Consider the following 46,253-nt stretch of genomic DNA (forward strand, 5'->3'; position numbering starts at 1 on the left):
GCCGCGTCGCGACGGATCTCGGTGGGCACCACGATGGTGTTCGACGAGATCGACGCCGGCGTCGGCGGGCGGGCCGCGGTGCAGATCGGGCGGCGGCTGGCCCGGCTGGCCCGCACCCATCAGGTCATCGTCGTCACGCACCTGCCGCAGGTGGCGGCCTACGCCGACGTGCATCTGGTGGTGCACAGCGGCGGGCCGAAGGGCGCGAGCGGGGTGCGGCGGGTCAGCGACGACGACCGGGTGGCGGAGCTGGCCCGGATGCTGGCCGGGCTGGGCGAGTCCGACAGCGGCCGCGCGCACGCCCGCGAGCTCCTCGAGGCCGCGCAGCGGGACGAAATCTGAGGCCCCCCCTCCTCGCGAGCGGCCCGCCCCCCTCCTCGCGAGCGCCCGTGTTGGTACGGCGACACGCCGCAAACTCCGTACATTTGCGGCCCCTCGCCGCGACCAACCCGTAACCGGCTTGTGACAGGTGTGACTCTAGATAACTTCTGAGGCGGATGTTACGGCGCGCCTCCACCCCTCATCCCGGCTTGGCCTACAGAATCGAGCCCCATGAAGATGTCAGGGCTGCTCTCGCGTAATCCGTCCCGACCGGGCCTCACCGGCACCGCCCGGGTCGACCGGAACATCGACCGCCTGCTGCGCAGGGTGTGTCCCGGCGACATCGTGGTTCTCGACATCCTGGACCTCGACCGCATCACCGCCGACGCGCTGGTGGAGGCCGACATCGCCGCCGTCGTCAACGCGTCCCCGTCGGTGTCGGGCCGCTACCCCAACCTGGGGCCCGAGGTCCTGGTCAACAACGGGGTGACCCTCATCGACGAGACCGGGCCCGACGTCTTCAAGAAGGTCAAGGACGGCGCCAAGATCCGCCTCTACGAGGGCGGCGTGTACTCCGGCGACCGCCGGCTGGTGCGCGGCACCGAGCGGACCGACCACGACATCGCCGACCTGATGCGCGAAGCCAAGAGCGGCCTGGCCGCGCACCTGGAGGCGTTCGCCGGCAACACGATCGAGTTCATCAAGAGCGAGAGCCCGCTGCTGATCGACGGCATCGGCATCCCCGACATCGACGTCGACCTGCGCCGCCGGCACGTGGTGATCGTCGCCGACGAGCCCACCGCCGCCGACGACCTGCGTTCGCTGAAGCCGTTCATCAAGGAGTACCAGCCGGTGCTCATCGGCGTGAGCTCCGGCGCGGATGTGTTGCGCAAGGCCGGGTATCGCCCCCAGATCATCGTCGGCGACCCCGACCAGATCAGCACCGAGGCCCTCAAGTGCGGCGCCCACGTCGTGCTGCCCGCCGACGCCGACGGCCACGCGCCCGGCCTCGAGCGGATTCAGGACCTCGGCGTGGGGGCGATGACGTTCCCGGCCGCGGGTTCGGCGGTCGACCTGGCCCTGCTGCTGGCCGACCACCACGGCGCCGCGCTGCTCGTCACGGCCGGCCACACCGCCAACATCGAGACGTTCTTCGACCGCACGCGCGCGCAGAGCAACCCGTCGACGTTTTTGACCCGGCTCCGGGTGGGGGAGAAGGTGGTGGACGCCAAGGCCGTTGCCACCCTGTACCGCAACCACATTTCCGCGGGCGCCATCGCGCTGCTGGCCCTGACGATGCTGATCGCCGTGATCGTGGCCCTGTGGGTGTCGCGCACCGACGCCACGGTGCTGCACTGGGTCGTCGACTACTGGAACCGCTTCTCCCTCTGGGTGCAGCACCTGATCACCTAAAGGGGTGCGTCCATGATCTCGTTACGCCAACACGCGCTGTCGCTGGCCGCCGTATTTTTGGCGCTGGCCGTCGGGGTCGTGCTGGGCTCCGGCTTCTTGTCGGACACCCTGCTGTCCAGCCTGCGTGACGAGAAGCGTGACCTGTACACACAGATCAACGGGCTCAACGACCAGAAGAACGTGATGAACGAAAAGCTGGCCGCGGCAAACAATTTCGACAACCAGCTGGCCGGCCGGATCGTGCACGACGCGCTGGGCGGCAAGTCGGTGGTCGTCTTCCGTACCCCGGACGCCAAGGACGACGACGTCGCCGCGGTGGCGAAATTCGTCGGCCAGGCCGGCGGCACGATCACCGGAACGGTGTCGCTGACCCAGGAGTTCGTCGACGCCAACTCCGCGGAGAAGCTGCGCACCGTAGTCAACTCGTCGGTGCTGCCGGCCGGGCAGCAGCTGAGCACCAAGCTCGTCGACCAGGGTTCGCAGGCCGGCGACCTGCTGGGCATCGCCCTGCTGATCAACGCCAACCCTGCCGTGCCGCCCGTCGGCGACCCCGAGCGCGACACTGTGCTCGCCTCCCTGCGCGAGACCGGCTTCATCACCTACCAGCCCGCCGACCACATCGGGGCGGCCAACGCCGCGCTGGTCGTCACCGGCGGCGCGCTGCCCGCCGACGCCGGCAACCAGGGCGTCAGCGTGGCCCGGTTCTCCGCCGCGCTGGCCCCACACGGCTCGGGTACCCTGCTGGCCGGGCGCGACGGCTCGGCCACCGGCGGTGCCGCCGTCGCCGTGACCCGCGCCGACGCCGGCATGTCGTCGGCGATCAGCACGGTCGACGACGTCGACGCCGCGCCGGGGCGGATCACCGCGGTGCTCGGCCTGCACGACCTGATCAACGGCGGCCACGTCGGGCAGTACGGCGCCGGGCACGGGGCCAGCTCGATCACCGTGCCCCAGTAGCGCTCCTTTGCTAGGGCGTGTTCGCGGCGGCTGACGGTGGCTGATGTTAGGGTGGGTTTCCGTGGTCGGCAGGCCCAGCTAGCTAACGCTAGACAACCTCAAGCCCTGCCCGTCGTCACGGAGGTCGCCAGTGCGCAAGCACCCGCAAACCGCCACCAAGCACCTCTTCGTCAGCGGTGGGGTCGCCTCCTCGCTGGGCAAGGGGCTGACGGCCAGTAGCCTCGGTCAGCTGCTGACGGCGCGCGGGTTGCACGTGACGATGCAGAAGCTCGACCCCTACCTCAACGTCGACCCGGGCACCATGAACCCGTTCCAGCACGGCGAGGTGTTCGTCACCGAGGACGGCGCCGAGACCGACCTCGACGTCGGTCACTACGAGCGGTTCTTGGATCGCGACCTGTCCGGCTCGGCGAATGTCACTACCGGGCAAGTGTATTCGAGTGTGATCGCCAAGGAGCGGCGCGGCGAATACCTCGGCGACACGGTGCAGGTGATCCCGCACATCACCGACGAGATCAAACGGCGCATCCTGGCGATGGCGCTGCCGGACGCCGACGGCAACCGGCCCGACGTCGTCATCACCGAAATCGGCGGCACCGTGGGCGATATCGAGTCGCAGCCCTTTCTGGAGGCGGCGCGCCAGGTGCGCCACGACCTCGGCCGCGAGAACGTGTTCTTTCTGCACGTGTCGCTGGTGCCCTACCTGGCGCCGTCGGGCGAGCTCAAGACCAAGCCCACCCAGCACTCGGTGGCCGCCCTGCGCAGCATCGGTATCACCCCCGACGCGCTGATCCTGCGCAGCGACCGCGACGTCCCCGAGGCGCTGAAGAACAAGATCGCGCTGATGTGCGACGTCGACATCGACGGCGTCATCTCCACCCCGGACGCCCCGTCGATCTACGACATCCCCAAGGTGCTGCACCGCGAGGAACTCGACGCGTTCGTGGTGCGGCGCCTCAACCTGCCGTTCCGCGACGTCGACTGGACCGAGTGGGACGACCTGCTGCGCCGGGTGCACGAGCCGCACGAGACGGTGCGGATCGCCTTGGTGGGCAAGTACGTTGAGCTCTCCGACGCCTACCTGTCGGTCACCGAGGCGCTGCGCGCCGGCGGTTTCTTCCACCACGCGAAGGTCGAGATGGTGTGGGTGCCTTCCGACGACTGCGCGAACCCGACCGACGCCGCGGCCGCGCTGGGCGACGTGCACGGCGTGCTGATCCCCGGCGGGTTCGGCATCCGTGGCATCGAGGGCAAGATCGGCGCCATCCGCCACGCCCGCGGGCGCGGGCTGCCGGTGCTGGGGCTGTGCCTCGGGCTGCAGTGCATCGTGATCGAGGCGGCGCGCTCGGTGGGCCTGACCGAGGCCAACTCGGCCGAATTCGAGCCCGCCACACCGGATCCCGTGATCTCCACGATGGCCGACCAGGAACAGATCATCGCCGGCGAGGCCGACCTCGGCGGCACCATGCGCCTCGGCGCCTATCCCGCCGTGCTGCAACCGGATTCCCTTGTGGCACAAGCCTATGGGGCCACCGAGGTGTCCGAGCGGCACCGGCACCGCTACGAGGTCAACAACGCCTACCGCGACCGGATCGCCGAAAGCGGCCTGCGTTTCTCCGGAACCTCGCCCGACGGACACCTCGTCGAGTTCGTCGAGTACCCGCCGGAGGTGCACCCGTTCATCGTCGGCACCCAGGCCCACCCCGAACTGAAGAGCCGGCCCACCCGCCCGCACCCGCTGTTCGCGGCGTTCGTCAAGGCGGCGCTCGACTACGCGGCCGGCGAGCTGCTGCCCGTCGAGATCCCCGAGCACACCTCCAACGGCAACCACCGAGACAGCACTCAGCGGCCGCTACCCGAGCCCGCGGCCCGTGGCTGAACACGTCTTCGAGACGGCGTCATCCGAAACGCTGCACACCGGAAAGATTTTCGCGCTGCGCCGCGATCAGGTCCGGATGCCGGGCGGCAAGGTCGTCACCCGCGAGGTCGTCGAGCACTTCGGCGCGGTGGCCGTGGTCGCGATGGACGACGACGGCAACATCGTCATGGTCTACCAGTACCGGCACGCGTTCGGCCGGCGGTTGTGGGAACTGCCCGCCGGGCTGCTCGACGTCGGCGGCGAGCCGGCGCAGCAAACGGCCGCCCGCGAGCTGCAGGAGGAGGCCGGCCTGCGGGCCGACACCTGGCGGGTGCTCGTCGACCTCGACTCCACGCCCGGCTTCAGCGACGAATCGGTGCGCGTCTACCTGGCCACCGATCTGACCGAGGTGGACCGGCCCGAGGCGCACGACGAAGAGGCCGACATGACGCTGCAGTGGTACCCGCTGGCGGACGTCGTCGGCAAGGTGCTCCGCGGCGAGATCGTCAATGCCATTGCGGTGGCCGGGATTCTGGCCGCCCACGTCGTCACCACCGAGTCCATCACGGCGCGCCCCGCGGACAGCCCGTGGAAAGACCGGCCGACCGCGTTCGCCGCGCGAAGGGCCGCGCAGTGACAGCTGCCCTGGACACCCAGCTGCAGGGCTACCTCGACCACCTCACGATCGAGCGGGGCGTGGCGAAGAACACCCTGAGCTCCTATCGCCGCGACCTGCGCCGCTACTCGAAGCACCTGTCCGACCGGGGAATTCACGACCTGGCCAAGGTCGGCGAGGACGACGTCAGCGAGTTCCTGGTGGCGCTGCGCCGCGGCGACCCCGACTCCGGGACGGGGGCGCTCTCGGCGGTGTCGGCGGCGCGGGCGCTGATCGCGGTGCGCGGCCTGCACCGCTTCGCCGCCGCCGAGGGGCTCACCGAGCTCGACGTGGCGCGGGCGGTGCGGCCGCCGACGCCGGGCCGGCGGTTGCCCAAGAGCCTCACGATCGACGAAGTGCTGGCATTGCTGGAGGGCGCCGGCGGTGACAGCCCCAGCGACGGGCCGCTGACGCTGCGCAACCGCGCGCTGCTGGAGTTGTTGTACTCCACCGGATCCCGGATCTCGGAGGCCGTCGGCCTCGACGTCGACGACATCGACACCGAGGACCGCTCGGTGCTGCTGCGCGGCAAGGGCGGCAAGCAACGGCTGGTGCCCATCGGGCGCCCCGCGGTGCAGGCGGTGGACGCATACCTGGTGCGCGGGCGCCCCGCCCTGGCGCGCCGCGGCCGCGGGACGCCGGCCATCTTCCTCAACGCGCGCGGCGGCCGGTTGTCGCGGCAAAGCGCCTGGCAGGTGCTGCAGGACGCGGCCGAGCGCGCGGGCATCACGTCCGGGGTGTCGCCGCACATGCTGCGGCATTCGTTCGCGACCCACCTGCTCGAGGGCGGCGCCGACGTCCGCGTCGTGCAGGAGCTACTCGGGCACGCCTCGGTGACCACGACGCAGATCTACACGCTGGTCACCGTGCACGCGCTGCGCGAGGTGTGGGCCGGGGCGCATCCGCGCGCGCAGTAACGTGTCAACGCCCAACGTCGAGTTGTTGGGCGAAACTGCCGAAATCGTCGACAACAAGTCGACGCTCAGCGCAAATAGTCGGACTCCAGCACCAGGTCGGGCACCATCGACTGGTATTCCAGGTGCGTGTCGTGCTCGACGGTGTTCCACAGCGTGCCCTGCTGCTCGCGCATGTACGCGCGGTATTTCGGCGCGCCGGGCACCTTGACGTTGTCGGCCACCACGATCGAGCCCCGGTGCAGCCAGCCACGGTCCAGGATGCTCATCAGGTCGTCCAGATAGGCGTGCTTGTCGTGGTCGAGGAACACGAAATCCAGCGCACCGGAAGTGAATCCGTGCTCACTCGCCAGCGCGTCGAGGGTGCGCCCGCCGTCGCCGATGGTGCCGACGACGCACGTCACCCGGTCGCCGACGCCGGCGTGCTCCCAGATCTGGCGGGCGTTGGCGGCGTTGGCCTCGGAGAGCTCGACGGAATACACCTTGGCGCCCGGCGCGGCGCGCGCGATGCGCAGCGCGCCGTAGCCGCAGTAGGTGCCCAGCTCGAGCGCGAGCGTCGGATCGGCGCGGCGCACGGCCGCGTCGAGCAGCAGACCTTTCTCGTCGCCGACGTTGATCAGGATCGACTTCTCGTAGGCGAACTTGTCCAGCGTGCCCAGCACGTCGTCGACGTCGCCGGCGCGGGCGTGTTTCACCACGTACTCGACCGCCGCGGCTTCGCGCCCGTCGCCGATCTGGCCGGTGATGTTGATGTGGCGGATCCCGGGGAGCATCCGCCACACCGACCAGCGCAGCAGGGGCAGTCGTCGTTTGAGGCCCATGGACGGCCACGATAGCCGCGGCGGCTTTCACCGAGCGGTTGCCGTCGGCCCGGCGTCCCGCCTGTGGGGTGTGAATCCTGGGCTTTCAGTATGAATCGTGGGCGGAGAAATCGCGGGAAGGGTCGCCACGGGTTCACACCCAACGCCCTGGGTTCACACCGAAAGCCCACGCCCCCGGGCGCCGCCAATGTTGCTGGTGTGACTGGAGTTAACTCCCCGTGCGCCCGGGCGCCCCACCAGCGATGAACACACATATTGGCTGGTTAATTGCCTGCGGGTCGCCCGGCGTACGCGCGCGCAGCCGTTACACTTTCTGCGATGTTCACCTCCCGAACACACCGGGCATGATGGCCGAGCAACCGGACAGTGCCGTCGAGATCGGCTTGACGGGACGCCCGCCGCGGCCGATCCCCGAGCCGGAGCCGCGCACCTCGCACGGCCCGGCCAAGGTCGTCGCGATGTGCAACCAGAAGGGCGGCGTCGGGAAGACCACGTCGACGATCAACCTGGGCGCTGCGCTGGCCGAGTACGGCCGGCGGGTGCTGCTGGTGGACATGGACCCGCAGGGCGCGCTGTCCGCGGGCCTGGGCGTGCCGCACTACGAGCTGGAGAAGACGATCCACAACGTGCTGGTGGAGCCGCGGGTGTCGATCGACGACGTGCTGCTGTCCACGCGGGTCAACCACATGGACCTGGTGCCGTCCAACATCGACCTGTCGGCCGCCGAGATCCAGCTGGTGAACGAGGTGGGGCGCGAGCAGACCCTGGGCCGCGCGCTGTATCCGGTGCTGGACCGCTACGACTACGTCCTCATCGACTGCCAGCCGTCGCTGGGCCTGCTCACCGTCAACGGCCTCGCCTGCGCGGACGGCGTGGTGATCCCGACCGAATGCGAGTTCTTCTCGCTGCGCGGGCTGGCGCTGCTCACCGACACCGTCGACAAGGTGCGCGACCGGCTCAACCCGAAGCTGGAGATCAGCGGCATCCTGCTGACCCGTTACGACCCGCGCACCGTCAACGCGCGCGAGGTGATGGCCCGCGTCGTGGAGCGGTTCGGCGACCTGGTGTTCGACACCGTCGTCACCCGCACCGTGCGGTTCCCGGAGACCAGCGTGGCGGGCGAGCCGATCACCACCTGGGCGCCGCGGTCGACCGGCGCCACCGCCTACCGCGCGCTGGCCCGCGAGTTCATCCACCGATTCGGCGCGTGAACGCCACCGCAAACGGTGAGGCGCCCGCCAAGAACGGTTTTCAAGTCCGCCTGACCAACTTCGAGGGGCCGTTCGATCTGCTGCTGCAGCTGATCTTCGCCCATCGCCTCGACGTCACCGAGGTGGCGCTGCACCAGGTCACCGACGACTTCATCGCCTACACCCGCGAGATCGGTTCGCAGCTGGGACTGGAGGAGACCACCGCGTTCCTGGTGATCGCGGCGACGCTGCTCGACCTCAAGGCCGCCCGCCTGCTGCCGGCCGGGCAGATCGACGACGAGGAGGACCTGGCGCTCCTCGAGGTTCGCGACCTGCTGTTCGCCCGGCTGCTGCAGTACCGCGCGTTCAAGCACGTCGCGGAGATGTTCGCCGAGCTGGAGGCCGCCGCGCTGCGCAGCTACCCGCGCGCCGTGTCGCTCGAGGACCGGTTCACCGAGCTGCTCCCGGAGGTGATGCTGGGCGTCGACGCCGAGCGGTTCGCCCAGATCGCCGCGGTCGCGTTCACCCCGCGCCCGGTGCCGACGGTGGCCGTGGGCCACCTGCACGAGGTGATGGTCTCGGTGCCCGAGCAGGCCGGCAAGCTGCTGGCCATCCTGGAGGCCCGCGGCAGCGGCCAGTGGGCGACGTTTTCCGAGCTGGTCGCCGACTGCCAGGGGTCGCTGGAGGTGGTCGGGCGCTTCCTGGCGCTGCTCGAGCTCTACCGGAGCCGGACGGTAGCATTCGACCAGTCAGAGCCGCTTGGCGTGCTCCAAATTTCATGGACCGGGGAGCGCCCGACGAGCGAGTCCCTGGTAGAGGTGCGGGACGAATGACCGACTTTGAATCCGAGGAGTTGCCCGAAGATCTCGGCATCGAGATCGCCGAGGCGGCGCCGATGGACGCCGAGGAACTCGGCTCGGTGCTGGAGGCGCTGTTGCTGGTGGTGGACACGCCGGTGACCGCCGAGGCGCTGGCGTCGGCCACGCAGCAGCCCGTCTACCGGATCGCCGCCAAGCTGCAGCAGATGGCCGAGGAGCTCACCGAACGCGACAGCGGCATCGACCTGCGGCAGACCAGTGACGGCTGGCGGATGTACACCCGCGCCCGGTTCGCGCCGTATGTGGAGAAGCTGTTGCTGGACGGCGCGCGCTCCAAGCTGACCCGGGCCGCGCTGGAGACGCTGGCCGTGGTCGCCTACCGCCAGCCCGTGACGCGCGCGCGGGTGAGCGCGGTGCGCGGCGTCAACGTCGACGCCGTGATGCGCACCCTGCTGGCGCGCGGCCTGATCACCGAGGCCGGTGCCGACGACGACACCGGCGCGACGACGTTCGCCACCACCGAGCTGTTCCTGGAGCGGCTGGGATTGACGTCGCTGGCCGACCTGCCCGACATCGCGCCGCTGCTGCCCGACGTCGACACGATCGAGGACCTGAGCGAAACCCTGGACAGCGAGCCACGTTTCGTCAAACTCGCGGGCGGCTCGGCGCCCGAGCAGGCCCTGTCCTTCGATGTGGACAAGGATTGATGGTCGACACTCAGGGGATCCGCTTGCAAAAAGTGTTGTCCCAAGCCGGAATTGCCTCGCGCCGGGCGGCCGAGAAGCTCATCGTCGACGGCCGCGTCGAGGTGGACGGGCAGGTGGTGACCGAGCTGGGCACCCGCGTCGACCCCGACGCGTCGGTGATCCGCGTCGACGGGGCCAGGGTGGTGGTCGACGACTCGCTGGTGTACCTGGCGCTGAACAAGCCGCGCGGCATGCACTCGACCATGTCGGACGATCGGGGCCGCCCGTGCATCGGCGATCTGGTCGAGCGCCGGGTGCGTGGCAACAAGAAGCTGTTTCACGTCGGCCGGCTGGACGCCGACACCGAGGGGCTGATCCTGCTGACCAATGACGGCGAGCTGGCGCACCGGCTGATGCATCCTTCGCACGAGGTGCCCAAGACGTATCTGGCCACCGTGGCGGGGGCGGTGCCGCGCGGGCTGGGCAAGAAGCTGCGCGCCGGGATCGAGCTGGACGACGGTGTGGCGCGCGTCGACGACTTCGCGGTGCTGGATTCGATTCCGGGTAAGACGTTGGTGCGCTTGACATTACACGAGGGGCGCAACCGCATCGTGCGCCGTCTGCTGGCGGCCGCGGGGTATCCGGTGGAGGCGCTGGTGCGCACGGACATCGGCGCGGTGTCGCTGGGCGAGCAGCGCCCGGGGAGCATCCGCGCGTTGCGGCGCGACGAGGTCGGCCGGCTGTATCAGGCGGTGGGCCTGTGACTGTGGTGGTGGCCATCGACGGGCCGGCGGGGACCGGGAAGTCCTCGGTGTCAAAGGGTTTGGCGCGCGCGCTGGGCGCCCGCTACCTGGACACCGGGGCGATGTACCGGATCGTGACGCTGGCCGTGCTGCGCGCCGGGGTCGACCCCGCGGACGGTGCAGCCGTCGAGAAGGTGGCGTCTGAGGCGCGGCTGTCGGTCGGCTACGACCCCGACGCGGTCTGCTGTTACCTTGCCGGGGAAGACGTTTCGTCGGAAATCCGCGGTGACGAGGTGACCAGGGCGGTCTCGGCGGTGTCGTCGGTGCCGGCCGTGCGCGCCCGCCTGGTCGCGCTGCAGCGGGAGATGGCCGAGGGGCCCGGTGCCGTCGTCGTCGAGGGCCGCGACATCGGAACCGTGGTCCTGCCCGGCGCGCCGGTGAAGATCTTCCTCACCGCGTCGGCCGAGACTCGGGCCAAGCGCCGCAACGACCAGAACGTCGCGTCGGGTCTGGCCGACGACTACGAGGGCGTGCTCGCCGACGTGCGCCGCCGCGACCACCTCGATTCCAGCAGGGCCGTGTCACCGCTGCGCGCGGCCGGCGACGCGGTCGTCGTCGACACCAGCGACATGACCGAGGCCCAGGTGATCGACCACCTGCTCGAATTGGTCAGGCAGCGAAGCGAGGCGGTGCGGTGACGCAGGACGGCACCTGGGCCGACGAAAGCGACTGGGAGGCGGTCGATTCCGGCGTAGCGGAGGTGGACGAGGCGGGCCCCGCGCCGGTGGTGGCGATCGTGGGCCGGCCCAACGTCGGCAAGTCGACCCTGGTCAACCGGATCCTCGGGCGGCGCGAGGCGGTGGTGCAGGACATCCCCGGCGTGACCCGCGACCGCGTCTCCTACGACGCGCTGTGGATCGGGCGCCGCTTCGTCGTGCAGGACACCGGGGGATGGGAGCCCGACGCCAAGGGCCTGCAGCAGCTGGTCGCCGAGCAGGCGTCGGTGGCGATGCGCACCGCCGACGCGGTGATCCTGGTGGTCGACGCCACCGTCGGCGCCACCACGGCCGACGAGGCCGCCGCCCGCATCCTGCTGCGCTCGGGCAAGCCGGTTTTCCTGGCGGCCAACAAGGTTGACAGCGAGAAGGCCGAGGCCGACGTCGCCGAGTTGTGGTCGCTGGGGCTCGGTGAGCCGCACGCGATCAGCGCCATGCACGGTCGCGGCGTGGCCGACCTGCTCGACGAGCTGCTGGCCGCGCTGCCGGAGCTGTCGGAGGCGGCGCCGGCGGCCGGCGGTCCGCGGCGGGTGGCGCTGGTCGGCAAGCCGAACGTGGGCAAGAGCTCGTTGCTGAACAAGCTGGCCGGCGACCAGCGTTCGGTGGTGCACGAGGTGGCGGGGACGACAGTCGACCCGGTGGACTCGCTCATCGAATTGGGCGGCAGGGTATGGCGTTTCGTCGACACCGCGGGCCTGCGCCGCAAGGTCGGGCAGGCGCGCGGGCACGAGTTCTACGCGTCGGTGCGCACCCACTCGGCCATCGACGCGGCCGAGGTGGTGGTCGTTCTCGTCGACGCGTCCGAGCCGCTGACCGAACAGGACCAGCGGGTGCTGTCGATGGTCATCGAGGCCGGCCGCGCGCTGGTGCTGGCCTTCAACAAGTGGGACCGCGTCGACGAGGACCGGCGCGAGCTGCTGGAGCGCGAGATCGACCGCGAGCTGGTGCAGCTGCGCTGGGCGCAGCGGGTCAACATCTCGGCCCGCACCGGCCGCGCGGTGCAGAAGCTGGTGCCGGCGATGGAGACCGCGCTGGCGTCGTGGGACACCCGGATTCCGACCGGCCAACTGAACACCTGGATCAAGGAGGTGGTGGCGGCCACGCCGCCGCCGGTGCGCGGCGGCAAACAGCCGCGCATCCTGTTCGCCACCCAGGCCACCGCCCGCCCGCCGACGTTCGTGCTGTTCACCACCGGCTTCCTGGAGGCCGGTTACCGGCGCTTCCTGGAGCGGCGGCTGCGCGAGGCGTTCGGGTTCGAGGGCAGCCCGATCCGGATCAACGTGCGGGTGCGCGAGAAGCGGGGAGCCAAGCGGCGTTAGCTTGCGCTGTCAAGGTCGGGGAGGCCGTCGAGCGGTGCAGCGGGCAACCGGTAGTCCGCATACGCCGTGAGCCGGATTGCCATCAGGCCGCCGACGACTGCCTCGGGGATGAGGTAGTAGCCGAAGTCACCGTCGATGACGAAGAAGTAATCGACTTCGTCGGGCCCGGAGGTCGCGCGTTCCCTGCCGGAATTGGAGATCCATGCGGTCCACGCACCCCCTTGCTTGACCGTGGTCGTTTTGACTTGGACGCGCTGGGCTGCCGCGCCGATCCACACCAGCAGGTCGTAGGGGCACTGCTCGAGCGGCCAGGAGACAGACTGGCCACACAGCTCGAACCATGCCGCCGCCAGGAGCGAGCCCGCCCTCGCCAGATTGGCGCGGTGCGGACGCATGGCGGCGACTGGCGTGTGGGGCGGCCGCGTCGAGGTCAGGTGCGTGGTATCGAGGCCGAGCCGTACCGCGTGGCCGCGGATCGTCGTCGTACTCGATCCGCCGGCCAGCCCGAGCTCTTGCGCGACCTGAGCCCAGCTCGTGGCCGACGCGACGGCGGCGGCGAGCTGTTGGTCGGTCCACCGTCGCTGGCCGGTGAAATGGGTGTAGTCGAGGCCAAGCCGGTCGGCGTGCGTGCGTACGGAACGCATGGCGGCAGCAGAGGTGGCGTTAAGGCCCAACGCGCGCAGGGCACCGCGCCAGGAACGGGAGACCCGGATGGCCTCGATCAATTGGGAATCCGAATAGCGCCTCACGGCCCGACGTTACTGCGCCACACCCATGTTGCGCCATCGGGTGGCGGTCCGCCGGAGGATAACGGTCGGGCTGACAGGATTTGAACCTGCGACCCCTACACCCCCAGTGTAGTGCGCTACCAAACTGCGCCACAGCCCGTCGGTCCGCCGCAATTGCTACAGACGCGAGGGAACGATACCCCAATGCCCCGCCTGACTATCCGGGGGCACGCAGGGCGCCCGCGTGGGCGCTTCTCGCCCAGGTCCGCCACGGCACCGCGCTAGCGAGTGTCGTCGGGTCGGATGGTGACGACGGCGCAGTGGATGGCGGCCCCGGATCGTCCGATGCGCGCATCGCTCGTCAGCAGTGCGGTTGCGTGACGTTCGGCGGCGGCGACGTAGATAGCGTCTGGGTACCGCAGCGATGCCTGAGCAAGAGCCCAGGCCCGGTGAACATCGCTCCAGGGTGTTGGCTCGATGGTGATTTCCAGGGCCGCTGCGTCGTGTAACGCCTGTTCTATCTGACTCTGCTGCAGCGGATGATTCGGCCGGTTCGCAGCGGCTACTAGGCCCGAAAGAATCTCGACGGCGAAATGGCCTGGGGCGAGCAGACGTTCAGAGGCGGGGTGTTCCGCTAGCGCGCGGCGGGCGCCCCGTCCCCTCGGGCCCGAGTCGGTGACGGCGTCGATGACGACAGAGGCGTCGACGATCACGTCGTACGGCCGAGCCGCGCACCACGGTCGGCATGCGCGTCATCGATCGCGTCCAGTATCGCTTGACGATCCTGCTCGGCGACGGCGCGTTCATCCGCTAAGCGTTCTGCGGTCCGGTTTAACGCTTCGCGCCGGCGCAGGTGAGCGGCTTGCGCGTGCACTGCTTCGAGTAGGTACGCCTGGAGCGACATCCCTTGTGCCGTGGCCGCCGACCGGATCTGGTCGAGGTCTTCGGTCGGGACATCTCGGATGAGCACATTTGCCACAGAACCATGCTATCACTAGCGATAGCACTAGTGTAAGCACAGGCGCATACGCCGACGACCTTCCCGCCGAACAGCGATGAGTGAGCATGTTGTGGACATCATGCAAGCCCATTGCCGAGGCGGAAATCACCCGCGGGAACAGATGCCCGATCGCTTCGGGCGTTGGCGCTCAGCGCATCTCGCATCTGAAGCGCGCAATTTGTGCAATACGCATTGGTAAAAACGAGCAAGACCGATTTGGGGCCGCACCGCGTGCACAGCCAAACGTCCGCCGCCACAGCCGGATTCGCTCCGCGACCCCGATGTGACCGATCGCCGGTGACCGATCGCCCCAACGGCCGCGCCGTAACCAAAGCGTTAACGTTTCACGCAACGCCGAGCTATCAGACCGGAACGGGCATACACTCCTTCCCTCCAACCCGACGCGCCAACGCGCCCGATGATTTGGCGGAGGATAGCGATGTCCTATCTGGCGGCGGCCCCCGAGCTTTTTGCCTCGGCGGCAACGGATCTGTCCAACATCGGCTCGGCACTGACCGCCGCGAGGGCGGCCGCCGCGGACCCGACCACGGTCCTGCTCGCGGCCGCCGAGGACGAAGTGTCGGCGGCGGTGGCGTCCGTGTTCAGCACGCACGGGCAGGCCTTCCAGGCGCTCGGCGCGCAGGCGGCGGCGTTTCATACCCAGTTCGTGCAGGCCCTCGGCGGCGCGGGTGGCGCCTATGCGGCCACCGAGGCGGCCAACGCCTCGCCATTGCAGACCGCTTGGCAGGACGTGCGGGCGGTGATCAACGCGCCGACGGAGTTGTTGTTGGGGACGCCGTTGATCGGCAAGGGCACCGATGGGGCACCGGGGACCGGGCAGCCGGGTGGGCCGGGCGGATTGTTGTGGGGCGACGGCGGCAACGGCGGGTCGGGTGCGCCCGGGCAGTCCGGCGGCCGCGGCGGTAACGCCTGGTTGTTCGGCAATGGCGGTTTGGGTGGGGCCGGGGGGGCGGGGGTCACGGGGACCACGGGTTCGGCGGCCACCAGCACCCCCGGCGGCCTCGGCGGCAACGGCGGTATAGGGGGCGCGGGCGGAAACGGCGGGCTGATCATGGGCAGCGGCGGTGCCGGCGGCATTGGCGGTGTTGGTGGGCTCGGCGGCGCGGGCGGTGCCGGCGCCTCCGGTTTGCTCACTGGCAGCGGAACCGACGGTGGCCACGGTGGCAACGGCGGCACGGGCGGGGTCGGGGGTCAACCGCAGGGGCTGGCGGGCCTCTTCGGCGGCCACGCGGGCGCCAACGGCAGCGGCGGCGCGGGCGGCGACGGGGGTCAGGGCGGCCACGGCGGCTCCTCATTCCTCAGCGGCCCCGGCGGCAACGGCGGCAACGGCGGCGATGCCGGCTCGGGTGGCAGCGCGGGCGGCGCCGGCGGCGCCGCGGGCGCCGACGGCAACGGGGGTACCGGCGGCGACGGCGGCGACGCCAGCTTGCTTGGCGTCAACGGAGCCGTGGGCGCCGATGGTGGCAACGGCGGCCACGGCGGCAACAGCGTCGGCGGCAACGGAGGTAACGGCGGTAATGGCGGCAACGGCGCCGGCGGCACGCTCTCGGGCGTCGCGAAAGGGACCCTCGCTGGTGGTGGTGGCGGCGGTGGCGGCGCGGGCGGCCACAGCACCAACGGCCATGGCGGTGACGGCGGCAAGGGCGGCGCCGGCGGCGAGGTCCAAATCAATCCGGGTTCCACGACCGCTTATGCCGACGGCATCGGCGGCGCCGGCGGCTCTGGCGCCAGCCACGTCGGCCCCGCCGGCGGCCCCGGCGGTGGCGGGGGCGGTGGCGGCGCCGCCAGCGTCGGGGCCACCGGCAACGGGATCACCGGAGCCACCGGAAACACCGGCGGCGGCATTTCCGACGGCGGTCAGGGCGGCGCCGGCGGCTTCGTCTCCGGCGGCACGGACACCACCGCGGTGCTCGCCGCCGGCGGCGGTGGCGGCGGTGGCGGTGGTGGCATCGACGGTTTCGGCGGCGCCGGCGGGGACGGGGGCGCGGGCAACTATCAGGGCCCGGGCAACGGCGGATTCGCCAGTGGCGGTTCCGGCGGCACCGGCGGCAACCCCGGCGGCACCGGCAGCGGCATCGGCCCGGGTGGCAACGCCGGCGTCGGCGGGGGTGGCGGCGGCGGAGCCCTTCTGGGCAGTTCCGGCATCGGTGCCGGTGGTCGCGGCGGCAACGGCGGTCCCTAGCGCCGGCATCGGGGCGGTGCGGCACCGATGCGCACCACGTGGGCGATCTGTACTGTCCGGTTCGCCCAGATCGGCGATACGATTTCGGGCATGCCCAATCATCATCCGTCGCGGTCATGGCGCGGCTGCGCGATGTGCAAACCGCACAAGCGCCGCGGTACCGGACGGGCCGTCAAAGAGCCCGTGCGGGTGTTGCGCAAGCTGGGCAAGTCACGTCGCCTCAGCCGTCGCGACGTCGGCGCAACGTAAGGGGTCTGGGCTCACCGTCGGGGCAGGACGGCCTCGATCGCGCTGACGACCTCCGGGGCGTCGGGCTCGGTGCGCGGGCGAAACCGGTTGACCACCTCACCGCCCGGGGCGATCAGGAATTTCTCGAAGTTCCACTGGATGTCGCCCGCCTGGCCATCGGAATCGGCCGCCTTGGTCAACTCGGCGTAGAGCGGGTGGCGGTCGGCGCCGTTGACGTCGGTCTTGGCCAGCAGCGGGAACGTGACCCCATACGTCGTCGAGCAGAACTGCTGGATTTCCTCGGCCGTGCCCGGTTCCTGGCCCATGAACTGGTTGCACGGGACGCCGACGACGGTCAGGCCACGGTCGCGATAGTCCTTGGCCAGCTTCTCCAAGGCCGAGTACTGGGGCGTGAGTCCGCATTTGGAGGCCACGTTGACGACCAGCGTTGCGCCGCCGGACAATTCGGCCAGCGTGGTCGGTTGGCCGTCGAGGGTGGTCAGGGCGATGTCGTTGAGGGTCACGCCGACGACGCTAACACTGCGCGCGCGGGCCGGCGCCGGCCGCGCGGGCTGTGGACGCTACGGCGCTTTGCGCAAATCGCCGAGCGAGTTTTTCAGTCCACCGTCCAGGCGGATCTGGATGACGGCCGCCGCCGCCATCACCGCGGCGGTCACCAGGTGCACGACCGCGTCGGTGGTGTTGTTGGGGAAGGTGAACACCAACGCGACTTGATGCGAGAAAAACGCCCAAATGCCCGGCAGCGCGCCGGCTACCGCGGCGAACAGCAGATACAACACCGCCCACGACTTGCGGAACGCGAAGATCAGGCCCGGAGCGAACAGGGCCAGGCCGGCGACCGCATGCCAGCCGTTGTAGTCCATCCCGAGCAGCTGGACGGTCGGAGCGCCGGGTCCGGTCGCGAAGCTGGGATTGACGACGAGACCGATCACCGCCTGAACGACGTGAAACGCGCTGATGACCAGCAGCCCGAGCTGCGCGCAACTCCACCTCATCGTGCACCTCCTTGTGCAGGGCGGGATGGCGTAATACTACGCAGTGTAGTAGAAGGTTGCAATGGCACGAGAGGCCCGCGCCGCTCAGCTTCCGCGCGGCGGATGATCCAGGGCGATGAGCTTCTGGGCGATTTGCTCGAGCCGGGTGTTGGTGTCTTGCGAGATTTTCGACAGCAGTGTGAACGCGGCGGCGGCGTCGATGTCGAATCGCTCCATCATGATGCCCTTGGCTTGGCCGATCGTGTCTCGCGTCTCGATCGCCCGCCGCAGTTGCTGATTTTCTGCGATCAGCGCCCGCTGGCGTTCGCAATGGCGGGAGTTTTCCACGGCGCTGATGCCCGCGAAGGTGTGCAACAGTTCGGCGGCGGTCCACGATTCGCTTCGGTCGACAGCGTTGGCCAACTGGATCAGCATTTGTTTGCTGTTCGAGATTTCTTCGACGCAATGCATCACACCGACCAGCTCGCCGTGGTCGACCAACGGGGAGTTAACGGGACTCCACACCTTGGGCAAGAATTCGTCCGGGGCGGCGGGATCGCGAATGTCGTAGCGCTGTATCCGCATTTTGTCGGGGCGGCCCCTGCGCATCGTGCTCTCCAGGGAGGCGGCGAGGTTCGACGTGCCGCTGGCCTGCGGGTCGTTGGGGTTGTCGGGGAACGCGTCGAAGAGGAATTGCCCGGGCAATTCACCGTGTTCGCGCAGCGTGACTCGCTCATAGGCCCTGCTCGCCGCCCGGATTCGCAGCTCGCGATCGAGCAGCAAGAAGCACTCGCCCGAGGAGTTTCGGATCATCTCCCGGGCCGCCGCATCGAAACGCCGTTGAGAATGCACCGCCTAAGTCAATACCCCGACGCGTAGGCGTCCAACCCCGACGATCGTTACTTGCGGCCGGGCAGCTTCATCACCGTGCGCACGATGGGCAACAGCGACTTTTGCCAGAGGGTTCCGGGAATGCCGAATGGCGCGTCGAGATTGAACACGCGCGCCGTCGCGATCGTCTGCGATTCGGTGTACTTCAGCAGGCCCTCGGGGCCGTGCCTGCGGCCGACGCCCGATATCCCCATCCCGCCCATCGGCGCGCTGAGGCTGCCCCACGCAAACGCGTAGCCCTCGTTGACATTCACCGTCCCCGAGCGCAGCCGGGCAGCGATCTGTTGGCCCTCCGCGGTGGAGCCGGCCCACACGCTGGCGTTGAGCCCGTACTCGGTGTCGTTGGCCTTGTCGACGGCTTCGTCCGCGTCCGCGACGGGGTAAATCGAGACAAGCGGCCCGAACGTTTCGTTGGCCGCGCACTCCATTTCCGGCGTGACGTCGGTCAGCACGGTCGGCTCGTAGAACAGCGGCCCGACGTCCGGGCGCGGCCTGCCACCCGCAATCACCTTGGCGCCCTTGGCTTTCGCGTCCTCCACATGATCGGTGACCGTCTCCAGCTGTCCCGCGGAGATCAAGCTGCCCATGTCGACCGAGAAGTCGTACGCGGCGCCGAGCTTCATGTTCCGCACCGCCTCACCGAACCTGCGCGTGAAGTCGTCCGCGATGTCCTTTTCGACGTAGATCCGCTCGATCGAGATGCACAGCTGGCCCGCGTTCGAGAAGCACGCGCGGGTGGCCGCTTTGGCGACCTTCTCGAGGTTGGCGCCCCGCGTGACGATCATCGCGTTCTTTCCGCCGAGCTCGGCGGAGAACCCGATCAGCCGGCGGCCGCAGTGTTCCGCGAGCCGGCTGCCCGTCGCCGACGATCCGGTGAACATCAGGTAGTCGCAGTTGTCGGTGATGGCGGTGCCGACGACGTTGCCCGGGCCCGGCACGACGGCGTACAGCGCCCGCGGCAGTCCGGCCTCGTACAACAGCTCGGCGCACGCGAGCGCGCAATACGGCGTCTGGCTGTCCGGCTTGAGCACCACCGCGTTGCCGGCGAGCAGCGCGGGCACCGAGTCCGACGCCGTGAGCGTCATGGGGTAGTTCCACGGCGAGATCACGCCCACCACGCCCTTGGGCTGATAGCCGACCGTGGTCTTGCCGATCGCGGGCAACAGCGCCTGCACCCGGCGCGGCTTCAGCAGGCCCGCGGCGACACGCACGTAGTAGTTGGCGTTGGCCATCAGGTCGACGATTTCCTCCTGCGCCGCCCAGCGGGCCTTGCCCGCCTCGGCTTGCAGCAGGTCCATGAGGAACTCGCGGTTCGCCACGACCAGGTCGCGGTAGCGGCGGATGACGTCGACGCGCTCGTCCACCGGGCGTTCGGCCCAGTCACGCTGCGCCGCGCGCGCTTCGGCGAACGCGGCATCGACGTCCTCGGCCGTGCCGATCGGGATGGTGGTCAGCGGCCGGCCCGTGAAGACCTCGTCGATCGTGCGGGACGGCCGCTCGCCGATGTCTTTGATCGCGGCCAGCTGTCGCAAGCGGTCGAAGACCTCGGCTGACGGTGCGGGCATCTCGTTACCTCCCCAGTGCGCACCCCTTGAGCAGGTGCATCCAGACGCCAGCCTATGCGGCGCCGAGGGGGTCAGCCGATCACTGCGGCGGCGACGGGGTCATCGAGGCGATGTAGTAGGTCTCGTGCCCGGTCGGGTATCCGCCGCCGTTGGTGGCGATGTGGACGTGGTCGTAGTGGTTGAGGGTCTCGTTGCCGTAGTCCGCCGTCCAGCTCGGCGCGCCGACGCCCGGATAGATCTTCTGCCGCCAGATCACGTGGTTGATTCCCCAACGCTTCGCGTTCGCCAGCGCATACCCGGCGATCTGATTGCCCAGCGCGATGCCCTCGGGGGAGGAGTGATTCGGGATCATCACGTCGATCGCCAGGCCGTTGGGGTGCCACGGCAGCGGATCCTCCCGGTAGCCCCCGATGGTCTTGATCTCCGGGAAGAGCACGCTGATGACGCGGGCCGCCCAGATGGTCTTGACCTGCAACCGCTGCTCGGGCGCCACGCCGGGCGGCAACGGAATCTGGAATGGCTGGGCCGCCGCGGGCGCGCCCGCCGCCAGCTGTTCCACCTCCGCGGGGCTGGCGATCTGCGGCCCCGGGCCGCCCGGCTGCGGCGCGCCCGCGGGGGCGGGGGCCGGACTCGCGGCCGGTGCGGGAGCTGGAGCCGGCGCCGGTGTTTGGGTGCAGCAGGCGGGCTTTGCGCCTTCCGCGTGTGGGGGTTTGGTGCCCTGGGCGTAGATCAGGGCGGCCGAGACCACGAGCGAGGCCGCCAACGCCAACCACCGGCTGCGGCCGATGGCTAACACCCCTTTAACCACCACAGCAGCTTAGCGCCGCGCGCGACGCCGGCGGCAATCTTTTCCCGGCTTAACCCGTCGAAGACTTGTATTGCGGGCAATAGGCGGACGCCGACGCCCCGAGGAAGAAGCCGGCTTGTTTGGCCGACAGGTTGGCGTCCTTCATCAGCTTCATCACCAGCAGGGGTCGCGTCGTGCCCTGGTCGAGCAGGGCACACACGTCGCGGCCCAGCTGGATCGTGGCGCCGCGGTCGGGCACCGGGATGTTCTGGCCGGCGAGGGCCGCCACGAACGCGTCGTCGCTGGAATCCGCGGCGGCCGGCGTCACGCACAGCGGCCCGGCGACGGACAACGCGGCCGCCACGACCATCGACCAGATCCGAAAGCCCACGTCCGGGACGCTCACATCATCGGGGGAAATGGCACCAGCCAGTTCAGCGAATCGTCGGTATTGCCTTTGTATTGCGGGCAGTAGGCGGCCACCGAGACGCCGACGAAGTAACCGGCCTGCCTGGGCGACAGGTCGGTGTCCTTGACGATGCGCATCGCCAGCGCGGTCGACGGCTGGCCGTTGTCCAGGCCGGTACACACCGTGTGGGCCATCGACAGCGCGGTGTCGGGGTCGGACATGGTGATCCCGTTCTTGGCGAGCGCGCCGAGGAACGCGTCGTCGGTGGGATCCGCGGCCGCCGGGGCCGCGCCGAGCAGCGCGGCGACCGACAGCAGGGCCGCGCCGCATGTCGACCACTTCGCGGCCCCTGCGTTCGTCCGGGACATGGCCACCCCCTAGGCGGGTGAATCGGCGTCACGTCAAGAGTGACTTAGTTGAACGTTAGCCGAAATTTGAAAGTCAGTGGGGGCGGCCCGCGTAGACGGGTGGCTCTTTGGTGAGGTCGACGAAGCTGTCGACGCGCATGGTGTTGCGCATGGTGGTCGGCTGGGAGTTGACCTGCACCTGCGCGGAGTAGTTGATCGTCCCCGTGACGTGAACCTTCATGGCGTTGGGGTCCAGGTCGTAGTTCATGTCCTGGGTGCTTTCGATGTTCTCGATCTTCAGTGTGTCGTAATTGATTCCGTGGCCGCCGGTGAACTGGCACCCGCCCGGCGGGCAGCACCCCGCCGGCGGGGCCACCCCGGTGAAGCAGGAGTGGAACTTGGTGTCGACGGCGGCCAGGGAGGCCTGGCGCCCGGCGTCGTTGAGTGCGACGGTCGGTTGGATGCTGGGCCGGTTGTTCGTGTCGGCGAGGGTCTCGAGCAGCAGCGGTCTCGTCGGTGCGGTGATGTCGATGTAGCGATTGGTCGACGAAACCTGGGGCGTGCCCGGGAAAACCGAGACCGGGTTCGCGCCGTTGGTCCCGACCCCATAGATCGCAACGGTTTTCATCGCTTCGTCGGCGTTGGCCGGTTTGTCGATCGTCACCGCGATGGTGGTGACGTCCAGCTTCCACTGGCCGTCCTTTTTGCGCGCCCAGATCACCGTTTTCGACGGCGTGGCACCGAAATTCGCGGACATCACCAGGCGCTGGCCGTCGGGCTCGGCGCCCTGGTCCTGGGCGGCGTCGTTGGTGACGACGATGTCGGTGATCGGCGTGGTGGCCAGCTGCGCCCGCAACACCTTGTCGGTGAGCAGTTGCGGGGTCGGTGGCTGCTGCGCGCCCAGCGCCAGCGCCGCGTGCGAGTCGCCGACGGCGAGAGCCTCCAGGTAGTGCTGCCCGGCCAGCCGCGCGGTCTCGCGATCTTGCGCCGCGTGTTTGGTCGCGTTGTCGGCGGTGATCTTGTTCGCCGCGAACGTTCCCACCCCGGCCAGCACGGCGAGCGCCACAAGCGCCGAAACAACCGACAGCACAACGCGTTTGCGGCGCCGCCGCGGCTGGGGAATACCGCCGAACGGCGGAAGCGGGAGCGGGGGCGGCGGTCCGGGCGGCACCGGATGCCCGACGGGAACGGGCGGGGGGCGGTTGGGAATCGGTGTGGTGGTGCGCAGTTGGTTGGCTAGGGCGGTGGCGAAGTCGGTGCTGCGGGGGTAGCGGTCGGTGGGGTTTTTGGCCAGGGCGCGGGCGAAGACGTGGTCGGTGGCCGCGAGGTCGGGGCGCAGGGTGCCCGGTAGTGGAGGTGGTTGGGTGAGGTGGGCGCTGATGACGGCCACGGGGCTGGGGTTGGCGAACAGTTTGGTGCCGGTCAGCAGGTGGTAGGCGGTGGCGGCCAGGGAGTATTGGTCGGCGCGGGGGTCGAGTTGGTGGCCCAGGAGTTGTTCGGGCGAGCAGTAGTCGACGGTGCCCACGGTCATGTTGGTGGCGGTCAGTCCGGTGGTGTCGTCGACGGGTCGGGCGATGCCGAAGTCGCTGAGCATGATTCGTGGGGTGCCGCCGTCGTCGGGGTGGCTGATCATGATGTTGGCGGGTTTGACGTCGCGGTGCAGCAGGCCGCGGTGGTGGGCGTGGTCGAGGGCCGCACCCACGGCGGTGGCGATGTCGGCGACCTGGGCCGGCGGCATGCCGGTGGGGTAGTGCTGGGTCAGCAGGGCGCCGATGTCGGGGCCGTTGACGTAGTCCATGGTGATCCACAGTTGGCCCTCGAACTCCCCCCGGTCCTGGACCCCGACGATGTGGGGGTGCCACAGGGCCCCGGCCAGGTCGGCCTCGCGGTTGAAGCGCTGCTGGTAGTCGGGGTCGGCCGACAAGTCGGCGCGCAACACCTTCAGGGCCTCGAACCGGGGCAGCCGAGGGTGGCGCACCAGATACACCTCGCCCATGCCCCCGGCCCCCAACAGCCGCATCACCGTATAGCCGGCGAACCGCGCCCCCTCACTCAACGGCATGGCCGCATCCTAAACGCCGCAGCGGGCTGGATCGGCGCAATCCGTGTCAGCTGTGGCCGGCGGTGCGGACGAACACCGGCGGATCCTTGGTCAGGTCCACCGTGCCGACCGGTATCTGGCTCACCGTGTAGTCGGAGATACCGGCGGCCCTGCCGTGATAGACGATGGTGCCGCTGGTGGTGACCGTCATCGTGTTGGGATCGAAGTTGAAGGTCACCTTGCTGAAATCGCCGTTGCCGTCGACGATCACGGTGTTGTTGCCGGTGTCGAGCGTCGAGCAGTCGGGGGGCGGCGCCACGCCGCGCAAGCAGTGCCGCGTCCAGTTGTCCAGCGCCGCCTTGGTGGCCTGACGCCCCGCGTCGTTGAGCGTCGCCACTGGTTGGATGACGGGACGGTCGGCGGCGCCGGTCAGCGCGTCGAGCAACGCGGGCTGCGCGTGGGCGGTGATGTCGATGGTGGGATTGCTCGACGAAACACCAAGTGCGCCAGGGAATACCGCGACCGGCGACGTCCCGTTGGTGGCCACACCCCACAGGGCCACCGCCTTGAGCGAGGCGTTGTTCGATCCCGGTGTGCCGATGTCGACGGCGACGGTGGTGTTGTCGAGCTTCCACTCGCCGCCCTTGCGGTGCACGCCGACACGGGCCTGCGACAGCGTCGGCCCGAACTTGGCCGACAACATGACGTACTGCACGTTGGCCGGGTCGTCGCCCGGGCCCGCGGGTGCCGCGGTCACGGTGATCGCCGTGATGGGGGCGGCGGTGAGCTGGGCGCGCAGCACGTCATCGGTCAGGAATTGCGTCGTCGCCGGCGGGGTGGCGCCCAACGCGAGCGCGCCCGCGGCGTCGCCGCGCGCAAGGGCCTCGAGGTAGCTCTGTCCGACCAGCCTGGCGGCTTCCTGCTGCTGCGGGCCCGCCTGCGGCGAACGACCATGGTGGCCGCCGATTCGCGGCAGCAGCAGCACCGCCGCGACCACCAACGCCGCCACCGCGGCGGTCACCGATGACGCCGCCAGCACGCGACGCCGCCGCGGCCGCGGCACCGGGGGTGCGGGTGCCGGAGCGGGCGGGCGCGGGTGTTGCGGCCTGGTGCGCAGTTGGTTGGTCAGGGCGGTGGCGAAGTCGGTGCTGCGGGGGTAGCGGTCGGTGGGGTTTTTGGCCAGGGCGCGGGCGAAGACGTGGTCGGTGGGGGTCAGGTCGGGGCGCAGGGTGCCCGGTAGTGGGGGTGGTTGGGTGAGGTGGGCGCTGATGACGGCGACGGGGCTGGGGTTGGCGAACAGTTTGGTGCCGGTCAGCAGGTGGTAGGCGGTGGCGGCCAGGGAGTATTGGTCGGCGCGGGGGTCGAGTTGGTGGCCCAGTAGTTGTTCGGGTGAGCAGTAGTCGACGGTGCCCACGGTCATGTTGGTGGCGGTCAGTCCGGTGGTGTCGTCGACGGGTCGGGCGATGCCGAAGTCGCTGAGCATGATTCGTGGGGTGCCGCCGTCGTCGGGGTGGCTGATCATGATGTTGGCGGGTTTGACGTCGCGGTGCAGCAGGCCGCGGTGGTGGGCGTGGTCGAGGGCCGCACCCACGGCGGTGGCGATGTCGGCGACTTGGGTCGGGGGCATGCCGGTGGGGTAGTGCTGGGTCAGCAGGGCGCCGATGTCGGGGCCGTTGACGTAGTCCATGGTGATCCACAGCTGGCCCTCGAATTCCCCCCGGTCGTGCACCCCGACGATGTGGGGGTGCCACAGGGCCCCGGCCAGGTCGGCCTCGCGGTTGAACCGTTGCTGGTAGTCGGGGTCGGCCGACAGGTCGGCGCGTAACACCTTCAGGGCCTCGAACCGGGGCAGCCGCGGGTGGCGCACCAGATACACCTCGCCCATGCCCCCGGCCCCCAACAGCCGCATCACCGTATAGCCGGCGAACTGCGCCCCCTCACTCAACGGCATGGCCGCATCCTAAGACCCGGCGCGGTCGAAACCGCCCGCCATCGGCCGCGCGACGTGCTCTGGGACGGGTCGCGGTAGGGTCGAGGAGATGTGTGGAGTCACCGGTGAGGTTCGACTCGACGACCGGGTTCCCGACGTAGCGGCCGTAGCTGCGATGGCCGCCGTGATGGCGCCCAGGGGGCCGGACGCGGCGGGCGCCTGGTCGCAGGGCCGCGTCGCGCTCGGTCATCGTCGCCTCAAAATCATCGACCTGACCGAAGCCGGCGCCCAGCCGATGGTGGACGCCGAACTGGGCCTGACGATCGCCTGGAACGGCTGCATCTACAACTACAAGGAGCTGCGCCGCGAGCTCACCGGGCACGGCTACCGGTTCTTTTCGCACAGCGACACCGAGGTGCTGCTGAAGGCCTACCACCGCTGGGGCGACGACTTCGTCAGCCACCTGCACGGGATGTTCGCCTTCGCCATCGTCGAACGCGGCAGCGGCCGGGTGCTGCTGGGCCGCGACCGGCTCGGCATCAAGCCGATGTACCTCACCGAGGACGGGCACCGGATCCGGTTTGCCTCCAGCCTGCCGGCGCTGCTGGCCGGCGGCGGGGTGGACAGCCGGATCGACCCGGTCGCGCTGCACCACTACATGACGTTCCACTCCGTGGTGCCGGCGCCGCTGACCATCCTGCGCGGCGTGCGCAAGGTCCCGCCCGGGTCGCTGGTCGCCCTCGAGCCCGACGGCCGCCGCACCGAGACCACCTACTGGGCGCCGGACTTCACCCGGCGCGGCGAGCGTTCCGACTGGTCCGAACGCGACTGGGAGGACGCGGTGCTCTCGGCGCTGCGGGTCGCCGTCGAGCGCCGGCTCGTCGCCGACGTCCCCGTCGGCTGCCTGCTGTCCGGCGGCGTCGACTCCAGCCTGATCGTCGGGCTGCTCGCCGAGGCCGGCCAGCACGGGTTGTCGACGTTCTCCATCGGCTTCGAGTCGGCCGGCGGCGTCGAGGGTGACGAGTTCCGCTGGTCGGACATCATCGCCGAGCGGTTCGGCACCGACCACCACCAGATCCGCATCGGGACCGACCGGATGCTGCCGGCGCTGGACGGGGCGATCGGCGCGATGAGCGAGCCGATGGTCAGCCACGACTGCGTCGCCTTCTACCTGCTCAGCCAGGAAGTGGCGCGCCACGTGAAGGTCGTGCAGTCCGGCCAGGGCGCCGACGAGGTGTTCGCCGGCTATCACTGGTACCCGCCGATGGGCGCGCCGGCGGCCGCCACGCTGGACGGGGCGGTCGCCCAATACCGCGGCGCGTTCTTCGACCGCGACGCGGCGGGCGTGCGGGCGATGGTGGGGCCCGGTTACCGCTCGGAGGGCGATCCCGCCGAGCGTTTCGTCAGCGAGCACTTCGCGCGCGCCGGCGCCGAGACCGGCGTCGACCGCGCCCTGCGCCTCGACACCACGGTGATGTTGGTCGACGACCCGGTAAAGCGGGTAGACAACATGACTATGGCGTGGGGATTGGAGGGCCGGGTCCCCTTCCTCGACCACGAGCTGGTCGAGCTGGCGGCCACCTGCCCGCCCGGGCTGAAGACCGCGCACGACGGCAAGGGTGTGCTCAAACAGGCTGCGCGACGGGTGATTCCGTCGGAGGTCATCGATCGGCCCAAGGGGTACTTCCCGGTTCCCGCGCTGACCCACCTCGAGGGGCCCTACCTCGACCTGGTGCGCGACGCGCTCTACGCGCCGGTCGCCAAGGAGCGCGGGTTGTTCAACTCCGACGCCGTCGACGCGCTGCTGGCCGACCCCAACGGCCGGCTGACCCCGCTGCGCGGCAACGAGCTCTGGCAGATCGCGCTGCTGGAGCTGTGGCTGCAGCGACACGGTGTGACCGGGCAGGCCGCATGACCGTGATGGACCATCCTTCGGAGGACCATACCGAGGCCATCACGCTGGGTCTGCACGACGCCTCGCCGCCGGAGTTGGTCGAGGCGATGGCCAAGGACGTCGAGCTCGAATTGGGTTGGGGCCGGCTGATTTTCGGCCAGACCTTCGCCGACGCCCACGAGCTGGTCGAGGCGCTGCGCCGGGAGGGGCCGGGGCGGCGCGACATCTGCATCTACGCGCGCGAATCCCACGTCGTGGTCGCCGAGGCGCCGTCGGAGCTGTTCATCGACCCCAGCCACACCTACCGGCTGCGGTTCACCGATTCGATGAAACCCGAAGACCTGTCGCCGTCGCCGCTGGGCGTGACGGTGCGCCCGCCCAACGACCCGATCGACGCCGACGCGATGAACCGGGTCTATGTGCGTTGCGGCATGGTCCCGGCGGGCGTCGACGTGATCTGGAACAACCACCTGAACGTGCCGGCGGTGACCTATCTGCTGGCGGTGCGTGACGCGGACGGCGCGGTGGTGGGCACCGTGACCGGCGTCGACCACGAGTTGCTGTTCTCCGACCCAGAGGAGGGGTCGAGCCTGTGGACTTTGGCCGTCGACCCGGGCGCCGGGCTGCCCGGGATCGGCGCCGCGCTGACCCGGGCGCTGGCCGAGCACTACCGCAACGCGGGACGCGCCTACATGGACCTGTCCGTGGCGCACGACAACGCCGCCGCCATCGGGCTTTACGAAAAGCTGGGCTTCCGCCGCGTGCCCGTGCTGGCGATCAAGCGCAAGAACGCCATCAACGAGCCGCTGTTCAGCCCGCCGCCGGAGACGGTCGACGACCTCAACCCCTACGCGCGGATCATCGCCGACGAGGCGTTGCGCCGCGGGATCTGGGTCGAGGTCCTCGACGCCGAGACCGGGGAGATGCGGCTCACCCACGGCGGGCGCGCCGTGCTCACCCGGGAGTCGCTGTCCGAGTACACCTCGGCCGTCGCGATGTGCCGATGCGACGACAAGCGCCTGACGCGGCGCCTGGTCTCCGAGGCGGGCATCACCGTGCCCCGCGCCCGGCTGGCCACCTTCGACGACGGCGACTACAACTTCCTGGCCGAGGTCGGCGAGGTCGTCGTCAAACCCACCCGCGGCGAACAGGGCAAGGGCATCACCGTCGGCGTCACCGCGGACAACGGTCCCGACGACCTCGGCGCGGCGCTGGCCCGGGCCCGCAAGCAGTACCCCGACGTGCTGATCGAGCAGCGGGTGGCCGGCGACGACCTGCGGCTGGTGGTGATCGACGGACGGGTGGTCGCCGCGGCGCTGCGGATGCCGCCGGAGATCATCGGCACGGGGGAGCACACCGTGCGGGATCTGATCGCGGCCGAAAGCCGGCGCCGCTCGGCGGCCACCGGCGGCGAGTCGAAGATCCCGATCGACGACCTCACCGAGTCGACGGTCGCCGAGGCCGGCTGGACGCTGGACAGCGTGCTGCCCCAAGGGACCCGGCTGCGCGTGCGGCGCACCGCCAACCTGCACCAGGGCGGCACCATCCACGACGTCACCGCCATCGTGAACCAGGAGCTGTGCCGGGTCGCGGTGACCGCGGCCGAGGCGATCGGCATCCCCGTCACGGGCATCGACCTGCTGGTGCCCGACGTCACCGGCGCCGAGTACGCCTTCATCGAAGCCAACGAGCGACCGGGGCTGGCCAACCACGAACCCCAGCCCACCGCAGCGGCTTTCATCGACTACCTGTTCCCGGGCCACCCCGGTCAGCCGCCGGCCTGGACTCCCGAGGAATCGCGCTAGATGAGCGGGGGCGTGCAGACCGGGACCATCACCACCCAGGTGCCGGCGCGGCTGGACCGGTTGCCCTGGTCGAAGTTTCACTGGCGGGTCGTCATCGGCCTGGGCGGCGTCTGGGTCCTCGACGGGCTCGAGGTCACCATGGTCGGCAACGTGTCGTCGCGCCTCACCGAGAAGGGCAGCGGCATCGCGCTCGACGCCGCGCAGATCGGGACGGCCGCGGCGTTCTACATCGCCGGGGCCTGCCTGGGCGCGTTGTTCTTCGGGCATCTCACCGACCGGTTCGGGCGTCGCAACCTGTTCATCCTGACCCTGGCCGTGTACCTGGTCGCCACCGTGGCAACGGCTTTCGCCTTCGCGCCGTGGTATTTCTTCATCGCGCGCTTCCTCACCGGCGCCGGGATCGGCGGTGAATACGCCGCGATCAATTCGGCGATCGACGAGCTGATCCCCGCCCGCGTGCGCGGCCGGGTGGACCTGGTGATCAACGGAACCTACTGGCTGGGTTCGGCCGCCGGGGCGGCCGGCGCGCTGGTGCTGCTGGACACGTCGAACTTCCCGGCGAACATCGGCTGGCGCCTCGCCTTCGGCATCGGGGCCATCTTCGGCATCTTCGTGCTGCTGGTCCGGCGCAACGTGCCGGAGAGCCCGCGCTGGTTGTTCATTCACGGTCGCGCGCGGGAAGCCGAGCGGATCGTCGGCGACATCGAGAGCGAAGTGCAGCGCGACCGCGGCGAAGCGCTGCCCGAGCCCGAAGGCCGCCCGCTCAAAGTCCGCCAGCGCGAGACGATTTCGTTCCGCGAGATCGCCCGGGTGGCGTTCACGCTGTACCCGCGGCGCGCGGTCCTCGGCCTGTCGCTGTTCATCGGGCAGGCGTTCCTCTACAACGGCGTCACGTTCAACCTCGGAACGCTGCTCAGCGGTTTCTACGGGGTGCCGTCGGCCAAGGTGCCGGTGTTCTTCATCCTGTGGGCGCTGAGCAATTTCCTCGGGCCGCTGGCGCTGGGGCACCTGTTCGACAGCGTCGGCCGCAAGCCGATGATCACCGCGACCTATATCGGTTCGGCGGTCGTGGCCGTCGTGCTGGCGGTGTTGTTCGTGACCGGGACCGGCGGTGCGTGGACGTTCATCGCCGTGTTGGCGGTGGCCTTCTTCCTGGCGTCGGCCGGCGCGAGCGCGGCGTATTTGACGGTCAGCGAGATCTTCCCGATGGAGACGCGGGCGCTGGCCATCGCGTTCTTCTACGCGGTGGGCACGGCGATCGGCGGCATCACCGGGCCGGTGCTGTTCGGGCAGCTGATCAACTCCGGCGAACGCGGCCAGGTGGTGTGGTCGTTCCTGATCGGGGCGGCGGTCATGGCCGTCGCGGGGCTGGTCGAGCTGTGGCTCGGCGTCGCGGCCGAGCGCCGCCCGCTGGAGGAGCTGGCGCTGCCGTTGACGGTGGCCGACGCCGAGCGCGCGGACGCCGAATAAGGGCGGTATAGAATATCGACAACGATCTATAATCTAGAACTATGGCGTTAAGCATCAAGGACCCCGAGGCCGACCGGCTGGCCAGGGAGCTCGTGGCCAGGACCGGCGAAACCTTGACCGAAGCGGTGGTCATCGCGTTGCGGGAACGCCTGACCCGGGTGGCTGGACGCAGTCGGTCGGTACCTTTGCGCGAAGAACTTGCCGCGATTCGTCAGCGATGCGCGGCGTTGCCGGTGGTCGACACCCGAGCCGCCGACGAGATCCTTGGTTACGACGATCGCGGGTTGCCCGCCTGATGGTGCTGGATACATCCGCGTTGGTCGCGATGCTCAGCGGTGAGCCGGAGGCCGAACGGTATGAGGCAGCGCTGGAAGCAGACGCTGTTCGGCTGATGTCGACGGCATCATATTTGGAAACGGCCATCGTGATCGAGACGCGATTCGGTGAGCCGGGAGAACGTGAATTGGATCTGTGGCTGCATCGGGCTGCGGTCGAACTTGTTAGTGTCGATGTCGATCAAGCCGATGCGGCCCGAGTCGCTTACCGCAGGTATGGCAAGGGGCGCCATCGCGCCGGCCTGAACTATGGCGACTGCTTCTCCTACGCCCTCGCGAAGCTCAGCGGCGAGCCCCTGCTCTTCAAAGGCGATGACTTCAGGCACACCGACATCGGAGTCGTTGTCGGCAGTTGATTCCGCGCCGTCATCAGCCGCCCAGATCGGGTTCCGGACTCCCGGCTCGCCAAGCACGCAACACGTCCTCGACGCGCTGGCGAACCCGATCCCGGGCCGCTCCTCGCTCGACGCCCGCCATCAGCAGCTGGTCGTAATTCGTGTCGAGGTGCCGGACGGATGCCGCAACCGCGAGGTGGATAGCGTCCGGGTCGAGCGCCCGCGCCGCGGCGCTTCGCCCAACCCGGCCACTGCCGCGCATCGCTGCATGCTCCGCGATCTCGTTGGCCCTCGCGGGCGGACAGCCGGGGAACAGGTCGCGGATCGCGGCGGCGAACTCTCCTCGGAAGCGCACGTCCTCGGCCGCGCGCCGCGCCTCGTCCCGCTCGCGGCGGCGCGAGCGCGCCTCCGCATCGGATAGGCACTCGGCTTCGGCGCGCTCGAGGGCACCCGCCTCCACCAGAATCCCTTGGCGCTCATAGCGATTGCGGGCACGACTCCACCGCACAACCACTGCGGCGAGGCCGCTGGCTTTCTTGGCCCGCCTGGTCAGCGCCGCATCGCCGGATGGCAGGAAAATGAGGTGGCCGAGGTCGGCGCAGTCAAGGCAGAGCAGGTTGCCGGCTTCCACCTTCACGAAGCCCTCGCCGTCCCCGCATGACGCGCACGACCACTTTTTCACGGGTGCGACCACAACCAGATCGCGTGAACGGGTCTTGGTCATAGGTTTGCACGATAGCGGTCGACGGCGACGCCGAGTCTGCGCTGAGAGCGCCGAAAACGCCCAACATCGCGCTCTGGTTGCAGTTTCGGCGCTCGATTACCCGATGAGCTTGGTCAGCCAGGTGGGGTCCTGATAGTTCACCGACGTGGTGCCATCCCACACGAACGGCGTGCCGTTGGCGTTGAGCCCGGCCAGCGTCGTGTCGCCGGCGGCGGCCTTGGTCCTGGCCGTGCTGACGTCGTCACCGCCCTTGATGCAGTCGATCACGCTCGCGTCGACGCCCACCGTCTTGGCCAGCTGCGCCAGCTCGCCGTCGGTGCGGTCTTCGGGGGCGTTTTCCGCGGGCTGGAAATTGCTGGCGAACAGGCCGGAGTAGAAGCCGGTGTACAGCTTCGGGTTGTTCTGTGCCGCAACGCAATACGTCGCCGCGACCGCGCGGGTCGAATAGGTCTTGCTGCGCGACTTGTCGTCGAGGAAATTGAGCAGGTGATAGCGCACCGCCAGCTTCTTGTTGTTCACCGCGCTGTCGATGTCGGCGGCGTTCGACCGGATGAAGCTGCCGCACGGCGGGCAGATGGGCTCGTTGAAGATGTCGATCGTTATCGGCGCGACGGAGCTGCCGACGGACACGCCGTCGTCGAGCACGCGCAGCTCGACCGCGTCGGGCGCGGGCGGCGGAGACGTCGGCGACGAGGCCGTCGAACCCGGGGACGACGACTTCCACGGCTGGGCGGCCACCACGGCCACCCCGCCCACGACGGCCAGCACGGCGGCGACGGCGGCGCCTGCCCACAGCCAGGGCTTGTGGCTGGGCCGCGGCGGCGGCCCCCAAGCGCCCACGCTGCCCACATCGCCGGTGCCCCAGCCGGGAGCGCCGGGCCACCCCGTCGGCTGCGGCGGGCCCCACCCCGGGGTCTGGTTCGCCATGAGCGGCGCCGGGGTGTAGCCGCTCGGCGCCGGGCCGGCGAAAGCGGCCGGCAGCTTGGCCACCTGGCTGCGCTCCAGGATGTCGGTGGCGCGGTCCTGGTCGGTCGTGGCCAGCGCGGCGTAGGCCGCCGCCGACAAATCGCCGCAGGTGGCGTAGCGGGCCGCGGGATCCTTGGCCATGCCGCGGGCGATCACCCCGTCGAAGGCCGCCGGAATGCCCGGGCGCGCGGCGCTCGGGCGCGGGATCGCCTGGTTGAGGTGGGCCCCCATCACGCTGATGGTGTCGCCCGTGTACGGCGGCGATCCGGTCAGGCACTCGTACAGCACGCAGGCCAGGGCGTAGATGTCGGCCCGGTAGGTCACCTCGGATTCGCTGAACCGTTCCGGCGCCATGTATTTGACGGTTCCCACGGTGGTGCCGAACTGCGTGAGCTTTTCGTCCGACGTCGCGCTGGCGATGCCGAAGTCGACCAGATAGGCGAAGTCGTCGGCGCTGACGAGGATGTTTTCCGGTTTGACGTCGCGATGCATCACCCCGGCGGCGTGCGCGGCGTCGAGCGCCGAGCCGATCTGGCGCACGATCGCCACCGCCCGCGGCGGGGACAGCGGGCCGAACCGGCTCAGCGTGGTGGCCAGGTTCGTGCCGTCGATCAGGCGCATGTCCACGTAGAGCTGCCCGTCGATCTCGCCGAAGTCGTGGATCGGCACGACGTGCGGTTCCTGCAGCCGTCCCGCGGTGCGGGCCTCGCGCTGCATGCGGGAGCGAAAGACCGGATCGGCCGACAGCGACTGTGACATCAGCTTGAGCGCCACGATCCGTTCGCGCACCGTGTCCTCGGCCTCATAGACGTCGCCCATGCCGCCGCGGCCCACCAGCCGTCGTAGCCGATACGGCCCGAACTGTGAACCCTCCCGCGAATCCGCGGTCGTGTCACTCATCGCCGACTCCTCACCCGCCGCCACGCGCCGCAAACCGACCGGCGCGCCAGGCATAAGGCTAATGGCTTGAGCAACCGCGCGGCACGCTGAATTGCCAGAAAGCCGGCTAATTCGCGTCCGGCTGGCTACCGTCCGCTTCGCGCTCGCTGAGTCCCTCGCGCGACAGCGCCCGGAAAAACCCGTACGCCTGCATCCCCGCTGGGCCGGGATTGTTGACGATCCAGTCGTTGATCTTTTCCAGCGCCCCGGCCAGGTCGTCGCGCCTGACCCGGATCAGGTACGTCTTGCGGTCGTCGCCCGGGTCGTCGATGGACTCGGCGACGGCGACGGGATTGCGGAAGGCGTAGGCGATTCCGTGCACGGCGTCGTGGTTCAGCACCCAATGCAGTTCGCCGGGTCGCAGCCGGTCGACGGCCAGATTGCGGTATGGGTCCGCGCCGTTGGAATCGCTCACGGGGCCGCTGGTCCTCCTTCCGGTGTTTGCGAGAGGACGGACGGACCGAAGGCCGTGTCGCGCAGGGAATTCGACGAGATCTTACTCAAGCTTTCATCATAGGAAGCGCCCCGACGCGCCGCATGCCGAACGCGCCGTAGAGTGACCGGCAATGAGCGAGCGCATCGAGATCAGTCGCACCATCGCGGCCCCGGCGGCCGACGTCTTCGCGGTGCTCTGCGACCCGCAGGGCCACGTGGCGATCGACTCCTCGGGCATGCTGCAGGACGCCGACGGCGACCCGGTGACCGCCGCCGGGGACACCTTCGTGGTGCACATGGACCGCGAATCGCTCAACGATTTCCCCGAACTCGGCAAATACGACGTCACCGTCAGCATCAAGGACTTCGAGCGCGGTCGGCTGATTTCGTGGACGGTTTTGGGCCGGATTCGCCCGCAGATCGGCCACGTCTACGGCTACCGGCTCGAGCCGGCCGACGACGGCGCGTCCACGGTGGTCACCTCGTTCTACGACTGGTCGGACATCGACCCGAAATGGCGGGAGGCCGGCATCTTCCCGGTGCTGTCCGAGGGCGCGCTGCGGGCCACGCTGGGCGTCCTCGACCGCACGGTCCGGCGGGGGTATCCGCGCGCCTGAGCTCAGCGGCGGTACTTCATGAAGAGGTAGTCGTCGTGCGTCAGCGCGTGCTCGAGCCGCAGCGTCGCCGGCACCGACAGCCGCGACGGCCGGCGCGGGCCGACGGGCTGGCTGCCGGCGAGTTTGGGCGCCAGGGTCACGCAGATCTCGTCGACGGCGTCGGCGTCGACCAGCTCGTCCAGCAGCGTCGGCCCGCCCTCGCACAGGATGCGGTGCATGCCTCGCGCGCGCAGCAGCGTTATCGCCTTGGTCACGTCGACGGAGTCCTCGCCCGCCACCAGCCGCTTTAAGGCCCGCCCGGGCGGGTGCTGCGCGGCCGACCCCGCGCAGGTCACCAGGATCGGTGGCTGGTCGGGATCGCTGAACAGCCGGGCCGGTAGGGCGCCGCTGCGGCTGATCACGGCGATCGGGGGCGGCGCGGTCCGGCCGTCTGCGTGCGCGCCGGCGAGCCGCACCGGGCCGTAGTTCTCGGCGCGCGCGGTGCCGGCGCCGACGAGGACGACGTCGGCGAAGCCGCGCAGGATCCGCAGCAGCTGTTGATCGGCCGGGCACGACAGCGGCCCGGCGCGACCCGCGAAGGCGGCGGCGCCGTCGGCGCTGAAGATCATGTTGGCGCGCACCCCGTCCGGCGGGTCGGCGTAGAACGACGCCAGTTCGGTGACGTCGCCGACGGCGCCCACCCGTACCGACGACACCGGTCAGGCCTCGTGGCCGGGTTGCAGGTCGCTGACGTCGCCGAAGGAGACCCACTCCTCGAGCTCCCGCGGCGGGCTGCCGTCGACGGGTTCGAGCAGGTGCCCGACGTGGTCGCCGAGGGTGAAACGGTCCAGGATCTTGCCGGCGAACCAGGCGGCCGCGTCGTCGAGGATGGGCAACCGCGCGGGGCCGGGGTGCCAGGAGCAGCGGTCGAACTTGTTGACCTCGTCGCCGGTCTGGCTGCCGAAGAGCTCCGCGACCCCGAGGTGCTCGCGGTCGAACACGTGCACGGCCAGATGGCTGGCCGACGACGCCACCCGGAAGGTGTGGTTCTTGGTGGACAACCCGACCAGGAAGCGCGGCGGGTGAATGCTGGTCTGGGTGGCGAACCCGACCAGGCAGCCGGCCGCGGCGCCGTCGGCCTGGGTGGTGACGACGTACATCGGATAGTTCAGCAGCGCGACCAGCTTCTCGAAGGCTTCGGTCCCGGAGTCGGCCATCCACTCAGTCTTCCCGATCGGCTCGGCCGGGGACAGCGCGCCGGATCCCGTAGGCCGCGACGCCGACGCCCAGCACCGCCACGCCGGACAGCACCGACGACGGGGGCAGCGCGAACGCCAGCACCACACAGCCGACCAGGCCGACCACCGGGATCCCGCGGGGCGGGCGGCCCTCGTCGAGCCGCAGGGTGAACGCGGACGCGTTGGCCACGGCGTAGTAGATCAGCACCGCGAAGGACGAAAAGCCGATGGCGCCCCGCAGATCGGCGGTCGCGGCCAGCACCGCGACGACGACACCGATCAGCAGCTCGGCGCGGTGGGGCACCTGAAACCTCGGGTGCACGGCGGCCAGCGCGTGGGGGAGATGGTGGTCGCGCGCCATGGCCAGGGTGGTGCGCGAGACGCCGAGGATCAACGCCAGCAGCGAACCCAGCGCGGCCACCGTCGCGCCGGCCTGCACGACGGGAGCCAGCCACCCGACCCCCGCGACCCGAACCGCCTCGGACAGCGGCGCCGTGGCCGCGGCGAGGCGCGCCGGACCCAGCGCAGCCAGCGCGGCGACGGCCACCAGGGCGTAGACGGCCAGGGCGATGGCCAGCGCCAGCGGGATGGCCCGCGGGATGATGCGAGCGGGGTCGCGCACCTCCTCGCCGAGGGTGGCGATGCGCGCATAGCCGGCGAAGGCGAAAAACAGCAGCCCCGCGGCCTGGATCACGCCGCCGGCGCCGACACCGGTCAGGCGCAGATGCCCGGCATCGGCGCTGCCGGAGGCGAATACAGCCACCACCACCCCGGCCAGCACCGCCAGCACCAGCGCGACGACGACGCGGGTCAGCCAGGCCGACTTCTGCACGCCGGCGTAGTTCACCGCGGTCAGCGCGACCACCGCCGCGACGGCGACCGCGTGCGCCTGCGACGGCCAGGCGTAGGAGCCGACGGTCAGGGCCATCGCCGCGCACGAGGCGGTCTTGCCGACGACGAAGCCCCAGCCCGCCAGGTATCCCCAAAATTCGCCGAGGCGCTCGCGGCCGTACACGTAGGTGCCGCCGGAGGCCGGATAGCGGGCGGCCAGGCGCGCCGAGGAGGTGGCGTTGCAGTAGGCCACCACCGCCGCCACGCCCAGCCCGACGAGCAGCCCGGAGCCCGCCGCCCGCGCCGCCGGGCCCAGCGCCGCGAAAATCCCGGCGCCGATCATCGAGCCCAGCCCGATCACGACGGCGTCGAACAGCCCGAGGCTGCGGCGCAGCTCGCCGCCGCCGGCCGGGGTGCTCACACGGTCAACCTATCGGCCCGAACAGTGGCGGCTGGTTGTCGCGTATACCGCGATACATGCCCCAGCGCACGACCCACGGCATCACCACCCGCTCGACCGACCAGGACGGGAAGCGGAACGCATGGCCGGTGGGCAGGAACACCTCGAGCCCGTCGGGCTGGATGCCCAGCAGCGAACCCCAGCGCCGGCCCGGCGCCCGAAAGGTGCGCAGCCTGCGGCCGGCGAACTCGGCGCGAATGTTGCTGGCCACCAGCGCATCCCCGCGATTGCGCGCGGAGCTGCGCAGCGGGTCGGTGGCGGCGACGTCCCCGACCGCGAAGACTCCCCGGTGGCCGGGCACCCGCAGCTCCGGCGTCACGCGCACGAACCCGCGCTCGTCGAGCAGCTCCGGCGGCAGCCAACCGGTGTTGGGCCGCACCCGTCCTATCGCCCAGAGCACGGCGTCGGCGGAACTCGGGGGTTGTCCGGTGCTCCACTGCACCGGTTCGCCGGTGATCTCGTCACCCGTGAAGCCGTCGGGGACCAGGGCGCGGTGCCCGGGGTGCACGCGCACGCCGAGGGCGGTCAACCGGCCCGCGATGCGCCGCCAGATCGCCGGGTGATACTCGCTCAGGCCCCGCTCGCCGGGAAAGTACAGATGGATCCGCTTGGCCGGCCACGTCTGGGCGATGTTGGCGGCGCTGGTGATCGCGGCCGCGCCCCCGCCGATGACGATCACCGAATCCGCGGCGGCCACCCGGTCGTGGGCGGCGCTCAGCTCGGCGCCGATTTCGGCGGGCGACTGCAGCGTCGGTCGGCGCCAGAATCCGTTGCTGACACCGGTCGCGATGACCAGCGCGTCGTACGGCTCGGTGAGCGTCGTGCCGTCCTCGCGCCGGCCCGAGACGGTGCGGCCCGCCAGGTCCAGCCCCACCAGAGCGGCCTGCACCTTTCGCACCCCGTCCAGGCGGCGGAAGTTGTCGAACGGGACCCAGTAGTCGCGCGCCCAGTCCTCCGGGCGGGCGAGCCGCACACCGAGTTCCTGGCCGCTCACCAGCGCGGGCTTGACGGAGATTCCGACGACGTCGGCGTGCCGTGCCAGGCGGATCGCGGTGAGCACTCCGACGTCGCCCAGCCCGGCGATGACCACGCGCTTGCGGTTCATGTCGCCTTCACGGGCGCCGCGGTGAACTCAGTTGGCTTGTGCCGCAGCATCTTTGGCGATCGGATGTGCCGCTGTGCTTCGGTCAGTGCAATCCCTGCCTCGGGTCCATGAACGCCCTCAGCCACACGAACGCCCCACCCGCGCAGGAAAAGTCGCCGACCACCTCGGGTAGCCGGAACATGCAATTCCCGTCAATGCATTGACGCCAGTCCACCGAAGACGAGCAGCACCAGCAGGCCGAACCCGACCGCCACGCCACTGGTGATGAGCCCGCCCAGCGCCATCCCCCGGCCGTGACCGGTCTGCTTGCTCTTGTTGACCGCGATGATGCCCACGATCACCCCGACGATCCCCGTGGCCGCGCCGACGCCGCAGAACAGACACAGCAAGAGGCTCATAATGCCGACCACCAGCGACCAAACTGCCAGGCCGTTGGTGACCCAGATCGACCGATTCTCGGCCATGGCGGCACGCAGAGCATCGGGGCTGATCGCGGCCTGCTGTGGGGAGGCAGGGGTGTTGGCCAACCATTGTTGGCCGTCCCAATACCTTTGGCCGGCTCCGCCTTCAGGGTCTGGGTACCAGCCGGCTGGGGCTTGTTGACTCGTCATGTTTTTCGCTTTCTCTCGCGGGTTGGTGTGATTTGAGGGCACGGGATGGAATTGAGTGCGCACTCTCCATCAGTCGGTGAGTTTGAGGGCTACGCCTTGAAAGATTCTTGGAGAGCGTGGCAGCCGCACCACCCTGATCGCCCTCGTGGATCGTCCCCGGGTGTGCCCGCCGGAAATCGACACCTATGAGCACCTCCCTGCGCGCTGAACAGGACTCGTCGCAGGGAGAATACTCTTCGGAAGTCGGCATCGCTAACGTTTCGCTGATCGGCTTTTCCGCCGCGCCGGCGGCGGCGACTTCCACATGGCAAGGAGTTTCGAAAGTTGTTGGCGTGCAACGGTTGTAACACGAGACCTCACGCCGCGAGCTTGACCACCCGGGCGTTGCCGGCGTCGGCGACGTAGACGTTGCCGCCGCCGTCGGCGGCGATGCCGGTCGGGTTGTTCAGGCCGGACGACGGCAGCTCGGTCGGGCTGCTGGAGCCGGCCGCCAGTTTCAGCACCCGGTTGTTGCCGCGGTCGACGACATAGACGTCGCCGGGCGGGTCCACCGCGACGGCGCCGGGATTGCTCAGGCCGGTGAACGGCAGCTCGGTCGCGCCGCCGGAGCCGGCCGCCAGCTTCAGCACCCGGTTGTTGCCGCCGTCGGTGACGTAGACCGCGCCGCCGCCGTCGACCGCGACCCCGGCCGGGTTGCTCAGTCCGGTGATGGGCAGCGCGGTGGGGCTGGTGGAGCCGGCCGCCAGTTTCAGCACCCGGTTGGACCCGTCGGTGAGGTAGAGGTTGTCGGTGTTGTCCACCGCAACGCCGCGGGGGCTGGTGAGCCCGGTGACCTGCAGCTCGGTCGCGCTGGTGGCGCCGGCGGCCAGTTTCAGCACGGGATTGCTTCCGGGGTAGATGGCGTAGACGGTGCGGGCGGCGGTCACCGCGACGCCGTCGGGCTCGCCCGAGCCGATGAACGGGAGCGCGGCCGGACTGCTGGAGCCGGCCGCCAGTTCCAGCACCTGACCGTTGCCCGCGTCGGCGACGTAGACGTCACCGGCGTCGTCGACCGCGACGGCGGTGGGGTTCTTGAGGCCTGCGAACGGCAGGACCGCCTGCCCCGAAGACGTTGCGGGCTGGGCGGTTTGGCCCGGGGCCGGGTGCGGCCGGGCCGCTTGGGACGCCGGCGACGACGGCCGCAACAGGTAGGCGACGGCGGCGACGGCGCCCGCCAGCGCCACCAAGCCGACGAGGGCCACGCCCAGCACCGGCCGCGTCAGCCGGCGCCGGCGCGCCGGACGCCGCACGGGCGGGGCCGGCGCGGGCCGCGGTGGGGGCGGCTCGAGCACGGTGGGGGTGCCGCGCGCGTTGCGGGCCGGGATCGTGGCGAGGGCGTGCCGGGCGGCGGCGGCCAGGTCCTGGGCACTCGCGTAGCGCTGGCGCGGGTCCTTGGCCATGCCGCGGGCGATCACGGCGTCGAACCCGGCCGGCAGCGCGGGGTTGACGTCGGTGGGCTTCGGCGGGGCCAGGGAGTAGTGCCCGGTGAATTGCTGTTCGAGGCTGTCGCCCGAGTAGGGCTGGTCGCCGGTCAGGCACTCGTACAGCACGCAGGCGAGGGCGTAGATGTCGGCGCGCGCGTCGGCCGCGCCGGTGGTGAACCGTTCGGGTGCCATGTAGGCCCAGCTGCCCACGATCATCCCGGTGCGGGTCAGCTTGGTGGCCGCCGCGTCGTGGGCGATGCCGAAGTCGATCAGGTAGACGAAGTCGCGCTCGGCCACAAGGGTGTTGGAGGGCTTGACATCCCGGTGCACGAGCCCGACGGCGTGGGCGGCGTGCAGCGCGTCGGCCAGCTGCTCGACGACGTGCACGGCGCGCTCGGGGCTCATCGGTCCCTCGCGCCGCAGCAGGGCCTGCACGTCGGTGCCCTCGATGATCGGCATGACGAGGTAGAGCTGGCCGTCGATCTCGCCGGTGTCGTAGATATGGACGATGTGCGGTTCGGCCAGCCGTGCGGCGGCGTGGGCCTCGCGGCGGAAGCGCTCCCGATAGCCGGGCTCGGCGCCCAGCTCCGTGGGCAGCACCTTGATGGCGACGTCCCGGCCGATCACGGTGTCGTGGGCCTTGTACACCTTGCCCATGCCGCCCTCGCCGATCAGCGACAGCAGCCGGTAGCGGCCGAATGTCGCCTGCGGCGTCACTGCAGGCCCTCCACGGGACTGTGCGGGCGGGGCGCCGGCCCGGTTCCGGGGGGCGCCTGCTTGCGGAGCCACACCGCCACCAAAGTCCGGTCGTCGTCGAAGGTTTCGCGGCTGAAGTCCACGGCATGGGCGAATTCGATCAGCGACGGGGGACACGGTCGACTCAGCACGTCGCGGAAGAGGTTTCCCACGCCGCCCTGCCCGGTCCCGAGCGGATCGCCGATGCCGTCGGTGGCGATCAGCAGGACGTCGTCGCCCATGACGTCGGCGACCACGGGCGTGATTTCCGTCGGCACCCGGGGCAATCCCACCACCGCCGAGGACGCCACGCCGGACTCCGAAACCGCCTTGCCGCCAAGGATTTGCGTGAACCGCCCCGACGAGAGCAGCCACGCCACCGAGTCGCCCGCGCCGACCAGATGGGCGCGCAGGCTTGCGGGGCCGGTGGGCTCGATGACCGCACACATCAGGGTGGTCGCGAGTTGCTCCTCGGCCCGGACGGGGTCCGGCTCGGGCAGTCCCAACAGCGTCTGGGCCCGCTCGTTGAGCGCCCAGGCGGTGCTCTTGAGCAGGCCCTGCCAGTCGGTGCCCGCGACGTCCGCGCCGACGTTACCGTGCAGCCACTCGGCCGCCTGCCGGGTGGCGGTGCTCGCGCCGATGTGCGATTGGGGGGCGCCCGAAACCCCGTCGGCCACAAGGACGACCACGCGCCCGTCGGGCAGGTGATGCAGCGCGAACTCGTCCTGGCGCGGCGCGCCGTTGTAGCGGTGCAGGTGCCCGCGCAGCGACACCCCGCGCAGGGTCATGGCTTCGGTGGACCATCCGTCGATCACCGTGTCGGGCCGAAACGGCAACGAACGGTAGTCCGCGGCGATGGTCGACGGTTCCCCCGGCGGCGAGGGTGAGCCCACGACGATCTGCGGGATGACGATCGGGCCGACGACTTCGGAAACCCCCGACGCGTTCCCGGCCGCCGGGACCGCCAGGGGGGCTGTGGGGTCCTCGTCCGGCGGCGGCGCCGCTTTGGGCCTCCGCTTGAAAGTCTTCATGAGCCTCGGCGTCTGAAGCGGCCGGTTCAGACGACGTCGACGGCGAGGGTGAAGCCTTCGGGCTTTTCGAATTGCAGTTCGGCCGAGCCGGACGCCAGGGCCTGCCCGGAGCTGATCACCGATTGCGTCAGCGAGGTCAGGAATTCGGAGATGGCCGCCCCGGTGTCGACGCCGCGGGCGGCGACGAACGCGAAATGCGGCTTGGTGGCCAGCTCGCCGACGATGGCGGCGTCGGCGTCGCCGATCCCGAAGGCCAAGATGTTCGGCGCCGCCGGCTGCGACAGCAGGTGGGCCCGCACCGCGCGCCAGTCCTCGTTCCCGTTGGGCAGGCCGTCGGTGAGGAAGAACACCGCCGGCCGGTGCACGGTGTAGCCCTGGGCCTTGAGGCTGGGCACATCCACGCTGATGCGGTAGGCCAGCTGGTCGAACGCCGCCGCGTAGGAGGTCAGGCTCTGCGCGGTCAGCACCGGCATGCCTTGCAGGAAGCGCAAGTCGGCGGGCTCGAGATAGGTGAACGCGGTGTCGGAAAAGCCGATCACCGACAGCCGGATCTTGGCCGCGGCGAACGACTCCCGCTGCAACGCGTCGTGCAGCGAGGAAAGGCCCTCGTTGAGCTCGTCGATGTTCCGGCCCATCGAGCCCGACTCGTCCGCCACGAAATAGACCAACAGGATTGATCCCTTAGGCTCCACCATGGGACACCCCCTCACTCGGCCCGGCCGTCAAAGTGTACTGCTGCGTGAACACCATCAACACCCTTTCTGTGCGGTGGTCGACGGCGGCCGATGGTGGCCGCCTACCCGTGACATTGGCCCGCCGGCAGCATCGCGATCCGCGTGTTGAGCCAATCTCCGACCTTGCTGAGATCCGCCGATCCCTCGGCGAACGATCCCGACGCGGGTTGCACCGCCACCGCAACCACGCTCACGCCGCCGGACGGGTTGGTGACGAAGCCGAATTGCCGCACCAGGTAGGCCCCCGCCTCCGAAGGCCCCCAGCCGCCCTTGAATTCGGCGTTGGGGATGCGGCCCAACCCCCAGCGCTGGTCCTGCTCTATCTGGCCCATGAGCGCGCGCACGGGCGCATCCCTGCCGTCGCACGCCGCGAAGGCGGCGAACCGCATTTGATCGGTGAGCGACCACATGGTCTGCCCGAACGCGGTGAACTGGGGCCGAATCTTCTGCGATTGCACCGGCGTCGGGTCGTCGGCTTCGCGGAGCACCTTCTCCACCGCGTGGGCCGCGGTGACCGGATCGCCCAGGCCCGCCCAGATCGACTCGGCCGCCGCGTTGTCCGATTCGGTGATCGCGGCCCGCATCGCGCCCGTCACGTCGGCCGAACCGGTTTCGCGCAGGGCCGCGATGACCAACGGGACCTTGATGGTCGACCAGGCCGGCCCAATCGTCCACGGCCCCAACGTCACGGGCGCGGCCGCGTTTCCGGCCGGCGCGATCATCAACCCGACCGTGCCGTCGATGGTGCGTTGCAGCTGCGCAAAGTCGGCCTGTAGCGCCGCTGCGCCGGGTTCGGCCCGCCCGGCCGTGGCGCCCGTCGTGCCGGCGGGAGCGCCGATCGTGGTGGCGGGCGGGGGAATCGGCGCGGTGCCGGCCAGGCGATGGGGCGATCCGGCGCCACTCCACTTGACCACCGCGACGGCGGCGACGACGATCGCGGCGCCCGCGACGGCGCCCAGGATGGCGCCGCGCCGTCGCCGATTCGGCCTGGGTGTGTGGTTGGCGCACATGGTGAGCCGTCAGTGCCCACAGGGCGCGTCGAAGGCTTTGGCCGCGGCCATCCGCCGCACCGCCGCGTCGACGTCGGGCATCGTCAACTCGCCGAAGGCCAGGGCCGACTGCAGCCGGTCGAGCACGGCGGGAACGGCGGTGGTGCTCACCCACAGGGCGGTGTCGTTTCCGGCCTGCAGGGCCTTGAGCACGGCCTCGGAAATCCCGTAGCGGTCGGTGATCGCTTTCATGCTCGACAGGTCGTCGGTGAACACGGGGCCGTCGAACGGGGGACCGTTGTAGCCTTTTCCGTTGCGCAGCAAGGCGATCGCGGCCGGGCTCAGGCTGGCGGGGTCCGTGCCGGTGAGGCCGGGCACCTGCATGTGGCCGACCATCACCCCCACCGGCGCCTGGCTGACCAGCGTTCGGTAGGGCTCCAGGTCGACGTCTTGCATCTCGTCCAGCGGGGGGGTCACCACGCCGGTGGCGTGCGAGTCGCCGGAGGCGTGGCCGTGCCCGGGAAAGTGCTTGAGCACCGGCAAGATCCCGGCCTCGCGCAGGCCGCGCGCGTACGCGCCGGCGTACTTCGTCACCACGGCGGGTTTGTCGCTGAACGACCGGTCGCCGATCACGGTGTCGTCGGGGGCGTCGGTGACGTCGACGACCGGGGCGAAGTCGATGGTGATGCCGAGCTGGCGCATCTTGCGGCCGCGTTCCAGCGCCAGTTGGTAGACCTGCTCGGGCGATTCGTTCTGCGCCAGGAAGCGGGCCGACGGCGCCTTTCCCAGCAGCGTCGGCGCGGCCAGCCGCTCCACCCGGCCGCCCTCCTCGTCGACGCTGACGGCCAGGTGCAACGGACCCGCCGAGCGGGCGATGTCGGTGAGCGACCCGTCGGTCAGCATCGTCAGGTCGGTCCAGCTGGCGATGAAGATGCCCCCGACGTGCTGGTTGGTGACGACCGTACGCGCGTCGGCCGCGTCGGTGACGCCGACCATCAGCAGCTGCGCGAGCTTGTCGCGGGGCGACATCGACGCGAGCAATGCCGTTGTGTCGCAACCCGGCCGCGCCGGCGACGGCGCGCGGGGGCTCGGCGCCGGCGTAGCCGTCGGCGCGGTCGCGGGGTGTTGGGTGCGGCCCAGCCGTAGCCCCACGACCACGCCCACGACGACGACGGCAACGGCGAAGGTGCTCAGGGCCACCATCGCGGCGCGCGGCCGCGAACGGCGCGCGGTGGCGCCGGGTGGTGCCGGCTCCGCCTGATCGGTTGTGGCACCGCCGGATTCGGAGTCGCCGTCCGGGTTCTTGTCCGTCATTCGGGTCCCATCAGCGGTTGTATGCGTGGGTTCCATTTTGGCCGCGGGTCTTGCTGACGATCTGGGCGCTGCAGTGATCCCTGTCCAGACCCTTGCTGTTGCACCAGTTCAGCACGCCCTCCGCGGTGGGAAACACCTGTGGCACAACGGTCACCCAGTAGTCCGGGCCGGCCCAGACCGTCCAGTCACCCGACCACGCCAGGATGGCGCCGTACTGGTCGCGTAGCTTGCGATGCTCCTGCAGCGTCAGTTCGCTGTTGTAGCACAGCCCGTCCTCGGGGTCGCACGACCACGGCTGCGAGGCGTGCTTGGAGCTGAGTTGCGGTATCCAGCTTTCGCTGACCTGGTTGAGGGCGCCGGCGTCCCCGTCCTTGAACGCCTGCAGCTGTTGGTAGGCGGCGGTTTCGGGATCGACCGGCGGCGCGTACGTGGATGCCGGCGCGGAGGCGTCCGGGGTGTATGTCGATGTGCTTGTCTGTGTGGCCGTCGCCGCCGAGTTGCTGTTGGTGTGCGCCAGCGCGGCGATGAGCACCAACGCCACCACCACCGCGACGACGACCACGGCGACCAGGATCGCAATGGGCCACAGGTTCTTCGCCGGGGGCTCCGCGCTCACGGTGGGCGGCGGCAGCGGCGCCGGTTTGGAAG

General features: G+C 70.1%; 44 protein-coding genes, 1 tRNA gene and 5 pseudogenes (1 of these 50 running past the window's edge). 21 read left to right on the forward strand and 29 right to left on the reverse strand.

Annotated elements, in window-relative coordinates; genetic code table 11:
• The 6 genes from recN to xerD form a co-directional block, all read left to right on the forward strand.
• Positions 1–342: the end of a DNA repair protein RecN gene (gene recN, locus AC5Y4Z_RS03185; RefSeq protein WP_499960827.1), read on the forward strand. The gene continues 1,401 nt to the left of window position 1, outside the view; the window shows 342 of its 1,743 coding nt (coding positions 1,402–1,743); its start codon lies off the left edge, out of view; its stop codon occupies positions 340–342.
• A gap of 210 nt (positions 343–552) precedes the next feature.
• Entirely contained in the window at positions 553–1,734 is a 1,182-nt protein-coding gene (steA, locus tag AC5Y4Z_RS03190; RefSeq protein WP_499960828.1) for a putative cytokinetic ring protein SteA, read from the forward strand.
• 12 nt (positions 1,735–1,746) lie between these two features.
• The gene (locus AC5Y4Z_RS03195) at positions 1,747–2,691 is read left to right on the forward strand and encodes a copper transporter (RefSeq protein WP_499960829.1); all 945 of its coding nucleotides are present in this window, start codon (positions 1,747–1,749) and stop codon (positions 2,689–2,691) included.
• A gap of 130 nt (positions 2,692–2,821) precedes the next feature.
• Entirely contained in the window at positions 2,822–4,570 is a 1,749-nt protein-coding gene (pyrG, locus tag AC5Y4Z_RS03200; protein ID WP_499960830.1) for a CTP synthase, read from the forward strand.
• On the forward strand, positions 4,563–5,186 hold the full coding sequence (locus AC5Y4Z_RS03205) for an NUDIX domain-containing protein (RefSeq protein ID WP_499960831.1): 624 nt from the start codon (positions 4,563–4,565) through the stop codon (positions 5,184–5,186). Before pyrG ends, AC5Y4Z_RS03205 begins: the two co-directional genes overlap by 8 nt.
• On the forward strand, positions 5,183–6,121 hold the full coding sequence (gene xerD / locus AC5Y4Z_RS03210; RefSeq protein ID WP_499960833.1) for a site-specific tyrosine recombinase XerD: 939 nt from the start codon (positions 5,183–5,185) through the stop codon (positions 6,119–6,121). The genes AC5Y4Z_RS03205 and xerD overlap by 4 nt, the downstream gene beginning before the upstream one ends.
• A gap of 65 nt (positions 6,122–6,186) precedes the next feature.
• On the opposite strand, the gene AC5Y4Z_RS03215 is transcribed toward xerD, so the two are convergent.
• Positions 6,187–6,939, reverse strand: a complete 753-nt coding sequence (locus tag AC5Y4Z_RS03215; RefSeq protein ID WP_499960834.1) for an O-methyltransferase — start codon at positions 6,937–6,939, stop codon at positions 6,187–6,189.
• A 347-nt stretch (positions 6,940–7,286) separates the two neighbouring features.
• Between AC5Y4Z_RS03215 and AC5Y4Z_RS03220 the strand changes: the two genes are divergently transcribed.
• Genes AC5Y4Z_RS03220 through der form a run of 6 tightly spaced genes read left to right on the forward strand, consistent with a single transcriptional unit; the run spans position 7,287 to position 12,471 of the window.
• Complete coding sequence (locus tag AC5Y4Z_RS03220; RefSeq protein ID WP_499960836.1) at positions 7,287–8,150, forward strand: ParA family protein; 864 nt, start codon at positions 7,287–7,289, stop codon at positions 8,148–8,150.
• Entirely contained in the window at positions 8,147–8,962 is an 816-nt protein-coding gene (locus tag AC5Y4Z_RS03225) for a segregation/condensation protein A (RefSeq protein WP_499960839.1), read from the forward strand. Before AC5Y4Z_RS03220 ends, AC5Y4Z_RS03225 begins: the two co-directional genes overlap by 4 nt.
• Positions 8,959–9,654 carry an SMC-Scp complex subunit ScpB gene (scpB, locus tag AC5Y4Z_RS03230; protein ID WP_499960841.1) on the forward strand — a complete coding sequence of 232 codons (696 nt, stop codon included), beginning with the start codon at positions 8,959–8,961 and terminating at the stop codon, positions 9,652–9,654. Before AC5Y4Z_RS03225 ends, scpB begins: the two co-directional genes overlap by 4 nt.
• Positions 9,654–10,397 (forward strand): pseudouridine synthase, encoded by a 744-nt coding sequence (locus AC5Y4Z_RS03235; protein WP_499960842.1) that lies wholly within the window; start codon positions 9,654–9,656, stop codon positions 10,395–10,397. The genes scpB and AC5Y4Z_RS03235 overlap by 1 nt, the downstream gene beginning before the upstream one ends.
• A complete protein-coding gene (gene cmk / locus AC5Y4Z_RS03240; protein WP_499960843.1) occupies positions 10,394–11,074 on the forward strand; it encodes a (d)CMP kinase in 681 nt (226 codons plus the stop codon). Before AC5Y4Z_RS03235 ends, cmk begins: the two co-directional genes overlap by 4 nt.
• Positions 11,071–12,471, forward strand: a complete 1,401-nt coding sequence (gene der / locus AC5Y4Z_RS03245; protein ID WP_499960845.1) for a ribosome biogenesis GTPase Der — start codon at positions 11,071–11,073, stop codon at positions 12,469–12,471. Before cmk ends, der begins: the two co-directional genes overlap by 4 nt.
• Here der and AC5Y4Z_RS03250 read toward each other — a convergent pair.
• From AC5Y4Z_RS03250 to AC5Y4Z_RS03265, 4 genes are all read right to left on the reverse strand, one after another.
• The gene (locus AC5Y4Z_RS03250; protein WP_499960846.1) at positions 12,468–13,220 is read right to left on the reverse strand and encodes a PDDEXK-like family protein; all 753 of its coding nucleotides are present in this window, start codon (positions 13,218–13,220) and stop codon (positions 12,468–12,470) included. The two genes, der and AC5Y4Z_RS03250, sit on opposite strands and share 4 nt — an antisense overlap.
• Before the next feature lie 65 nt (positions 13,221–13,285).
• Positions 13,286–13,359: transfer RNA gene (locus AC5Y4Z_RS03255), tRNA-Pro, on the reverse strand.
• 121 nt (positions 13,360–13,480) lie between these two features.
• On the reverse strand, positions 13,481–13,912 hold the full coding sequence (locus AC5Y4Z_RS03260; RefSeq protein WP_499960848.1) for a type II toxin-antitoxin system VapC family toxin: 432 nt from the start codon (positions 13,910–13,912) through the stop codon (positions 13,481–13,483).
• Complete coding sequence (locus AC5Y4Z_RS03265) at positions 13,909–14,178, reverse strand: FitA-like ribbon-helix-helix domain-containing protein (RefSeq protein WP_499960849.1); 270 nt, start codon at positions 14,176–14,178, stop codon at positions 13,909–13,911. Before AC5Y4Z_RS03265 ends, AC5Y4Z_RS03260 begins: the two co-directional genes overlap by 4 nt.
• 460 nt (positions 14,179–14,638) lie before the next feature.
• Between AC5Y4Z_RS03265 and AC5Y4Z_RS03270 the strand changes: the two genes are divergently transcribed.
• Together AC5Y4Z_RS03270 and AC5Y4Z_RS03275 are read left to right on the forward strand one after the other, a co-directional pair.
• Positions 14,639–16,402: a PE family protein gene (locus AC5Y4Z_RS03270; RefSeq protein WP_499960850.1), complete on the forward strand. Its 1,764-nt coding sequence runs from the start codon at positions 14,639–14,641 to the stop codon at positions 16,400–16,402.
• Between the two features lie 90 nt (positions 16,403–16,492).
• Complete coding sequence (locus AC5Y4Z_RS03275; RefSeq protein ID WP_499960852.1) at positions 16,493–16,651, forward strand: hypothetical protein; 159 nt, start codon at positions 16,493–16,495, stop codon at positions 16,649–16,651.
• Between the two features lie 11 nt (positions 16,652–16,662).
• On the opposite strand, the gene AC5Y4Z_RS03280 is transcribed toward AC5Y4Z_RS03275, so the two are convergent.
• The 9 genes and pseudogenes from AC5Y4Z_RS03280 to AC5Y4Z_RS03320 form a co-directional block, all read right to left on the reverse strand.
• Positions 16,663–17,154, reverse strand: coding sequence for a glutathione peroxidase (locus AC5Y4Z_RS03280; protein ID WP_499960854.1), 492 nt, complete (start codon positions 17,152–17,154; stop codon positions 16,663–16,665).
• 57 nt (positions 17,155–17,211) lie between these two features.
• Entirely contained in the window at positions 17,212–17,646 is a 435-nt protein-coding gene (locus AC5Y4Z_RS03285) for a DUF4383 domain-containing protein (RefSeq protein WP_499960855.1), read from the reverse strand.
• Between the two features lie 84 nt (positions 17,647–17,730).
• The gene (locus AC5Y4Z_RS03290; protein WP_499960856.1) at positions 17,731–18,477 is read right to left on the reverse strand and encodes an ANTAR domain-containing response regulator; all 747 of its coding nucleotides are present in this window, start codon (positions 18,475–18,477) and stop codon (positions 17,731–17,733) included.
• Positions 18,478–18,524: 47 nt separating this feature from the next.
• Positions 18,525–20,081: a succinic semialdehyde dehydrogenase gene (locus AC5Y4Z_RS03295; RefSeq protein ID WP_499960857.1), complete on the reverse strand. Its 1,557-nt coding sequence runs from the start codon at positions 20,079–20,081 to the stop codon at positions 18,525–18,527.
• A 79-nt stretch (positions 20,082–20,160) separates the two neighbouring features.
• On the reverse strand, positions 20,161–20,889 hold the full coding sequence (locus tag AC5Y4Z_RS03300; protein WP_499960859.1) for a VldE C-terminal domain-containing protein: 729 nt from the start codon (positions 20,887–20,889) through the stop codon (positions 20,161–20,163).
• 49 nt (positions 20,890–20,938) lie between these two features.
• Positions 20,939–21,259: a DUF732 domain-containing protein gene (locus tag AC5Y4Z_RS03305; RefSeq protein WP_499960861.1), complete on the reverse strand. Its 321-nt coding sequence runs from the start codon at positions 21,257–21,259 to the stop codon at positions 20,939–20,941.
• 11 nt (positions 21,260–21,270) lie between these two features.
• Complete coding sequence (locus AC5Y4Z_RS03310; RefSeq protein ID WP_499960862.1) at positions 21,271–21,645, reverse strand: DUF732 domain-containing protein; 375 nt, start codon at positions 21,643–21,645, stop codon at positions 21,271–21,273.
• A 1,204-nt stretch (positions 21,646–22,849) separates the two neighbouring features.
• Positions 22,850–23,686 (reverse strand): annotated as a pseudogene (locus tag AC5Y4Z_RS03315) (serine/threonine-protein kinase); the annotation flags it as partial.
• A 946-nt stretch (positions 23,687–24,632) separates the two neighbouring features.
• Positions 24,633–25,616 (reverse strand): annotated as a pseudogene (locus tag AC5Y4Z_RS03320) (serine/threonine-protein kinase); the annotation flags it as partial.
• Between the two features lie 88 nt (positions 25,617–25,704).
• Between AC5Y4Z_RS03320 and AC5Y4Z_RS03325 the strand changes: the two are divergent.
• Genes AC5Y4Z_RS03325 through AC5Y4Z_RS03345 form a run of 5 tightly spaced genes read left to right on the forward strand, consistent with a single transcriptional unit; the run spans position 25,705 to position 31,455 of the window.
• Complete coding sequence (locus AC5Y4Z_RS03325) at positions 25,705–27,510, forward strand: N-acetylglutaminylglutamine amidotransferase (RefSeq protein WP_499960864.1); 1,806 nt, start codon at positions 25,705–25,707, stop codon at positions 27,508–27,510.
• On the forward strand, positions 27,507–29,294 hold the full coding sequence (gene ngg, locus AC5Y4Z_RS03330) for an N-acetylglutaminylglutamine synthetase (RefSeq protein WP_499960866.1): 1,788 nt from the start codon (positions 27,507–27,509) through the stop codon (positions 29,292–29,294). Before AC5Y4Z_RS03325 ends, ngg begins: the two co-directional genes overlap by 4 nt.
• Complete coding sequence (locus AC5Y4Z_RS03335; RefSeq protein ID WP_499960867.1) at positions 29,295–30,764, forward strand: MFS transporter; 1,470 nt, start codon at positions 29,295–29,297, stop codon at positions 30,762–30,764.
• Positions 30,765–30,805: 41 nt separating this feature from the next.
• Positions 30,806–31,060: a type II toxin-antitoxin system VapB family antitoxin gene (locus tag AC5Y4Z_RS03340; protein WP_499960868.1), complete on the forward strand. Its 255-nt coding sequence runs from the start codon at positions 30,806–30,808 to the stop codon at positions 31,058–31,060.
• Positions 31,060–31,455: a type II toxin-antitoxin system VapC family toxin gene (locus AC5Y4Z_RS03345; RefSeq protein ID WP_499960870.1), complete on the forward strand. Its 396-nt coding sequence runs from the start codon at positions 31,060–31,062 to the stop codon at positions 31,453–31,455. The genes AC5Y4Z_RS03340 and AC5Y4Z_RS03345 overlap by 1 nt, the downstream gene beginning before the upstream one ends.
• Before the next feature lie 13 nt (positions 31,456–31,468).
• Here AC5Y4Z_RS03345 and AC5Y4Z_RS03350 read toward each other — a convergent pair.
• The 3 genes and pseudogenes from AC5Y4Z_RS03350 to AC5Y4Z_RS03360 all read right to left on the reverse strand — a co-directional run.
• Positions 31,469–32,152: pseudogene (locus AC5Y4Z_RS03350) on the reverse strand (DUF2293 domain-containing protein); the annotation flags it as partial.
• A gap of 102 nt (positions 32,153–32,254) precedes the next feature.
• The gene (locus AC5Y4Z_RS03355) at positions 32,255–34,024 is read right to left on the reverse strand and encodes a serine/threonine protein kinase PknE (RefSeq protein WP_499960872.1); all 1,770 of its coding nucleotides are present in this window, start codon (positions 34,022–34,024) and stop codon (positions 32,255–32,257) included.
• A gap of 106 nt (positions 34,025–34,130) precedes the next feature.
• Positions 34,131–34,478: a hypothetical protein gene (locus AC5Y4Z_RS03360; protein WP_499960873.1), complete on the reverse strand. Its 348-nt coding sequence runs from the start codon at positions 34,476–34,478 to the stop codon at positions 34,131–34,133.
• A 151-nt stretch (positions 34,479–34,629) separates the two neighbouring features.
• Between AC5Y4Z_RS03360 and AC5Y4Z_RS03365 the strand changes: the two genes are divergently transcribed.
• On the forward strand, positions 34,630–35,115 hold the full coding sequence (locus AC5Y4Z_RS03365; RefSeq protein WP_499960875.1) for an SRPBCC family protein: 486 nt from the start codon (positions 34,630–34,632) through the stop codon (positions 35,113–35,115).
• Positions 35,116–35,117: 2 nt separating this feature from the next.
• Here AC5Y4Z_RS03365 and AC5Y4Z_RS03370 read toward each other — a convergent pair whose 3' ends face one another.
• The 6 genes and pseudogenes from AC5Y4Z_RS03370 to AC5Y4Z_RS03395 all read right to left on the reverse strand — a co-directional run.
• Positions 35,118–35,810: a pyrimidine reductase family protein gene (locus AC5Y4Z_RS03370; RefSeq protein WP_499960877.1), complete on the reverse strand. Its 693-nt coding sequence runs from the start codon at positions 35,808–35,810 to the stop codon at positions 35,118–35,120.
• 3 nt (positions 35,811–35,813) lie between these two features.
• Positions 35,814–36,311, reverse strand: a complete 498-nt coding sequence (locus tag AC5Y4Z_RS03375; RefSeq protein WP_499960879.1) for a flavin reductase family protein — start codon at positions 36,309–36,311, stop codon at positions 35,814–35,816.
• A gap of 4 nt (positions 36,312–36,315) precedes the next feature.
• Positions 36,316–37,584 (reverse strand): APC family permease, encoded by a 1,269-nt coding sequence (locus AC5Y4Z_RS03380; protein ID WP_499960880.1) that lies wholly within the window; start codon positions 37,582–37,584, stop codon positions 36,316–36,318.
• A 4-nt stretch (positions 37,585–37,588) separates the two neighbouring features.
• Positions 37,589–38,728: an FAD-dependent oxidoreductase gene (locus tag AC5Y4Z_RS03385; RefSeq protein ID WP_499960881.1), complete on the reverse strand. Its 1,140-nt coding sequence runs from the start codon at positions 38,726–38,728 to the stop codon at positions 37,589–37,591.
• Positions 38,729–38,919: 191 nt separating this feature from the next.
• Positions 38,920–39,192, reverse strand: a complete 273-nt coding sequence (locus tag AC5Y4Z_RS03390) for a DUF4190 domain-containing protein (protein WP_499960934.1) — start codon at positions 39,190–39,192, stop codon at positions 38,920–38,922.
• Between the two features lie 42 nt (positions 39,193–39,234).
• Positions 39,235–39,339, reverse strand: a pseudogene (locus tag AC5Y4Z_RS03395) (DUF2510 domain-containing protein); the annotation flags it as partial.
• A 185-nt stretch (positions 39,340–39,524) separates the two neighbouring features.
• On the opposite strand from AC5Y4Z_RS03395, the gene AC5Y4Z_RS03400 reads away from it, so the two are divergent.
• Positions 39,525–39,686, forward strand: a complete 162-nt coding sequence (locus tag AC5Y4Z_RS03400; RefSeq protein WP_499960883.1) for a hypothetical protein — start codon at positions 39,525–39,527, stop codon at positions 39,684–39,686.
• A gap of 9 nt (positions 39,687–39,695) precedes the next feature.
• Here AC5Y4Z_RS03400 and AC5Y4Z_RS03405 read toward each other — a convergent pair whose 3' ends face one another.
• The 6 genes and pseudogenes from AC5Y4Z_RS03405 to AC5Y4Z_RS03430 all read right to left on the reverse strand — a co-directional run.
• Positions 39,696–41,519 (reverse strand): serine/threonine-protein kinase PknD, encoded by a 1,824-nt coding sequence (locus AC5Y4Z_RS03405; protein ID WP_499960885.1) that lies wholly within the window; start codon positions 41,517–41,519, stop codon positions 39,696–39,698.
• Complete coding sequence (locus tag AC5Y4Z_RS03410; RefSeq protein ID WP_499960888.1) at positions 41,516–42,568, reverse strand: protein phosphatase 2C domain-containing protein; 1,053 nt, start codon at positions 42,566–42,568, stop codon at positions 41,516–41,518. The genes AC5Y4Z_RS03405 and AC5Y4Z_RS03410 overlap by 4 nt, the downstream gene beginning before the upstream one ends.
• A 26-nt stretch (positions 42,569–42,594) precedes the next feature.
• The gene (locus AC5Y4Z_RS03415) at positions 42,595–43,263 is read right to left on the reverse strand and encodes a vWA domain-containing protein (RefSeq protein ID WP_499960890.1); all 669 of its coding nucleotides are present in this window, start codon (positions 43,261–43,263) and stop codon (positions 42,595–42,597) included.
• A 101-nt stretch (positions 43,264–43,364) separates the two neighbouring features.
• A complete protein-coding gene (locus tag AC5Y4Z_RS03420; RefSeq protein WP_499960892.1) occupies positions 43,365–44,312 on the reverse strand; it encodes a serine hydrolase in 948 nt (315 codons plus the stop codon).
• A 9-nt stretch (positions 44,313–44,321) separates the two neighbouring features.
• The gene (locus AC5Y4Z_RS03425; protein ID WP_499960935.1) at positions 44,322–45,494 is read right to left on the reverse strand and encodes a glycoside hydrolase family 3 N-terminal domain-containing protein; all 1,173 of its coding nucleotides are present in this window, start codon (positions 45,492–45,494) and stop codon (positions 44,322–44,324) included.
• A gap of 121 nt (positions 45,495–45,615) precedes the next feature.
• Positions 45,616–46,253 (reverse strand): annotated as a pseudogene (locus tag AC5Y4Z_RS03430) (hypothetical protein); the annotation flags it as partial.

The organism is Mycobacterium sp. NGS63, from assembly GCF_059812295.1.

Coding starts and splice junctions, on each gene's coding strand:
- ngg (WP_499960866.1), top strand. CDS start 27,507: ATGACCGTGATGGACCATCCTTCGGAGGACCATACCGAGGCCATCACG.
- AC5Y4Z_RS03420 (WP_499960892.1), bottom strand. CDS start 44,312: ATGTGCGCCAACCACACACCCAGGCCGAATCGGCGACGGCGCGGCGCC.
- AC5Y4Z_RS03270 (WP_499960850.1), top strand. CDS start 14,639: ATGTCCTATCTGGCGGCGGCCCCCGAGCTTTTTGCCTCGGCGGCAACG.
- AC5Y4Z_RS03365 (WP_499960875.1), top strand. CDS start 34,630: ATGAGCGAGCGCATCGAGATCAGTCGCACCATCGCGGCCCCGGCGGCC.
- AC5Y4Z_RS03275 (WP_499960852.1), top strand. CDS start 16,493: ATGCCCAATCATCATCCGTCGCGGTCATGGCGCGGCTGCGCGATGTGC.
- AC5Y4Z_RS03400 (WP_499960883.1), top strand. CDS start 39,525: ATGAGCACCTCCCTGCGCGCTGAACAGGACTCGTCGCAGGGAGAATAC.
- AC5Y4Z_RS03285 (WP_499960855.1), bottom strand. CDS start 17,646: ATGAGGTGGAGTTGCGCGCAGCTCGGGCTGCTGGTCATCAGCGCGTTT.
- AC5Y4Z_RS03310 (WP_499960862.1), bottom strand. CDS start 21,645: ATGTCCCGGACGAACGCAGGGGCCGCGAAGTGGTCGACATGCGGCGCG.
- AC5Y4Z_RS03340 (WP_499960868.1), top strand. CDS start 30,806: ATGGCGTTAAGCATCAAGGACCCCGAGGCCGACCGGCTGGCCAGGGAG.
- AC5Y4Z_RS03335 (WP_499960867.1), top strand. CDS start 29,295: ATGAGCGGGGGCGTGCAGACCGGGACCATCACCACCCAGGTGCCGGCG.
- scpB (WP_499960841.1), top strand. CDS start 8,959: ATGACCGACTTTGAATCCGAGGAGTTGCCCGAAGATCTCGGCATCGAG.
- AC5Y4Z_RS03385 (WP_499960881.1), bottom strand. CDS start 38,728: ATGAACCGCAAGCGCGTGGTCATCGCCGGGCTGGGCGACGTCGGAGTG.
- AC5Y4Z_RS03415 (WP_499960890.1), bottom strand. CDS start 43,263: ATGGTGGAGCCTAAGGGATCAATCCTGTTGGTCTATTTCGTGGCGGAC.
- AC5Y4Z_RS03425 (WP_499960935.1), bottom strand. CDS start 45,494: ATGGTGGCCCTGAGCACCTTCGCCGTTGCCGTCGTCGTCGTGGGCGTG.
- steA (WP_499960828.1), top strand. CDS start 553: ATGAAGATGTCAGGGCTGCTCTCGCGTAATCCGTCCCGACCGGGCCTC.
- AC5Y4Z_RS03215 (WP_499960834.1), bottom strand. CDS start 6,939: ATGGGCCTCAAACGACGACTGCCCCTGCTGCGCTGGTCGGTGTGGCGG.
- AC5Y4Z_RS03235 (WP_499960842.1), top strand. CDS start 9,654: ATGGTCGACACTCAGGGGATCCGCTTGCAAAAAGTGTTGTCCCAAGCC.
- AC5Y4Z_RS03220 (WP_499960836.1), top strand. CDS start 7,287: ATGGCCGAGCAACCGGACAGTGCCGTCGAGATCGGCTTGACGGGACGC.
- AC5Y4Z_RS03410 (WP_499960888.1), bottom strand. CDS start 42,568: ATGAAGACTTTCAAGCGGAGGCCCAAAGCGGCGCCGCCGCCGGACGAG.
- AC5Y4Z_RS03345 (WP_499960870.1), top strand. CDS start 31,060: ATGGTGCTGGATACATCCGCGTTGGTCGCGATGCTCAGCGGTGAGCCG.
- AC5Y4Z_RS03325 (WP_499960864.1), top strand. CDS start 25,705: ATGTGTGGAGTCACCGGTGAGGTTCGACTCGACGACCGGGTTCCCGAC.
- AC5Y4Z_RS03295 (WP_499960857.1), bottom strand. CDS start 20,081: ATGCCCGCACCGTCAGCCGAGGTCTTCGACCGCTTGCGACAGCTGGCC.
- AC5Y4Z_RS03195 (WP_499960829.1), top strand. CDS start 1,747: ATGATCTCGTTACGCCAACACGCGCTGTCGCTGGCCGCCGTATTTTTG.
- AC5Y4Z_RS03375 (WP_499960879.1), bottom strand. CDS start 36,311: ATGGCCGACTCCGGGACCGAAGCCTTCGAGAAGCTGGTCGCGCTGCTG.
- AC5Y4Z_RS03355 (WP_499960872.1), bottom strand. CDS start 34,024: ATGAGTGACACGACCGCGGATTCGCGGGAGGGTTCACAGTTCGGGCCG.
- AC5Y4Z_RS03390 (WP_499960934.1), bottom strand. CDS start 39,192: ATGGCCGAGAATCGGTCGATCTGGGTCACCAACGGCCTGGCAGTTTGG.